Genomic DNA, 57,286 nt, shown 5'->3' with positions numbered 1-57,286 from the left:
ATCAGCGCGCCGACCTCATCGGCGTCATCCGCAAGGCGCGCGAGAATCTGCCGGGCGATCCCGCGTTCGGTGACCCGCTGTCGCTGTCCGGGCCCGGCGGCGCCCGTGCGGTGGCGCGTGCCGCCGACAAGATCGTGGGGGACAATCCCAGCGCGGCCAAGGAACTCGGCCTGGGTGCCCTGCAGGTGTGGCAGGCGATGCTGGAGCGCGTCGGCCGCGGCAAGGGCAGCGAGGAGGTGACCGTGCTGTTCACCGACCTCGTCTCGTTCTCCCGCTGGTCGCTGTCGGCCGGTGACGAGGCGACGTTGGAACTGTTGCGTCGAGTGGCCCGGGCGATCGAACCGCCGATCGTCGACCGCGGCGGTCAGGTGGTCAAGCGGATGGGTGACGGCGTGATGGCGGTCTTCGCCTCCCCGGACAGCGCGGTCCGCGCGATTCTGACCGCCAAGAAGAATCTCGCCGCCGTCGAGGTGGCGGGCTACACGCCGCGTATGCGGGCCGGCCTGCACACCGGGACGCCGCGCGAGATCGGCGGTGACTGGCTCGGCGTGGACGTCACCATCGCCGCGCGGGTGATGGAGGCCGGTGGGAACGGCAACACGATGATTTCCGAGACGACGCTCGAGGCACTGGAACCGGCCACCTTGAAGGAACTCGAGGTCACGGCCAAGCCCTATCGGCGCAGTATGTTCGCGGCACCCCTCAACGGCGTGCCCGAAGGAATGCGGATATTCCGGCTGACGGGCGACTAGGCACGATCAGTTCGCCGGGTTCGAGTCACCACCAGGCAACCGCGCCGACCACGGCGAGGACCGCGCAGACGCCCAGCATCGCCGACAGCACCCGCGAGTTCTTCCACATGGTGAAGGCGCCGCCGACCAGGAATCCGGCCAGCGCGAGCAGGACTACGACGATCACGGAATTGGACACCCAGCCATCTTGCCCGGTGGCGTGCGGGTGGTGCACGTCGGCCGGTCCCGGCGCGGTGCGCGCGGCTCAGCGTCGATACGGGCATCGAGGTGCGTCGTGGCTGCGGCGCGCCGCCGTGACCTGCCCTTCCGGCAATTAACAAGCACGCAGGCTTGATTTTTTCGGACCTCGATGTGACGCTGAGAGCCGACGCAGCGAGCCGCTGCGGCAGGCACGTCGTAGGAGGAGGCGCCGCGCAGATGACGAGTCTGGGCGCCGATCCGGAGCTGCTCCGGATCGGCAACTGTTCCGGTTTCTACGGTGACCGGTTGAGCGCGATGCGCGAGATGCTCGAGGGCGGGCAACTCGACGTGCTCACCGGTGACTATCTCGCCGAACTGACCATGCTGATTCTCGGCCGCGACCGGATGAAGGATCCGAACCTCGGCTACGCCAAAACTTTCGTCCGGCAGCTCGAGGACTGCCTCGGCCTGGCACTGGACCACGGGGTGCGGATCGTCGCGAACGCCGGCGGGCTCAACCCGGCCGGCTTGGCGCAGCGCGTCCGCGAGGTGGCCGAAAAACTGGGTCTCGACCCGAAGATCGCCTATGTCGAGGGGGACGATCTGCTGCCGCGCGCCCAGGAGCTCGGGCTGGGCGCACCGCTCACCGCGAATGCGTATCTGGGCGGCTGGGGTATCGCGGAGGCGCTGACCGCCGGCGCCGATATCGTCGTCACCGGCCGAGTCACCGACGCCTCCGTGGTCGTCGGCCCCGCGGCCGCGCACTTCGGTTGGGCCCGAACCGATTTCGACGCCCTCGCCGGTGCGGTGGTGGCCGGTCACGTGATCGAATGCGGCACTCAGGCCACCGGCGGGAACTTCGCCTTCTTCACCGAGATCGAGAATCTCGATCGGCCGGGCTTCCCGATCGCCGAGGTCCGCCGCGACGGCAGTTCCGTCATCACCAAACATGCGAACACCGGGGGCGCGGTCACCGTCGACACCGTCGAGGCGCAGCTCATGTACGAGATCCAGAGCGCCCGCTACGCCGGACCCGATGTGACGGCCCGCCTGGACACCATCCGGCTCGCCGCCGACGGCCCCGACCGTGTCCTGATCAGCGGCGTGACCGGTGAGGCGCCGCCGCCGCAACTCAAGGTTTCGCTGAACACCCTCGGCGGTTTCCGCAACGAGATGACCTTCGTGCTGACCGGACTCGATATCGACGCCAAAGCCGCTCTGGCGCAACGGCAGTTGGAGAGCTGGCTGCCGGTGCGCCCGGCCGAACTCGACTGGTCGCTGTCGCGGCTGGACCGGCCCGACGCCGAGACCGAGGAACAGGCCAGCGCGCTGTTGCGCTGTGTGGTGCGCGACCCCGACCCCGAGAAGGTCGGCCGCGCATTCTCCAGTGTCGCGGTGGAATTGGCCCTGGCGAGCTACCCCGGCTTCACCATGACCACACCGCCCGGCAACGGCTCGCCCTACGGTGTGTACACCGCGGGCTACGTCGACGCCGGCGAAGTGGCGCACACCGCGGTCCTGCCCGACGGCTCCCGGGTCGCGATCGCGCCGCCCGCGCAGACCCTGGAGTTGGCGGAGGTCGCCGAGCCGGAGCTGCCGCCACCGCTACCGAAGTCCGAAACCCGCCGTGTCCCACTGGGTTCCATCGCCCTGGCCCGCAGCGGCGACAAGGGCGGCAACGCCAATATCGGCGTCTGGGTGCGCACCGACGAACAGTGGCGCTGGCTGGTGCACGCGCTGACCGTCGACGAGTTGAAGGCGCTGCTGCCCGAGACCGCGAAACTCACCGTCACCCGGCACGTGCTGCCGAATCTGCGCGCGGTCAACTTCATCGTCGAGGGTCTGCTCGGCCTCGGCGTCGCCTATCAGGCCCGATTCGATCCGCAAGCCAAGGGACTCGGCGAATGGCTGCGGTCCCGACACATCGATATACCCGTGGAGTTGCTACCGTGACCAGTGTCTGGGAGACGCCCGAGCGGCGTGAATTGCGCGCCACCGTCCGGGCTTTCGCCGAGCGCGAAGTCCTGCCGTATCTGGACGAGTGGGAGCGCGCCGGCGAGATCCCGCGTGAGCTGCACAAGAAGGCCGGGGCGCTGGGTCTGCTCGGCATCCAGTTCCCGGAGTCGGTCGGCGGCGCCGGCGGCAACGGGATCGACGCCGCCATCGTGGCCGAGGAGATGCATTACGCGGGCTGCTCCGGTGGCCTGTTCGCCTCGCTGTTCACCTGCGGGATCGCGGTGCCGCACATGGTGGCCTCCGGCAACCGGGAACTGATCGAGAAGTGGGTCGCGCCGACCCTGGCGGGCGAGAAGATCGGCTCGCTGGCCATCACCGAACCCGGCGGCGGTTCCGATGTCGGGCACCTCACCACCAGCGCGGCGCGCGACGGTGACGACTACGTGGTCAACGGCTCGAAGACCTTCATCACCTCCGGCGTGCGCGCGGACTACGTGGTGACCGCCGTGCGCACGGGCGGTCCCGGCGCTTCCGGCGTTTCGCTGCTGCTGGTCGAGAAGGACCGGCCCGGCTTCACGGTGAGCCGCAAGCTGGAGAAGATGGGCTGGCTGGCCTCCGACACCGCCGAGCTGTCGTATGTCGATGTACGCGTGCCGGTGTCGAATCTGGTGGGCGCCGAGAACACCGGCTTCGCTCAGATCGCCCAGGCCTTCGTCAGCGAGCGGGTGGGCCTGGCGGTGCAGGCCTACGGACACGCTCAGCGCTGCCTGGACCTGACCCTGCAGTGGTGTCGCGACCGCGAAACCTTCGGCCGCCCGCTCATCAGCCGGCAGGCCGTGCAGAACACACTGTCGGAGATGGCTCGTCGCATCGACGTCGCCCGGGTGTACACCCGGCACGTCGCCGAACGCGCCGCCGAGGGGGAGACCGATCTGATCGCCGAGGTCTGCTTCGCCAAGAACACCGCGGTCGAGACCGCGGAATGGGTTGCCCACCAAGCCGTTCAGCTGTTCGGCGGCCTCGGCTACATGCGTGAATCCGAAGTCGAGCGACACTACCGCGATGTCCGTATCCTCGGCATCGGCGGTGGTACCAACGAAATCCTGACCAGTCTCGCGGCCAAGCGATTGGGGTACCAATCTTGAGCACTCTCCGTACGACCATCGATCCGAATTCGGCGGACTATCGCGCCGCCGCCGAGGCCATGACCGAGAAATTGGCCGAGGTGGAGGCGGAATACGCCAAGAACATCGCGGGCGGCGGCCCGGACAAGATGGCCCGGCACCGCAGGCGCGGCAAGCTGACCGCGCGCGAACGCATCGAACTGCTCATCGACGAGGATTCGCCGTTCCTGGAGCTGGCCCCGCTGGCCGCCTGGGGCAGCGAATTCCACGTGGGTGCCTCGGTGATCGCGGGTATCGGCATCGTCGAGGGGGTCGAATGCATGATCGTCGCCCCGGATCCGACCGTGCGCGGCGGCACCTCGAATCCCTGGACCCTGCGCAAGAACCTGCGCATGAACGATATCGCGCTGGAGAACCGGCTCCCGGTGATCGGTCTGGTGGAATCCGGCGGCGCCGATCTGCCGACGCAGAAGGAGGTGTTCGTCCCGGGCGGGCGGATGTTCCGTGACCTCACCCGCCTGTCCGCGGCCGGAATCCCCACCATCGCTCTGGTTTTCGGCAACTCCACCGCGGGTGGTGCCTATATCCCCGGTATGTCGGACTACACGGTCATGATCAAGGAGCGCTCCAAGGTATTCCTCGGCGGACCGCCCCTGGTCAAGATGGCCACCGGCGAGGAGTCCGACGACGAATCGCTCGGCGGCGCCGAAATGCACGCGCGCACCTCGGGTTTGGCCGATTACCTGGCCGCCGACGAACAGGACGCCATCCGGATCGGCCGCTCCATCGTCCGGCGGTTGAACTGGAAGAAGGCCGGGCCCGCCCCGCGCCCGCGCGCCGAGGTCATCGAGCCGCTCTACGACCCCGAGGAACTGCTCGGCATCGTGCCCACCGATCTGAAGATCCCTTTCGACCCGCGCGAGGTCATCGCCCGGGTGGTGGACGGCTCCGATTTCGACGAGTTCAAACCGCTCTACGGCTCCAGCCTGGTCACGGGCTGGGCGGAGTTGCACGGCTATCCGGTCGGCATTCTCGCCAATGCCCGCGGTGTGCTGTTCTCCGAGGAGGCGCAGAAGGCCGCGCAGTTCATCCAGCTGGCCAACCAGTCGAACACCCCGCTGCTGTTCCTGCACAACACCACCGGCTACATGGTGGGTAAGGAATACGAGCAGAAGGGCATCATCAAACACGGTGCGATGATGATCAACGCGGTCTCGAATTCGAAGGTGCCGCACATCTCGCTGCTGATGGGCGCCTCCTACGGCGCGGGCCACTACGGCATGTGCGGCCGGGCCTACGACCCGCGCTTCGTGTTCGCCTGGCCCAGTGCGAAATCCGCCGTCATGGGTGGGGCGCAGCTGGCCGGCGTGATCTCCATCGTGGGCCGGGCCGCCGCCGAGGCGCGCGGCCAGGCGTTCGACGAAGAAGCCGACGCCGGGATGCGGGCGATGATCGAGGCCCAGATCGAGGCCGAATCGCTGCCGATGTTCATGTCGGGGCGCCTCTACGACGACGGCGTCATCGACCCCCGCGACACCCGCACGGTATTGGGAATGGCCTTGTCGGCCATCCACAATGCCCCGATCAAGGGCGCCGAGGGCTTCGGCGTCTTCCGGATGTGAGGGCCGAGATGACAGTCACGAATCTGCTGGTCGCCAATCGCGGTGAGATCGCGCGCCGCGTCTTCGCCACCTGCCGCCGGATGGGCATCGGCACGGTCGCGGTCTACTCCGACGCCGATGCCGCGGCTCCGCATGTGGCCGAGGCCGACGCGGCGATCCGGTTGCCGGGCAACACCCCGGCGGAAACCTATCTCCGCGGCGATCTGATCATCGAGGCCGCGCTGGCCGCGGGCGCCGACGCCATCCATCCGGGGTACGGATTCCTCTCCGAGAACGCCGATTTCGCGCGCCGGGTGATCGACGCCGGGCTGGTGTGGGTCGGCCCGCCGGTCGCGGCCATCGAACAGATGGGTTCGAAGGTCGAATCCAAGAAGTTGATGGACGCCGCCGGTGTGCCGGTGCTGGCCGAACTCGATCCGGCCGAGGTCACCGAGGACATGCTGCCGGTGCTGATCAAGGCGTCGGCCGGCGGTGGCGGTCGCGGTATGCGGGTGGTTCGAGCCCTCGCGGACCTGCCCGGCCAGCTGGAAGCCGCGCGCCGCGAGGCGGAGTCGGCCTTCGGGGATCCGACGGTCTTCTGCGAGCGCTACCTGGAAACCGGCCGCCATATCGAGGTCCAGGTCATGGCCGATTCCCACGGCCGGGTCTGGGCGGTCGGTGAGCGCGAGTGTTCCATTCAGCGGCGTCATCAGAAGGTGGTCGAAGAGGCGCCGTCTCCGCTGGTCGAGCGGGTGGACAGCGCCCGTGCGTCGGGCCCGGTGGAGGCAGCGGAGCGTAACCACGCAGGGCCCGCACCGGCGCCGCACGGGCAGAGCATGCGCGACCGGTTGTTCGAGGCGGCTCGGCTGGCCGCCGAGGCGATCGGCTACGAGGGCGCCGGCACGGTCGAATTCCTGGCCGACGAGCAGGGTGAGTTTTATTTTCTGGAGATGAACACCCGGCTGCAGGTGGAGCACCCGGTGACCGAATGCACCACCGGCCTGGATCTGGTTCGGTTGCAGCTGCAGGTGGCACAGGGCTACCGGCTGCCGCAGCAGCCGCCGCCGATGCGCGGGCACTCGATCGAGGTGCGGCTCTACGCCGAGGATCCGGCACAGGATTGGCAGCCGCAGAGCGGTACCGTGCATCGCATCGAATTCGATTCGGACACCGCGGAATTCACCGTGCTCTCCGAAACCGGCCTGCGGCTGGATTCGGGCGTGGTCGACGGCTCGGTGGTCGGTGTGTTCTACGACCCGATGCTGGCCAAGGTCATCTCCTTCGCCGATACGCGCGAGGAAGCCGCCCACCTGCTGGCCACCGCACTGCAGCGGGCGCGCATCCACGGCCTGGTCACCAACCGCGATCTGCTGGTGCGGGTGCTGCGGCATCCGGCCTTCCTCGCCGGTGACACCGACACCGCCTTCTTCGCGACCCATGGGCTGGAAAACTTCTCGGCACCACTGGTTTCCGAGGCGGACGAGAGTCTCTCGATCGTCGCGGCGGCGCTGGCGGACGCGGCCGACAACCGCGCGCGTGCCCGGGTCGGCGGGGCCCTGCCCAGCGGCTGGCGCAACCTGCCCTCCCAACCGCAGACCAAGTCCTACGAGAGCCGGGTGAGCGGTGTCCACGAGGTGCGCTATCGCATCACCCGCTCCGGGCTCGAGGTCGAGGGCCACGACGGACTCGAATTGCTCGAGGCCACCCCGAATGTGGTGGTGCTGGGCGTGCCGGGTGCGCGGGGAACGGTGCGGCGGCGCTTCGACGTCGCGCGTTACGGAGATCTGGTGGCGGTCGATTCCCCGCTGGGGCCGGTGACGGTGCGCCGCCTGCCGCGCTTCTCCGATCCGGCCGATCAGGTCGCCGAGGGGTCGCTGCTGGCGCCGATGCCGGGCGCGGTGATCCGGTTGGGCGCCGAGGTCGGCAGCACCGTCGAGAAGGGACAGCCCATTCTCTGGCTCGAGGCCATGAAGATGGAACACACCATCGCCGCGCCGACCGCCGGTGTGCTGACCGAACTGAATGTGGTTGCGGGACAACAGGTCGATGTCGGCGCCGTCCTGGCCGTCGTCCAGGCCGACGCCGCCGCACCGGCCGAATAGCCGCCCACGACAGGAGAAGATCCATGAGTTTCATCGAAACCGACGAACAGAAGCAGCTGCGGGCAGCCGTCGCCAAGCTCGCCGCCAAATACAACTACCGCGACTACGTCTCGGCCAAGGCGCGCCGCAACGAGCCGCTGGACGAATTGTGGGACGAGGCGGGCAAACTCGGCTTCCTCGGCGTCAATCTGCCGGAGGAGTACGGCGGCGGTGGCGCCGGCATCTACGAGTTGGCGCTGGTGATGGAGGAACTGGCCGCCCAGGGCGCGGGGCTGCTGCTGATGGTGGTGTCACCCGCGATCTGCGGCACCATCATCACCAAGTACGGCACCGAGGAGCAGAAGCGGTACTGGCTGACCCGGCTGGCCGACGGCTCGTCGAAGATGGTGTTCGGCATCACCGAACCCGACGCCGGATCCAATTCGCACAACATCACCACCACCGCGCGCCGCGACGGCGGCGACTGGATCCTCAACGGCCGCAAGATCTTCATCTCCGGCGTGGACCAGGCCGAGGCGGTACTGATCGTCTCGCGCACCGAGGATTCCAAGACCGGCAAGCTGAAGCCCGCGCTGTTCATCGTGCCGACCGATACTCCCGGCTTCCAGAAGAACCGCCAGGAGATGGACATCATCGAGCCGGACAACCAGTTCACGCTGTTCCTCGACGATGTGCGGCTGCCCGGCACCGCGTTGGTCGGCCAGGAGGATGCGGCCATCGCCCAGCTGTTCGCCGGCCTGAACCCCGAGCGCATCATGGGCGCGGCGATGGCGGTCGGGATGGGCCGCTATGCCATCGACCGGGCGGTCGAGTATGCCCGGGAACGGCAGGTGTGGAAGACCCCGATCGCGGCTCACCAGGGCATTTCGCATCCGCTGGCGCAGGTGAAGATCGAACTCGAGCTGGCCAAGCTGATGATGCAGAAGGCCGCGGTGCTCTACGATTCCGGCGACGACTTCGGCGCCGCCGAGGCCGCCAACATGGCGAAATACGCGGCCGCCGAGGCCAGTATCAAGGCGCTGGACCAGGCCATCCAGACCCACGGCGGGTCCGGCTTGACCGCCGATGTGGGCCTGGCGGGCATGCTCGGTGCGGCGCGGATCGCCCGGGTGGCCCCGGTGAGCCGGGAGATGATCCTGAACTTCGTCGCCCAGCATTCGCTGGGCCTGCCGAAGTCCTACTGAGGGCCGTCCGGCCGATGGCCGCCCGTGCCGACGCGGGCGGCCTCGGCCCAACCAGTGGAACCAGTCGAAGGAGGAATGCACGTGAGTGAAACCAACGGTGCCGAAGCGCCTTTCGTGCGGTACGAGCTGCGCGACCGGTTCGCCGTGCTCACCCTGGATTCTCCGCACAATCGAAACGCGTTGTCCTCGAAGCTGGTTCGAGAGCTGCTCGACGGACTGCGGCGCGCGGGCGCCGACGAGCAGGCCCGCGGGGTCGTCCTCACCCACACCGGCAACACCTTCTGTGCCGGCGCGGATCTGAAGGAGGCGCTCGACGCCGATCCCGCCGCGGCCGCGGACATCCGGACGCAGTGGATGATCGAGGTGCTGCGCGGCATCGTCGAACTGCACAAGCCGGTGATCGCCCAGGTCGACGGCAATGTGCGCGCGGGCGGCATGGGCATCCTCGGCGCCTGTGACATCGTCGTCGCGGGCCCCTCGAGCAGTTTCGCCCTGACCGAGGCCCGGCTCGGCCTGGCGCCGTTCATGATCTCGCTCACGCTGCTGCCCCGCCTGACCTCCCGCGCGGCGGCGCGCTACTACCAGACCGGCGAGACCTTCGACACCGCCGAAGCCGAACGCATCGGATTGATCACCGTCGCGGCCGACGATCCGGCCGCCGAGGTCGCCCGGCTGTGCGCCGAACTGCGCAAGGGCTCGCCGCAGGGGCTGGCGGAGAGTAAGCGGCTGGTGAACGCCCCGATCCTCGCCGAATTCGACCGCACCGCCGATGAGCTGGCCAAACGCTCCGGAAGCTTCTTCGGCACCCCCGAGGTGATCGAGGGGATGACGGCCTTCTTCCAGCGCCGCCCACCCAGCTGGGCAGAATGAGGCCATCATGACCGCAGCGCACGAACCGAAGCAGGACCGCAGCCGGGCCACCCGGCAGCGGTTGCTCGAAGCGACCATCGATTGTCTGGCCGAAATGGGTTGGGCGGCGGCCACCGTCGCCGTGGTCGCCGAACGGGCCGGCGTGTCACGCGGTGCGGCGCAACATCACTTCCCGACGCGCGAGGACCTCATCACCGCCGCGCTCGAGTACATGTTCGACACCCGAATGGCGCAGTCGAAGGCCGAGGCCGCGGCGTTGACCGAGGTCGCGCAGGGTGTCGGCCGTACCGAGGCGGTCGTGGCGCAGCTGGTCGAGTCCTACACCACCCCGCTGTTCAAGGCGGCACTTCAGGTGTGGACCCATGCCGCCGCCGACCCGGTGCTGCGCGAGCGCATCGTGCCGCTGGAAGCCCGCTTCGGCCGGGTCTCGCACCGGTTGGCCGTGGAAGCGCTGGGGGTGGACGATTCCGACCCCGTAGCCCATCACCTCGTCCAGGCCACCCTGGACATGGCTCGCGGCCTCGGCCTGGCCGATGTGCTCACCGACGATTCGGTCCGCCGCAAACAGATCGTGCACCAGTGGGCCGCCACCCTGCATATGGGTTTGCACGCGCCCCGCTGATCGCACCGACTCCGTAACCCCCGGTGGGAACAGCGGTTCGCTGGGATACGGTTGCCGGGCATTTCGTCCGATTTTCGAGTGAGGGGAAACGATCATGGATTCGGGTTCTGCGGCAGCGCTGGAAGGTATTCGGCAGGGGTACCTCAACGGTGATCCGGTCGCCACCGCGCTGTTCATTCCGCTGTTCTTCATCGCGGGCATTTTCGGTTTGATCCAGGGCCGGCCTTTCTGAACCATCTCGGCCCGACGTACTCGGGCCCGGTCTGCTGAACACCGGATTTGGTGCGCTCGCGCGCGACCGATAAGCTGACCGGGCTCCGGTCATCGGAGTGAAGTTCCTGGCCCCGTCGTCTAGCGGCCTAGGACGCCGCCCTCTCAAGGCGGTAGCGCGGGTTCAAATCCCGTCGGGGCTACCGATACGACATCTGCCCGCCCCTGCTCGGGGCGGGCAGATGTGTGCGCGGGCCGAAAGCGTCCGTGCGCCGGGTCATTTCTCCTGTCCGGCAACGGTTTCGCCGGCCGCGTCGAGGACGGCATTGCGGAACACCCAGCGCAAGCCGACGAACCGGGTCAGTGTCGCCACCAGATTCGCGACCACCAACACGAACAGCTCCGCGTGCACCGAGGCGTCCGGGGCCCAGCGGTGCAGGGCGAACAGCGATCCGCTGGTGAGTATCCAGGCGAATCCGAAGATCAACAAGCCTTGGAAGTGATGGGAGACGGCCCCGGTGGACCCGCGCACTCCGAAGGTGAACGCGCGGTTGGCGGCCGTATTCGCGACGGCGGTGATCAGCAGGGCCGCGAAATTCGCCGGCTGCGGACCCAGCGCGGCCTGCAACAGGACATACAGCAGCAGGTAGGCCAGCGTCGACAGCACACCGATGATGCCGAAGCGCACCAGTTGGCCGACCATACCCAGCGGAACCCCGTCCACCAGCGGTTCCCGGCCGATCGCCGCCCGCAGCTCGTTGATCGGTAGCGCGCCGGTCGCCAGGCCCCGGCCCACCCGCCAGACGCCGAGCAGATCCTTGCGCGCGGTGTCGATGATGTCGACGCGGCTGTCCGGATCGTCGATCCAGTCCACCGGGACCTCGTGGATGCGCAGCCCGGCGCGTTCGGCGATCACCAGCAGTTCGGTGTCGAAGAACCATTCGCCGTCCTCGACCAGCGGCAGCACCCGGCGCGCGACATCGGTGCGCATCGCCTTGAATCCGCATTGCGCGTCGGAGAACCGCGCCTGCAACGAGGCCCGCAGGATCAGGTTGTAGCAGCGCGAGATGATCTCCCGCTTCGGCCCCCGCACCACCCGCGACGATTTCGCCAGGCGGGTGCCGATCGCGAGATCCGAATGCCCGGAGACCAGCGGGGCGACCAACGGCAGCAAGGCATTCAGATCCGTCGACAGATCGACATCCATATACGCGACGACCTGTGCGTCGGACGCCTCCCACACCGCCCGCAGCGCGCGACCGCGGCCTTTGCGGTCGAGGTGGACGACGGCCACCTCGGGCAGTTCGTCGGCGAGCGCCCGGGCCACCGCCAGGGTGGAATCGGTGGAGGCGTTGTCGGCCACCGTGATTCGCGCCGAGAAGGGGAAGCCGGCATGCAGGAACGCGTGCAGCCGACGTACGCAGCCGGCGAGATCGCGCTCCTCGTTGTAGACGGGGACAACGATCTCGAGCACCGGAGTGCGCGTCGCCTCGGGGGTGGGGGCCGCCTGGACTGCCGCCGCTGTGTCGGACATGGTCCCAATCTCGGCCCCCAGCCTTGGGCACCGCTGCGCCCCGGCTGGGAGATTCCTGGGAGGGCGGGGGCCCGCTCAGTTGTCGCGCAACCGCCACAGCGGCGACACCGGTCCGTGCCCGGCGCCGAGATCGTAGGCGGCACGCAGGCACCGCGTGGTCCACTCCTTGGCGAAGGCCACCGCTTCGGGCACGTCGTAACCGTGTGCCAGCGCACAGGCGGCCGCTGCCGCCAGGGTGTCGCCGCCGCCGTGATCGTTACCGGTGGTGATGCGCGGTGCGGTCAATTCGTGGAACCGATCGCCGTCGTACAGCAGATCGGTACTGAATTCCGAGGACCGCAGATGGCCACCCTTCACGATCGCCCAGCGCGGGCCGAGCGCGATCAGTGCTTCGGCGGCCTTACGCGCGGAGCGGTCGTCGGTGACGACGACGCCGGTCAGCAAGCGCACCTCGTCCAGATTCGGCGTCACGAGCGTCGCATGCGGGATGAGGACCGAGCGCAGCGCATCCAGCGACTCGGCATGCAGCAGCGGGTCGCCGTGCATCGATGCCGCGACCGGATCGACCACCAGCGGCACGGTGGCGTCGCGCCCGATGCCCACCTCGGCGCAGACCGCGGCCACGGCCTCGATGATCGCCGTCGAGGCCAGCATCCCGGTCTTGGCCGCCGCGACCCCGATATCGCCGGTCACCACCCGCACCTGATCGGCCACGGTCTGCGGGGGGATCTCGTGAAAGCCGCTGACGCCGACCGAGTTCTGCACGGTCACCGCGGCGACGGCCACGCACGCATGCACACCCAGCAGCGCCATGGTCCGTGAATCCGCCTGGATCCCGGCTCCGCCTCCGGAGTCGGTTCCGGCGATCGTCAACACACGGACCGGGGTCGCACCCGGTTCCGGCAGCGGCAGCAATCTCACGAGACAGACCCTACGACGGGCGGATGCGAGGTCGCGGGGGTGGTCATGGCTGGGTCCCGGTGGCACGGCCATGCTCGCAGCGGACCGGATGCCTTCCCGCGCGGGGCTCGATCAGCACCGGAGCCGGGGATCTGCCGCGCCGACGCCCGCCGTGGCGGCGGCGGGGCGTCGGCGCGAGCAGCGCAACAGCGGATCGCTGTTACAGCACACCGGCTTTCGAGGTCAGGACACGACGGACAGGTAGACCTTTCCGCCCGCCTCGGTGAACTCCGCGGACTTCTCCGCCATCCCGGCCTCGATCGCTTCCACATCGGTCAGACCCTGCTTCTCGGCGTATTCGCGCACGTCGGCGGAGATGCGCATCGAACAGAACTTCGGCCCGCACATGGAGCAGAAGTGCGCCGTCTTGGCGGGCTCGGCCGGCAAGGTCTCGTCGTGGAATTCGCGGGCGGTGTCGGGGTCGAGTGACAGCGCGAACTGGTCGTGCCAGCGGAATTCGAAGCGCGCCTTGGACAGCGCGTCGTCGCGTTCCTGCGCGCGCGGATGTCCCTTGGCGAGGTCCGCGGCGTGGGCGGCGATCTTGTAGGTGATCACGCCGGTCTTCACATCGTCGCGGTTGGGCAGGCCGAGATGTTCCTTGGGCGTGACGTAGCACAGCATCGCGGTGCCGGCCTGCGCGATGATCGCGGCGCCGATCGCCGAGGTGATGTGGTCGTAGGCCGGTGCGATATCGGTGGCCAGCGGGCCCAGCGTGTAGAAGGGAGCCTCCTCGCACCACTCCTCTTCCAGCCGGACGTTCTCCACGATCTTGTGCATCGGGACATGCCCCGGGCCCTCGATCATCACCTGCACGCCATGGGATTTCGCGATCTTGGTGAGCTCGCCGAGGGTGCGCAGCTCGGCGAACTGGGCCTCGTCGTTGGCATCGGCGATCGACCCCGGGCGGAGACCGTCGCCGAGTGAGAAGGTGATGTCGTACTTCGCCAGGATCTCGCACAGCTCGGCGAAATTCGTGTACAGGAACGACTCCTGATGATGGGCCAGGCACCACGCCGCCATGATCGAACCGCCCCGCGAGACGATGCCGGTGACGCGCTTGGCGGTCAGCGGCACGTAGCGCAGCAACACACCGGCGTGCACGGTCATGTAGTCCACGCCCTGCTCGGCCTGTTCGATCACTGTGTCGCGGTAGATCTCCCAGGTCAGCTTGGTGGGATCGCCGTTGACCTTCTCCAGGGCCTGATAGATCGGGACCGTGCCGACCGGTACCGGCGAATTCCGCAGGATCCATTCCCGGGTCTCGTGAATGTTCTTACCGGTGGACAGGTCCATGATGGTGTCCGCGCCCCAGCGCGTCGCCCACACCATCTTCTCCACCTCTTCGGCGATGGACGAGGTCACCGCCGAATTGCCGATATTGGCATTGATCTTGACCGCGAACTTCTTGCCGATGATCATCGGCTCGGATTCGGGATGGTTGTGGTTGGCCGGGATCACCGCCCGGCCCGCCGCCACTTCGTCGCGCACCAGCTCCGGCGAAACCCCTTCGCGCACTGCGATATAGCGCATCTCGGGGGTGATCACCCCGGCTCTGGCCCAGGCCAGCTGGGTGCGCGGGCCGGGGATGTCCGGTTTGGCCCAGTCGTTGCGCAGCTTCGGCAGTCCGGCCTCGAGGTCGATCGTCGCCGCATCATCGGTGTACGGGCCCGAGGTGTCGTAGACGTCGAAGTGTTCGCCGTTGGTCAGATTGATCCGGCGAACGGGAATGCGCAGCGTCGAACCCTCCGCTTCGACCTGCTCGTAGTGCTTGACGCTGCCCGCGATGGGGCCGGTGGTGACGTGGTTCGACGACATGTGAGCTCAATCCTCCCTACGCCGGCATTACCCGGTCAGGTTCGTACGGTCGACGGCCCTGATCCGCCCGAATGGGCTAGCCGTCCTCTCAGCCCGCTGGTGCGAGCCCCCGTTGGCACGATGTGGTACCCGGCCGAGGGTACCTCGCCCGGGTTGGCCCCGTCACTCGGCCTCGAACTGGGCCGAAACGAGAAAGCGCTGGCTGCGGCCGCGGCGGCGCCAGGCGATAGTCCGGAAATATGGATTGCCGCGCACGTTCCGGTGCGCCGGCCGACTGCGGAGCCGAGCACCGGCCCATGGGTCGAAGGCCGTCCGGACGAATTCGGCTCTGTACCTGCACGATCCGTCTATCATGTTCGGTGGATAACCGTGGGGTGTTTTCCGAGCAGGGGGGCATTCGATGCCCTGTGGGGGGAGTCGAGTTGAAGATTCGTGCACTTGTCACATCCGTAGCAGCACTGGTTGCTCCGATCGTGATGTCCGGACCATGGCCGGCCGCATATGCCTCCTTTCCCTGGGGCGCGTGTGGAGCGAGTACCTCGGAGCAGAAGGTGGTCACTTCGTTCGGCGAGTGGAAACTCCTGTGCGGGAACAAGGACTACGGGTACCGGCACATTCAGGACAGGCATATGGACGAGTGGGAGGGGCTTGCGAGCATCGAAGGGCGAAATTGGCGCGACATTGCCGATATGGCGATCGCCTACTGTCATCGTGGCCGGTAGTGGGGTGGTCATAACGCCTTTCCTGGAGGAGGATGTCGTGGACAAGCCTGAACCGAGTGCGGAAGACCTCATCGACTCGGTGATACAGGCCGGTACCGAGGCCGGGTACCGGATCGACCGGGGTGATGACAGGCGATTGCGGATCACTGCTGTGGGCGGGAAGCCGGTGGCACCCTCGTTGGTATTCGTGATGACCGAACAGGAGCTGCACGACTACTACCGGCGGGTGTCCGTGAACGTCGGCCGGCCGCTCGGTGCGGAATCACCGTGGCAAGCCTGGATGATGCTGATGTCGACTCACCTCGACGAAGCCGTCTACGAAGCGGGCAAGGTGGATGGAGCGAATGTGATCGTGATCGGCGACTACGGGTTCCGGGCGGCTGTTCGCTCCTCTCGGTCTTAGATTCTCGCGATGTCGCAGCCCTTGGCGTTGTGGGTGGCGATATGGATGACTACCCGTGGCTGCCGGCAGGCGCCTGATTTGCGGGTTGGCAAACCTCTGGCATGCGATCATCGGGCGATGACTCGACTCGCTGTGTGCACCGTGGTCGTCGCGCTGTCGCTGTTCGGTGCGGCGTGCTCGAACGATTCATCGTCGACCACCACGACCACGACCTCACCCGGCGCCACCACATCGACCACCACGCCGCGGCAATCGTCGGCCCGGCCGGTCCCGCCGACGACCGGGCAGTCCATCGGATCACCCACTCCCGCACCGCATTCCACTGTTCCGCAACCGCCCACCGTTCCCTGCGAGGGCACGATCTGCACCAATCCCGACCACGGCGCGGGCGAGTGATCCGCGGGCGATATCGGGCCGGTGCCGGCGTCAACCGGCGGGCACGACGGTTCCGCTGACCTCGCCCAGGGCGAGACGGCTGCCGCCCGGGCCGGGTGCGGTCGCGGTGATGACGACGGTATCCCCGTCCGCCAGGAAGGTGCGCGTCGCGCCGCCGACATCGATCGGCCGGGACCCGTTGCCGGACAGTTCGATGAACGATCCGCACTGGTGCTGCTCCGGTCCGGAGATGGTGCCGGAGGCGAACAGATCACCCGGCCGGGTGCCGGCGCCGTTGACGGTCAGATGGGCCAGCATCTGCGCCGGCGACCAGTACATCTCCCGATACGGTGGCGCGCTCACCTCGATGCCGTTCCAGCGCACGCGCACATCGATATCGAGCCCCCAATCCTGCGGGCCGCGAAGGTAATCCAGCGGGGCGGGCAGCTGTTCCGGAACCGGAACGCGGGCGTATTCCAGCGCGGCGAGCGGGGTTATCCACGCGCCCATCGAGGTGGCGAACGATTTGCCGAGGAACGGGCCGAGCGGCTGTCCCTCCCAGGACTGGATGTCACGGGCCGACCAGTCGTTCACCAGGGCCACGCCGAAAACGTGATCGGCGAAGTCGTCGACCGGAATCGGGGTCCCCAGCTCGGAACCCACTCCGACGACGAAACCGAGCTCGGCCTCGATATCCAGTCGCCGAGACGGGCCGAATTCCGGTGCACCGGAATCGGTTCGGAGTTGACCGCGGGGCCGGTGCACGGGCGTGCCCGACACCACCACACTTCCGGCCCGGCCGTGGTAGCCGACCGGGAGGTGGCGCCAATTCGGCAGCAGCGGCTCGCTGTTCGGTCGCAGAAACCGGCCCAGCCGCGTCGCGTGGTCGATACTGGCGTAGAAGTCGACATAGTCGCCGATCGCGATCGGCAGCCGCAGCCGCACCGAATCCAGCGGGTGCACGGCCGAACGCGGCAGCGGTGCCCGGACCGCTTCTCGCAGTCGTTCCCGCACCATCTGCCAGTGCCGTGGACCCTGGGCGAGAAAGGCGTTGAGATCCGGCCGGGCGAAGGTCGAATCATCCAGCAGCGCAGCCAGATCCAGTACCTGCGAGCCCAGCCGGACACCGGCCCGAAAGGCGCCGCCGACCGGGGCGAAGATCCCGTACGGAAGATTGTCCGGGCCGAAGGGATCGTCCGTGGCCGGCTCGAGCCGGACGGTACTCATGCGCGCTCCGTGCCGGGCCCGCGTCCCGACCAGGTCCACGCGTAGTCCGGATCCTCGCACGCCAGCGCGCCCTCACCGAGGCCCAACGGCCGGAAGGTATCCACCATGACCGCCAGTTCGTCGAAACGCTCCACGCCGATACTGCGTTCGTAGGCGCCCGGTTGCGGGCCGTGCGCATATCCGCCCGGATGCACCGACACCGAGCCCTGGCCGATACCGGATCCGCGCCGCGCCTCGTAATTTCCGCCGCAATAGAACAGAATTTCGTCGGAGTCGACATTCGAGTGGTAGTACGGCACCGGAATCGACAGCGGGTGATAGTCGACCTTGCGCGGAACGAAATCGCAGACCACGAAATTGGTGCCCTCGAAGGCCTGATGGACCGGCGGCGGTTGGTGAATGCGCCCGGTAATGGGCTCGAAATCGGCGATATTGAAGGTGTAGGGGTACAGGCAACCGTCCCAACCGACCACGTCGAACGGGTGCGTCGCGTACACCAGCCGAGTCCCGACGATGTCCCGCCCGGGTCGGTGTTTAACCAGCACCTCGACGTCCGTACCGGATTCCAGTAGAGGTTCGGTGGGCCCGTGCAGATCGCGTTCGCAATACGGCGCGTGCTCCAGGAACTGGCCGAATTTCGACAGATACCGCTTCGGCGCGGTGATGTGGCCGCTCGCTTCGATGATGTACGCGCGCAACGGTTCCGGCCCGTCCGGCCGCCACCGATGGGTGGTCGCGCGCGGTAACAGCACCTGATCACCGGTTCGAACCGGCAATCGCCCGAAGACCGTGTCGACCACGCCCGCGCCCGCCTCGATGTACACCAATTCGTCGCCGACGGCGTTGCGGTACAAGGGTGATTCCCGCCGCGCGACCACGTACGAGATGCGCACATCGTCGTTGCCGAGGATCAGCCGCCGCCCGGTGACGACGTCGGTATCGGCGACGACGGCCGCGGGGAACAATTCGGACAGCCGCAAATGCCGATGCCGCAGTGGATGATTGGGCACGGTGCGCTGATCGGGTGGCCGCCACGCCGCGGAATCGACGATCGCCGGCGGCAGGCCGCGGTGGTACAGCAGTGCGGAATCGCCGGAGAAGCCCTCCTCACCCATCAGCTCCTCGAAGTACAGCCGCCCCTGTTCGTCGCGATGCTGGGTGTGCCGCTTCGGCGGTAGGGAACCCAGTTGCCGATAGAACGCCATACCGCTCTCCCGCCGGGTCGCTGGTCGACTGGTCGCCGATTACCATCCTAGCCAGCGCAAACGCCCGGTCGGGCGAGGTTCGGCTCAGGCCGAGCGCAGGGCGCGATAGACGGCCGCGCCGACGAAGGCGCCCAGATCCCGCGGGGTCCACCCGTCCTCGGCCATCAGGGTGCGCACCGCGCCCTCGCCGGCCGATACCCACAGCTCGACCAGCGCCGGCAATTTGCGCTCGGCGTCCGCGGTACCCCAGGCCTGCAGAGTGGGCCGGAGCCGACGCGTACACCGCTCGATCGCGAACCGCCGCCCGCGCCCGAACGATCCGGCCACCGCGGGATCCGGATTGCCGTACAGCAGCTTCCAGGTATCCGGTCGTTCGGCGACGGTCTCCAGCAGCGCCCGGAAGCCGTCGACGAACACCTCCTCGTCCGCCTCGACGCGGCGGGGTGGCAGGGCGTCGACGATGCCGCCGAGCAGGTAGCCCTCTTCGCGCTGGATGAGCGCGTTGATCAGTTCGACGCGGTCGGCGTAGCAGGCGTAGACCACCGGCCTGGTGACGTTGAGGCGGTCGGCGACGGCGGCGATGGTGACCGCGGCGATCCCGTCGTCGACAGCGATCCGCAGGGCCGCGTCCAGAACCTGTGGCCGGCGGCGTTCCGGGCCGAGATGTTGGGCCCGTCGACGCGGCCGGACCGCGGATTCCGAAGCCATGCCGATCAAGATAGCAGTGGTAGCGACCGGAATCCGGGCTACCTCGCGGCCGGTCGTTGCCGCCGGGATCGGCCGGTGCGGGTATCGGTTGCGAGCATATTCCGAGCAAATGGCCGTAAAACGACGCAGTGGCGAGGAAAGTGAATTCGGGATGTGCCGCCGCCCACATATGTTACGGACAATTCTAGAGGTCTCGCCCGGTTACGGTTGCGTAAGTGAACGCGGGTACGGCAACCTCCCACCGACAACATCAAACAATGGCGAGGAGGCCGGGAGCGTGTCGCACTACAAGGCGAACCTTCGGGATATCGAGTTCAACTTGTTCGAGGTGTTGGGAATCGGTGCGCTGCTGGAGTCCGGCGCGTACGGCGATCTGGATACCGAAACCGCGCGCGGAATGCTCGCCGAGGTGTTGCGACTGGCCGAGGGGCCGGTGGCCGAGTCGTTCGTCGACGCCGACCGCAATCCGATCGGATTCGACCCGGTCGCGCACGAGGTGACGGTGCCCGATCCGCTGCGCAAGACGGTCGCGGCGGTCAACGAGGCGGGCTGGTCGGGCCTCGGTATGCCGGAGGAGATGGGCGGCGTCTCCGCCCCCTCGCCGCTGATCTGGGCCACGCAGGAGATGCTGGTCGCCGCGAACAACTCGGCGAGCTTCTTCAATATGGGCCCGCTCATGCATCAGGTCTTGTTCCGGGAAGGCACCGAGGAACAGCAGCGCTGGGCGAAGCACGCCTGGGAGAACCGCTGGGGCGGGACGATGGTGCTCACCGAACCCGACGCGGGATCCGATGTCGGCATGGGCCGCACCAAGGCGGTGCAACAGCCCGACGGCACCTGGCACATCGAGGGCGTGAAGCGGTTCATCTCCGGCGGTGACGTCGGCGACACCGCCGACAACATCTTCCACCTCACCCTCGCACGTCCCGAGGGAGCCGGCCCGGGTACCAAGGGCCTGTCGCTGTTCGTGGTGCCGAAGTACCTGTTCGACCGGCAGACGATGGAATTGGGCGAACGCAACGGCGTACTCGTGACCAACCTCGAGCACAAGATGGGCATCAAATCCTCGCCCACCTGCGAGCTGACCTACGGCGGCGACAAGCCGGCCGTCGGCTATCTGGTCGGCGATGTGCACAACGGCATCGCCCAGATGTTCAAGGTGATCGAGAACGCGCGCATGATGGTCGGTGTGCTGTCGGCCGGCACGCTGTCCACCGGCTATCTGAATGCCTTGGAGTACGCCAAGACTCGGGTGCAGGGCGCCGATATGACGCAGATGGCCGACAAGACCGCACCGCGCGTCACCATCACCCATCACCCCGACGTCCGGCGGAGTCTGGCCCTGCAGAAGGCGTACGCGGAAGGGTTGCGCGCGCTGTATCTCTACACCGCGGCATACCAGAACGACGATGTGGCGCAGGCGAATTTCGGCGCCGATCCCGACCTGGCCGCGCGGGTCAACGATCTGCTGCTGCCGATCGTCAAGGGAGTCGGGTCGGAACGGGCCTACGACACCCTGACCGAAACCCTGCAGACCTTCGGCGGTTCCGGATACCTGCAGGACTACCCGATCGAGCAGTACATCCGCGACGTCAAGATCGACTCGCTGTACGAGGGCACCACCGCGATCCAGGCGCAGGACTTCTTCTTCCGCAAGATCGTCCGGGACAAGGGCGTGGCGCTAGCCCATGTCTCCGGGCTGGTGCAGCAGTTCGTCGACAGCGAGCCCGAGACGCTGAAGGCGGAGAAGTCGCTGCTGGGCGCCGCACTCGCCGATGTGCAGGCGATGGCGGCCGCGCTCACCAACTATCTGATGGCCGCGCAGCAGACCCCCGCCGAGATCTACAAGGTCGGCCTCGGCTCGGTGCGGTTCCTGCACGCGGCGGGTGACCTGGTGATCGGCTGGCGGCTGCTCGCGCAGGCTCAGGTGGCACAGGCCGCGCTGGCCGGGCAGCCGTCGGAGAAGGACCGCCTGTTCTACACCGGAAAGGTCGGCGTCGCATCGTGGTTCGCGAAGAATCAACTGCCGCTGCTGAGCGGGGTGCGGGCGGTACTGGAAAACCTCGACAACGACATCATGGAGTTGCCCGAGGAAGCCTTCTGACCTGACGAAACGGGTTCACTCGCACGGCCGGACGGGAATTCCCGTCCGGCCGTGACGTATTCGTGCATCGATGTCACCGCGTGGCGCGGGCCGATCGGGGTACAACTGAGGACATGGTGTTCCCGGTGGCATTCGGCTGGATCCAGGCCTTGCTGGCGGTGCTGTTCGTGGTGGCGATCGCACTGGTGGTCACGGCCGTGCTCCGGGCGCGGAAGTCCGGCTGGCGCGGGCACATCGGTCGCGGCGCGAGCGGGCTGGTGGTATTGCTGGTCGCGGTGCTGCTGCTGTGGGCGGTGACACTGTTGCAGACCTATCTGGGTCTGACCGGTGAGGTGAAAGCCGCGCACGTCGTCGCGAAAAGTGTTGCGGGCAGCGACCATACGCTCGACGTCGAACTCACGCTGTACGGTGACCGCAACCACGACGAGATGCGGCAGACCTACCGGATCGAGGGCGACCTATGGGTGCTGCAGGCCGATATCGTCGAATTGGAGCCGTGGGTGAACGCGCTGGGCTTCCACTCCGGCTACAAGGTGACGCGGTTGTACGGTCAGCGGCTCGACGGCACCGCGGTGAGCCAACATCAGACCATGCTGCACGGCGGCGACGGTGACTTCTTCACCGATATGCGCGACCACAGTTGGTACACCGAACCGTTCGTCCGCTCCGCCTACGGCAATGCCGTGCTCGCCATGCCCGGCAGCTACGACGTCTACATCTCCCACGACGCCATCAAGACCCGGCAGAGCTGACCTCGCCGTCGGAGAATTCGACCACGACGGGCGCATGATCGCTGGCGCCCTTACCTTTTCGTTCCTCCCGGTCGACCCCGGCGTCGACCGCGCGGGCGCTCAGGGCGGGTGAGGCGAGAACGAAGTCGATGCGCATCCCTTCCTTGCGTGGAAAGCGCAGCTGGGTGTAATCCCAGTAGGTGTAGACGCCCGGCCCGGGCGCGAACGGTCGCATCACATCGGTGAACCCGGCCGCCACCACGGCCTCGAACGCGGCCCGCTCGGGGGCGGATGTATGTGTCTTGTGCGCGAAGAACTCCGGCGACCACACGTCGTCGTCGGTGGGCGCGATATTCCAGTCGCCACACAGGGCGATCTGCGCCGACGGATCCGCGCGCAACCAGGACTCGCCGCAATCACGCAGGGCTGCAAGCCATTCCAGCTTGTAGGCATAGTGTGGATCGGTCAGGGTGCGCCCGTTGGGGACGTACAGACTCCACACCCGGACGCCGCCGCAGGTGGCGCCGATCGCCCGGGCCTCCACAACAGGGGCGCTCAGCAGCGAGGCCTCGGCGTCCTTGTCGAAGCCGGGCTGGCCGGGGAAGGTCACCTCGACCTGGTCGATGCCCACCCGGGAGGCGATGGCGACCCCGTTCCACTGGCTGAAGCCGGTGTGCACGATCTCGTACCCGGCCTCCTCGAACCGCTCGGCCGGAAACTGATCGTCGCGGCATTTGGTTTCCTGGATGGCCAGCACGTCGATATCCGCGCGATCCAGCCACGAAACGACCCGCTCCACCCGCGACCGAATCGAGTTCACATTCCACGTGGCCAAGCGCATACAGCCGAGATTAGTGGGCAGGTAGTGCCGTCCCGGCAAGGGGTAGGCGGAATCGGAACGTCTCCCCGCGGAGCCGCTCTCATCGATCACTCTCCTATCGGTCACCGCCGAGTTCCGTAGGCAGCCGACCGTTCGCCCACCGGACGTAGGTGTATTCGGGCTCGACGGTGATCACGGCCGCGGCCCGGACGAGGTTCGCGGGACGGAAGCGCGCTGGAAGTGGTCCACGCTGGGAACGAACACCGCGTCGACATCGAGCCGCTCCACAATGGCACTGAGGCACTGCCCGATAATGTCGACACTGTTCGCGAAGACGATTGCCTTGCACATGGTCAACAGCGCTCGCCGCGGCAAACGGCGAACTTTCACGCATGGCGCCCGCCTCGGCTCTCACCGCTGCGAAAGCGGAGATCGAGCTGGACAAATCGAAGGACGACCGGGCGGACCCGGCGCGAATCAGAACCTCGGCCGCCGCCTTCCAACAGACGATGGGACGACCACCGGTCAGCGCCACCGACTGGCTGACCGCCGAAGCATTGAACCCGAACAGCTATGACCCCAAATACAAAGGAGTGCAGCCGAACATCATCGTCGCCCGGATCCAACCGGTTCCCGGGCAGGGGGTTGTCCGGTCCGGTCAATACATTCAAGAACGCGATGTTGCCGACCCTTCCCTATCTAATCCCGCTGGCCGCAACAAAGGTGACAACCGGACATCCGATCCGAATTTCGACCCCGAACACACGCGGGTGGCGACCTACGTCGACTATGAGAACGGCCTCGTCGTATTTCGGCAGAACCCGTCCGTTGTGCAGGAAGCCGACGGGCGCTCCGGCCACGTCGAGGCGGGTAAGCCGGAGGCATCGGTCGTACAGGCTGCTGATGGTTCTGTTCGTATCAAATACGATGCCGCGGACCCGATTGGAGCCGGTGGCCCGAGCCGCGACCTGGGGTGGTCGGTTAATGGTGATCTGGTGGTGACGCCCACCAAAGAGGGCGCCCGAATCGACGGTACTCGTACGAATTATCCGTGGATGGAGGCGTACCAATCTTATCCAGACGGACACCAACGAACGATCGGTGTAGACCCACCTCAGGGTTTCGGTACCGGTTCCAGCTACGGGCCGTCGATCAATCTGCAAGGTCATCACGATGTAGGGTCGGGCGGGCAAGCTCTTGCCGACGATAAATGGAAAGCCTGGAACCTGAACTATGACGTCAAGGTGGAGCGTCCCGGTACTTCGCTCGGCGACCCGGCGCATCCGCCGATCGTCACACCACCGCCCAGCCACGGGCCAATGATCTAGCGACCGAATGGTGAAGAAACGATTGAGCGTCACCGACCCCGCGTCGCCACACAGCACTGTACCGATCTACACGGCAACGGTGCTGGGTACCGGCCTGGCCGCGACCGCGCTTCTGCTCGGATTGACCGCCTGTGACCAGATCGACAAAATGGCAGCGATATTCGGCAGTTGGGTGATCTGGCTGCCGATCGCCATCGCGTCCGGCACCCGTCGATTGTGGGACAGGAATTTCGCCGAAGGACTCAGTCGCCGAGCTCGAATACGAGCATTCCTGGCCGAATGGATCGGATGGATCGGCGTGGGCACTGCCGTGGTGGCGGTCGTTCTCTGGATTGCCTTGTCACCGTATGGAATACATCCACGCGGCGGATACGGGCTCATTCCGGAGATAGGAGTACCCGTGGCCCTCCTCTGCGTCGGCGGTGCCGTCCGCAAGATCGGCGCAGGCCTGGGCTTGGCACTCGCCGCGCCGCTATGGCCGTACTTGCTGTTCGGAATGGTCGTTCTACTCGCCCCGCCTTTTCTCGTCTATCTGATCACGATTGCGGTCTCACGGTTGATCGGCCACCCGAGTTTGTTCAGATTGTAGGAAGTCTGGGGCCGGTACCGGCTGACGCGCCCTGATATTCGCCGGCCGACTCTGGGGCATCGCTCTCGGTGGCGTCAGTTCCGGCGGTGGCGGCCCGCGCTCGGATCGGGGGCCGCGTAGCGATAGTGGTGGTGTTCGACGAAACCCATCTCCCGGTACATCGCCAGGGCGGCGGCGTTGTTCGCCTCCACCTGAGCGTAGGCGTGGGTCGCGCCGCGCTTGTGGCCCCAGCGGATCAACTCGGCGCAGACCAGTGTCCCCAGACCGTGGCGGCGATGCGGGGCCGCGACCGCGATGCAGCTGAGGCCGACCCAGCGCCGGCCGTCAGGAGCGGTGGTGAGGGCGCTGCGCCCGATCGCCAGCGGTGCGGGCAGACCCAGGGCGGCGAAGCCGAGTTCGCCGTCGACGACCGCCGTGAGCACCGCCACATCCGGCAGTGGCGCCGACACGTCGACAGCATCCTCACCGCGATAGCGGTGCAGGTCCAGCCAGGCCGGATGCGGCCCGTCGTCGATCCGGACCATCGAAGGACCTTGGGGCAGGACGAAATTCGCGATATCGATTCCGAGCACGACGGTTTCGCCCCAGACCCGCCAGCCCGGTGGCGCCGGTGCGAGGCGATCGGGCAACCGCAGCAGTATCGGCTGCCTGCGCTCGGCGTACCACTCTCCGATCCGCTGCAGCGTCCGCATGTCCAGGGCGGCGCCGCGACCGGCATCACCCAGTGGGACAGCGGAATTCGCGCGGTGGGAGTAGCCGTCGCCGGCGCTGCACAACCAGCCGTCGAACCAGGCGCGCTCGGTACCGGGCCAGCCGTCGATTGCCGCCGCCTCCAGGGCGCGAATCTCGCCGATCCGAATCGGCCGGGGCCCCAGCAGCTTCCACGCCACCACCTGATCCGCGGCGACGGTCACGGTCGCGCCGTTACCGGTCCGCACCTGCAGCGGATCCTGCGAGACCAGTTCACCGATCACATCGGTGAACTGTTGGGGCTGTCCCTCGGGCAAGCGATAGCGCACGACCACCCGCCGCCCGAGCGGAATATCCGGAAGGTCAGTCGTCATGTCCGAACGGATCCGGTACCTCTCCGGGTACCCAGCTCAAACCCGGTGTGCCCCAGCCGTTGCGCTTGATCGCCTTCTTCGCCGCGCGGGCGTTGCGACCGATCAGCACATCGACGTACAGGAATCCGTCGAGGTGGCCGACCTCGTGCTGCAGCATGCGGGCGAAGAAACCCTTGCCCTCGATCGACACCGGCTCGCCGTGTTCGTCGATGCCGGTCACCCGGGCCCACTCCGCCCGCCCGGTCGGGAACTGTTCGCCGGGAACCGACAGGCAGCCCTCCTCGTCGTCGTCGGGATCGGGCATGGTCTCGGGGATCTCGGAGGTTTCCAGCACCGGATTGATCACCGCGCCGCGCCGCCGCTGCACCGAACCGTCGGGCTGCACGTCGGGACAGTCGTAGACGAACAGCCGCAGCGATTCACCGACCTGGTTCGCGGCCAGGCCCACTCCGTTGGCGGCGTCGAGGGTTTCGTACATATCCGCTATCAGTTGGGCGAGTTCGGCCGGCGACTGCGACACCTGCCGGGTCGGGTTGTGCAGAACCGGATCGCCGACGATGCGGATCGGGAGAATCGCCATGGTCGCCTACTTTACGCGGCGCCGCGTGTACCGCCCGACACGCCGTACGACGCCTCGGTGAACCGGTGTGCCGCATGGTTGAATGACGACGACTGTCGTCCGGTGTTGATTCGGCGAGGGAGCGATATGGACAGCGCAGCGGCTCGGAATCTATCCGCAAGCGAGGACAGCTCCGCGAGCGAAGAGATCGCGGCTGCGGTCGAGGGGGCGTCCGGTGAGACGGCGGTAGTGGACGGTCTGACCCGTCGTGAGCTCGACATTCTCGATTTCGAACGCAAGTGGTGGAAGTACGCGGGCGCGAAGGAAGAAGCCATCCGGGAACTGTTCGCCATGTCCGCCACCCGCTACTACCAGGTTCTCAACGCCGTCGTCGACAAGCCCGAGGCGCTGGCCGCCGATCCCATGCTGGTGAAACGGCTGCGTCGGCTGCGTGCCAGCCGGCAGAAATCCCGTGCGGCGCGGCGGTTGGGCTTCCAGGTGTGAGCGCCCGATGTCCGATGCGCGCATCCGCCCGGCCGGGCGACTAGGGTCGACACCGTGAGCAACCCGAATCCGCCCTCCGGTGGACCGCCGCTGCGAGCACTCGCGATGGTGCTGATCGCACTGGCGATCGTTTTCGCCGGTCTCGGCGCCATGGCGCTGTCGAATTCGAACTCCGAGTCCGCCGCCGCGGAAACCTCGGCCGATACCGAGACCACGGCCGCGCCGACCACCACGAGCCGGGCGCCCGCCACCACGGCCGCCGCGTCGACCACCGCCGCCGCGGCGACCACGCTCACCACCACGACCACCGCCGCGCCGACCACCACCACGGCCGCCGTCGACAAGACGCTGCCGGTTCGGGTGCTCAACAACAGCACGGTCGCCGGTCTGGCCAAACGGACCGGCAGTGAACTCAGCGCGGCCGGGTTCAATGTCACCGAAATGGGCAACTATCCCGGTGGTGTGATCGCGAAAACAACCGTCTACTACGGGAATTCGCCGCACGAGCGGGAAACCGCCCAGGCGATCGCGAATGAACTGGGCGTATCGGCCGAACCGCGATTCCCCGGTATCGCGGACTCACCCCCGGGCGTCATCGTCATCGTCACCGGCAATTAGAACTCAACCGAGCCCCACCAGTTCGAGGCAGAACGGCTCTGGCATCATCTTGTGCGGTAAGGAATCTGTTCAACCAGCACTACTCGTACACTCGGTACTCGTAAAGGAGTTCTCCGATGGCCCCCTCCGCAACCCGTCGCCCCTCCTGGCGGACTGTGACCCCGATGCTGGCGATCGCGGCTTTCGGCCTGGTCGCATGCAGCAACAGCCAGGAGTCGAGCGACGTCAAGGGGACCACCCCGCCGGTATGGACCGGTAGCGCCCATAAGGCGGAGAACTCCGGTACCAGCGGCGAGCAGAGCGCGCCCGCCGGTGATTCGGTCTCGGTGGAGCTGAAGAGTCCCTCCGGCGAGCAGGTCGGCACCGCCACCATCGCCAAGGCCGGCGACAAGCTGCAGATCACCGTGGATGCGCACGGACTGCAGCCCGGATTCCACGGACTGCACATTCATCAGAACGGCAAGTGCGAGCCCAACTCCACGGCCCCGTCCGGCGGCCCGTCGGGTAACTTCCTCTCGGCCGGCGGTCATCTGCAGGTGGGTGAGGCGAACACGCATCCGGCCAGCGGCGATCTGACCTCGCTCGAGGTCGGTAAGGACGGCACCGCCAAGCTGGTGACGACCACCGACTCCGTCACCCTGGACCAGGTCAAGGGCAAGGCGCTGATGATTCATGCCGGCGCCGACAACTTCGGCAACATCCCGAACCGCTACCTGCAGGCCAACGGTGGCGCACCCGGGCCGGACGCCGAGACGCTGGCCACCGGCGACGCGGGCGGCCGGGTCGCCTGCGGCGTCATCGGGTAAGAGCGGGTTCGCGATGGGTGGGGCAGGCGCTCGCGCGGTTCCATGGAACGGCTCGCCTCGCCCGACCCTGGGCGTCGAATGGGAAATTGCGCTCGTCGACAAGCAGACCCGCAATCTCTCCAATACCGCGGCCGCGGTCTTCGATCAGGTCGGTGATCTGCGCGCCCCCAACGGGCCGCCGCACGTCACCAAGGAGCTGTTGAAGAATACGGTCGAAATCGTCAGCGGCGTGCACGATACGGTCGGCGAGGTCGTCGACGAATTGCACACCACGATGGACACCGTGCGCGCGGCCGCCGATCGGGTCGGCGTCGATCTGTTCTGTGCGGGCACCCATCCGTTCGCGCAATGGTCGACCCAGCAGCTGACCCGTTCCGAACACTACGACGAGTTGATCAGCCGTACGCAGTGGTGGGGCCGGCAGATGCTGATCTGGGGTGTGCACGTGCACGTCGGGGTGTCGCACCCGGAGAAGGTTTTTCCGATCCTCAACACCCTGCTGCTGTCGTATCCGCATCTGCTGGCGCTTTCGGCTTCCTCGCCGATGTGGGCGGGGATCGATACCGGCTACGCCAGCAATCGGGCGCTGATGTTCCAGCAGCTGCCGACCGCCGGGCTGCCGTTCCAATTCGAGAACTGGTCGCAATTCGAATCTTTCGTGCACGACCAGATGAAAACCGGTGTGTTCGAACAGCTCGGCGGGATGCACTGGGATATCCGTCCGGCTCCCAAATGGGGAACCATCGAGGTCCGGGTGTGTGACGGAATACCCAGCCGCTACGAGCTTTCCGCGATCGTCGCCCTGATCCACTGTCTGATCGTCGATCTCGACCGGCGCGTCGAGGCCGGTGAGACGATGCCCACACTGCCCCCGTGGCATGTGCAGGAAAACAAATGGCGCGCGGCACGTTACGGCCTCGACGCGATCATCATCACCGATTCCGACAGCAACGAGCGGTTGGTCACCGATGATCTGATGGATCTGCTGGACCGGTTGCAGCCGACCGCGAAATTGCTGCGCTGCGAGACCGAATTGGCGCGGGTACCCGATATCGTCGAGCGCGGCGCGTCCTATCAGCGGCAGCGCCGGGTGGCGGCGGCAGCGCAGGGCGATCTGGTGGCGGTGGTCGATGCGCTGGTCAAGGAGTTGGACAGCTGACGGCCGGCGTACCGCTTCCGCGGGGTTCGGTGGTTCGGCGGGCGGGGAACGCGGCCGCACCGGGGCGGCGACCGGATCCGATCGGCCCGTTCCACTTCCCCGCGCCGCAGCCGCCCGCCTGAGCATGTGCCTCAGTCGTGCCCGACCGGCAGCATGCGGGTGATCTGCTCGTCGGTCAGGAAGTCCAGCAGCAGGGTGTTGACAAGCCCGGGCTTTTCCAGCGGCAGCGCGTGCGAGGTTCCGGGGACGACGGCGAGCTGGGCGTCCGAAATGGTCCGGGCCAGCTCGGCGCTGTGCTCGACCCGCACCCAATCGCCGTCGCCCTGCATGATCAGTGTCGGCGCAACGATTTTCGCTATCTCCGCGAGCGGGATCTGCGGCTCGTCACGCCACAACGCCATCATCTTGTCGTAGACCACCGGGAAGTGCTCCGGGCCGTCCGGCGACAGCGGCGCGTGCAGGTTCTCGAACATCGTGCGCGTGCCGGGATCGTCGGCGAATCCGTCCAAGGCCGCTCGCGACGAGGGCCATTCGCCGTCCAGCGACAGATACTGACCGATGATCACCAGTTTGCGCACCAGGTCCGGCCGACTGATCGCGACCAGAGCCGCGACCGCACCGCCGTCGCTCCACCCGATCAGGCGGACATCGCGCAACGACAGGGCATCGAGCCAGGCCGCGGTATCCGTCGCCATCGCCGCATAGGTGATCGGGCCCGCCACATCCGGTGTGCGGCCGTGCCCGCGGCGTTCGGGTACGTAGACCCGGTAGTGCCGGGACAGTTCGGGCACCTGCCGAGCCCACGAATCGGCCGTGGCGAGGCCGCCGTGCAGCAGCACCACCGGCTCCCCGTCGCCGTGCACCTCGTAGTAGGTGCGCAGTCCGGCGGCGTCGATGTATTCACCCATACCTGCAGTCTGGCCGGTGAGCGCGCTCCCGTCGAGGAGGTCGGTTCCGCATGGCGGCAACGAAATTCGGATCCGCCGAACCGAGCCGGGTATCGGTGCCCGCGGCGCGCTATCGATGCGACGAATTCTGGTACTCGCGCCAGGCCTTCTGGGTCGCGGTGAGTTTCGGGCGAGGTGGCCGGTTGCGGAAGAAGTTGACCACCATCACCACGGGGAGGAGAAACGCGTGGAAGAAGATCAGATAGGACCCGCCGTCGAACAGGAAGGCGAGATAGCCGGCGTAGCAGAGGTAGACGGTGCCGAAGATGGCGTTGAGGGAGCGGGAGCCACTGCTCTGCCCGGTCCGCACCGATGCCATGGCGATCATCGTGATCCCGCTGATCGCGAGCAGGGCTACATACCAGTTGAACATGCGGACGACTGTGTCAGCGCGCCATTGGCATTCGCTTACGAAAGGGTTGCGAGGGGACCGGATGCGGGCCGATTCGGTGGCGTGAGCGGACGCGACGCGGTCATGGCGCAGATCACATCCGTCGTCCGAGCTTCCGCTGGCCGCCGGGCGGCGTTCATCGGCTGTTTACGATGGTCGGGTGCTGCTCGACGATCCGCGTTCCGACTTCGGCGGTGAGGCTCGCCGGAAACGGTTCCGGACGGGGTCGCCGCAGCTGTGGGCGTGGGCGCTGATCGGCGGTGTCACGCTCCTGCTGATCGGCTTGCAGATCGCGGCCTGGCGCAACGGATTCGAGGGGCCCCTGCGCAGTCTCTGGTCCGATTTCGCGGGCACACCGCATTCGGTGTCGGTGCCGTGGGCGGGGCTGGCATTGGCTCTGGTCGGACTCTCGTGGCGACGACGATTATTCACCGTCGGTGCGGCGGTTGTCGTGGATGCGGTCTGCGCGGGGATCAGGCTTTCGCTCGGCGGGGCGCTGACCAGTGGAAACGGCGCGGTTATCGCGCTTGTCGGCCTGGTTCTGGTGGCCTGGCTCGGCTGGGAGGGCACCGACAAACGCAATGCGCTGCACGCGGCGGCCCTGGGCGCGCTGCTGATCATCGCCACCAAGGTCGGCGACGTGTGGTTGCACTTCACCGTGCTCGCCGGACCGAACGTGTGGGACCGGTACGTCGTCCTCGCCGACCATGCCTTCGGCGAACCCGCATGGGTGATGGGACGCCTCGTCGAGGCGCTCGGCCCCGGCGGGTACGCCGTATTGCACTGGGTGTACATCGAATTGCCGGTCGCGGCGATGGTCGTGGCCGTCTGGCAGTTACGCCGGGTGGTGTCCACCGGCGCGTGGCCCGGGCACTATCTGGTGCGAACCTTTCTGGTACTCGGGCTGGTGGGCCCGGTCGTATACCTGATCTTCCCGGTGGTCGGGCCGATGTTCGCCTACGGTCCGGACGGGCACGGCCTGCAGGTGGGCGACTACTGGCCGCATACCGTCCCGCCGGTCGACCGCCTGCCCGAGCCGCTGCCGTTCGATCGCTACACCCCCCGCAACTGCATGCCGTCGATGCACACCGCGTGGGCGACCGCGATCTTCCTGCACACCCGCCGCGACAACCACGGCGCCCCGGCGCCCCGGTGGATCCGCTGGGCCGGCGCATTCTGGCTCGTCGCCACGCTGTCGGCCACCCTCGGCTTCGGCTACCACTACGGCGCCGATCTGCTCGCCGGTGCGGTGCTGGCGATGACCGTCGAATCGGCGCTGCGCGCTCCGGAGCGTGGCTGGGATCGAGCCCGGATCGCCCTGGTCGGCGCCGGATTCGCGCTGCTGACCGGGCTGCTGCTGGCGTACCGCTATCTGGCGGTGTGGGCCGCCGACCATCCGGTGCCCGCCGGCATCATCGTCCTCGGCACGTTCGCGGGATTCGTCCGGGCCTTCCATCGGATGTGGTTCGCGCGGCCGACCGCGAGTGTGGACCGAGCCCGAGTCGCGGTATGACGCGGATCAGTCGTCCTCGTCGATCCCCTCGTCGCCCAGCTCGTTGACCAGCAGCAGCCCGTCGCGATGGCGTTGTTCGCGATAGGCGGTGCGTCCGAGCAGATGGGCGATCGCCGGCGCGGTGACCAGCGTGAACAGGCCCACCAGCACCAGCATCCAGACAGTGGGGTGGCCACGCAGCTGGATCGCCGAGCCGATCAACATCAGGATCAGCCCGACCACCTGCGGTTTCGTCGCCGCGTGCATGCGCGAGAGGGTATCCGGGAAACGGACGATCGCGATCGCGGCCGTCGCGGCCAGAAAGGCGCCGAGCAGGATCGTCACATAGGACAGCCAGTCCAGGGCGGTGTGGACGGCGCCGCTCATCGGTCGTCCCGGACCCGGAACCTGGTCACCGCGGCCGATCCCAGGAAGCCGACCAGGGCCAGGGCGACGATGCCCGGAACCACCGTGGTGTCGTCACTGTAGGCCGCCCAGACCGCCAGCCCGGCCGCGGCGATGCCGACCAGCGAGTCGATGCCGACCACCCGGTCGAGGGTGCCCGGACCGGCCAGCACCCGATAGGAGGTGAAGGCGGCGGCCACCGCGAGCAGCACTCCGGCAACGATCGCGACCACGGTCATGAAACCTCCTGCGTCTTGCGGGACACCCGCACCCGGTCGGCGGTGTGTGCTGCTGCGCGATTGTCGCTCACGCCGCCTCCTGTGCCTTGCGGGACACCCGCACCCGGTCGGCGGTGTGTGCTGCCGCGCGATTGTTGTTCACGCCGCCTCCTGTGCCTTGCGTTCGAAAGCCCGGATCAACAGGCCCTCCAACCGTCGCGTCGTGTAGTAGAACTTCTCGACCGCGTCGTCGCTGCCGACGTCGAGCACATGCACCCACGCCACGCCGGAGGTACGGTCCAGCTCCAGCACCATCGTGCCGGGGATCAGATTGAGGACGTCGGCGCACAACACGAGTACCAGGTCCGAGTCGATCGCCAATCGCACCCGCAGGACCCCCGAGACCGGCGCTCCGGACCGGCGCACCGCGAACCAGGCGATCTGCAAACTGGACTCGATGGCGTAATACGCGGTGACCAGGACCAATTCGACGAGCGGCAGCACCCGCAGCGTTCCGTTCACCGGAACCCGCGGCAGCGGCAGCAACACCATGATCAGCACTCCGACCACCAGGCCCGCGAGCAGATTCGCGATGCTGGCATTACCCCACAGCGCGGTGTAGACCACCGCCAGCCAGATCAGCACCCCGATGCGAACCAGTCGTTCCCGCGTCATCGGTCACCTCCGGACTGCCACGTATCCGCCGGCCCCAGGACGGTTTCCAGATACCGATGTGGAGTGCCCAGGTCCTCGGCGGCGCGCTGCGCGATCCCGAGGATCGGCCCGGCGAAAACGGTCAACGCCAGCCCGACCGCGATCAGTGCGACGGTGGGCGCCACCATCAGCCGCGGCATCCGCCCCGGATCGTCGCGATCGTCGAAGAGCACATCGGTGGACTCGTCGATCAGGGCCGAGGGTGCGGCGTCGGCGAGCGCACCCTCGGGGGCCTGAACTCGTGGCCGCCAGAACGCTTTACTCCACACCCGCGCCATCACGTACAGGGTCAACAGGCTGGTGACCACCGCACCGGCGATCAGCATCCAGGCCAGGACGCCGCCGTCCGCGGCACCCGCCTGCAACAACCGCACCTTGCCGATGAAGCCCGAAAACGGCGGAATACCACCGAGATTCAGCGCCGGAATGCCGAACAGCAGGGCCAGTGCCGGGCTGGCCGCCAGCAGTCCGCCCAACCGGCTCAGCGACGCCGAGCCGGCCTGCCGTTCGATCAACCCCACCACCAGGAACAGCGTCGTCTGCACCAGAATGTGGTGCACCACATAGAAGACCGTGCCGGTGGTGCCGCCGACCGAGCTCAGCCCGACGCCGAACATCAGATATCCGATGTGGCTGACCAACGTGAACGACAGCAGACGTTTGATATCGCTCTGCGCGATCGCGCCCAGGATGCCGATCACCATGGTGAGCAGACCGCACACCAGCAGCACCCCGTCGAAGATCCCACCCGGCAGCAGCAGCGCGTGTACCCGGATGATCGCGTATACACCGACCTTGGTCAGCAAACCCGCGAAGACGGCCGTGACCGGTGCGGGCGCGGTCGGATAGGAGTCGGGCAGCCAGTTCGACAGCGGGAACACCGCCGCCTTGATGCCGAAGGCCACCAGCAGCGTCGCGCAGATCGCCCCGCGCACGCCGAGCGGCACCGCCCCCATGCGCAGCGACATATCGGCCAGATTCAGGGTGCCGGTCGCGGCGTAGGCGAGCGCGATGCCGGTGAGGAAGATCAGCGACGACACCATCGACACCATCACGTAGGACACCCCGGCCCGAACCCGATCGGCGCTCGCGCCCAGCGTCAGCAAGACGAACGACGCGGCCAGCAGCACCTCGAATCCGACGAACAGGTTGAACAGGTCGCCCGCCAGAAAGGCGATCGAAACCCCCGCGCTCAGAATGAGATACGTGGGTTGGAAGATCGAGGTCGGCTGGCGTTCGGTGCCGTCGCTGATACCCTGCCCGACCGCGTAGATCAACACCCCGAGCAGCACGATCGACGACACCAGCAGCATGCCCGCCGACAACCGGTCCACCACCAGGGTGATGCCGATCGGGGTGTGCCAGCGTCCCACCTGCACCGCGCCCATTCCGTCCCGGTCGGCCAGATACAGCAACAGTGCCGAGACCGCGACCACGGCCGTCAGCGCCGCCACTGAAATCGCCTGCTGCACCCGCGGTTTGCGGCCCACGATCAAGGTCGCGGCCGCGGTCAGCAGCGGGATCAACACCGGTAGCGGGCACAGCGCGGGCAACAGCCCGGGGGACAGGCTCATTGTTCGGGGTCCTCGCCTTCCCGCTGCGCGGCGACCTTCACGTCCTCGGGGTCGTCCTCGACCTGTTCGGACGTGGTCAGGGCGAAGGCCCGATAGGCCAGGGCCAGGACGAAAGCGGCCAGGCCCATCGTGATGACGATCGAGGTGAGGATCATCGCCTGGGCCAGCGGATCGGCCGGTTGATCGTGTCGGCGATCGGATTCGCCGAGGATCGGCGGTCGCCCGTCCGGACCGCCCATGGTCAGGATCAGCAGATTCACCGCATTGCCGAAAAGAATCAGGCCCAGCAGCATCTTCGACACCGCTCGCTCGAGCACCAGATACACCCCGCAGGCGACCATGATTCCGATCAGGGCCAGCATGGTGATGTTCGCGCTCATCGCCGCCCTCCCTTCGCAGCGGTCCGGTCGCGACCGGAAGTGGCGGAGTTGCCGAGGAATTCGGTGTCCAGGCGGGCGCCCAGGCTGCGCAGCACATCGAGCACCAGGCCCACCACGATCAGATACACACCCAGGTCGAACAGCATCGCGGTGACGAATTTGACGTGCCCCAGCACCGGCAGTGTGACCTCGATGATCGCCGAGGACAGCGGGGGCGCCCCGAGCAGCAGCGATCCGGTCGCGGTGCCGGCCGACAGCACCAACCCGGCGCCCAGCACATGTCCGGCGTCGACCGGAAGCGCTTCGGCCAGTTCGTAGCGTCCGCCGGCGAGATAGCGCAGGACCAGAGCCAGTCCGGCGGTCAGGCCACCGGCGAAACCGCCGCCGGGCGCGTTGTGACCGGCGAAGAAAAAGTACGCCGACAGCACCATGATGGTCGGGAACAGCATGCGGGTGGTCATCGCCATCACCATCGAGCGATCCCGCGGCGCCACCAGGGGACTGGCACGCAGCCAGTACGACCGATCGGGATCGGGTGTGTAACCGGGCGCCTCGGAGACCCGCGGCAGGGTGCCGAACCGGCGGCTGCGGAACATCAGCGAGGCGACGCCCGTCGCGGCGACGACCAGAACCGAGATCTCGCCCAATGTGTCCCAGGCTCGGATATCGACCAGCAGCACGTTCACCGCGTTCTTCCCGCCGCCGAAACCGTAGGCGGCAGCGGGAATTCGATGCCAGATCGGGTCGGCGCTGCGGGCGGCGGTCGCGAACGCGGCCACGATCACCACCGCCGCGCCGACCGCGGCGGCCAGGATCGCCCGCCGCACCTTCAGCGCCGCGGTGCGGCTGGGTTCGATCTCGGCGGAGAACTTGCGCAGCACCAGTACGAAGATCACCAAAGTCAGTGTCTCGACCAGGAATTGGGTCAGCGCGAGATCGGGCGCACCGTGCAGGGCGAAGATGACACCGCAGCCGTAGCCGGTGACACCGACCAGCAGCACACTGGCGAGACGATTGCGCATCACCGTCGCGCCCAGCGCCATCGCGGCCATGATCAACCCGATCACCAGTTGCCAGACGGAATCCCAGGCGCGCACCGTGATCCGGGACCGCGCCCCGGCGAAGAGCATGACCAGCGGCAGCACCACGACGGTGATCAGGATCAACGCCTGGTTCAGGGGCAGCGAACCGCGCTGGGTCGCACCGGTCATGCGCAGGGACAGTTGATCCATCGTGCGCAGCGTGGCGTCGTAGACGCGGTCGGCGTTGCCGAGGCGCGGATGCACGGATTCGCCGATCCGATCACGGATTTCGAACAGCACCAGACCGCAGGCGATCGCGATCAGGGTCAGGGTGAGCGGTGTGCCCCAGCCGTGCCACAGCGCCAGATGTTCGTGCAGCGGCCCGAGCGTGCGCGCGTAGGGGGCCAGCAGGTCGTCCATCCACGGCGAGGCGAATCCGGCCACCAGTGACAAGGCCGCCAGGACGGCCGGCGGCGCGAGGAACCGGGCGTTCGGGCGATGCCACGGCCGTTCCGGTTCGGGCACGCCCTCGGCCGCGCGTTTGGTGCCGAAGGCGCCCCACACCATTCGGGTGCTGTAGCCGACGGTGAACATCGACCCGATCACGATGCCGATCATCACCGCGATCCGCACCGGGGCGCTCAGATTGTCCGCGTCGAGTTCGGCCGCGAACGCGCTCTCCTTGCCGACGAATCCGAACAGCGGCGGAATCGCGGCCATGCTCAGCGCCGCGATCACGGCGATCCCGCACAGCACGGGCGCCCGGCGGCCGATGCCCGACAGCCGGCGCAGATCCCGGGTGCCGGCGCCGTGATCGATGATGCCGACGACCATGAACAGACAGCCCTTGAACAACGCATGCGCGACCAGCAGCGCGGCCCCGGCCAGCGCCGCCGGTGCGGTACCGGTGCCGACCAGCACGAGCAGGAATCCGAGTTGGCTGACGGTGCCGAAGGCCAGCACCAGTTTCAGGTCGTACACCTGGAGTGATCGCAGGCCGGCGAGCAGCATCGACAGAATGCCGAGGGTGAGCACGATCGGATGCCACACCGGGGTGGACGACAGTCCCGGCGCGAGCCGGGCCACCAGGTAGATACCGGCCTTGACCATCGCGGCGGCGTGCAGATACGCGCTGACCGGCGTCGGCGCGATCATCGCGCCCGGCAACCAGAAATGCAGCGGGACGATCGCGGATTTGCTCAACGCGCCGATCAGCACCAGCACTACCGCGACGCCGGTCGACCAATCGTGCGGGTCGGCTCGGGCCACCACATCCGAGAGCAGATAGCTGCCGCAGCGCTGTCCGAGCAGCACCAGGCCGACCAGCATCGCGAGCCCGCCCGCGGCGGTGACCAGGAGCGCCTGCAACGCCGCCCGGCGCCCGGTGCTCTGTTCGGCGTGGTGGCCGACCAGCAGGAACGACAGGACGGTGGTGAGTTCCCAGAAGGTGAACATCACCAGCATGTTGTCGCTGACCACGAGGCCGAACATGGCGCCGGCGAAGGCGACCAGGTAGCCGGCGAAGATGCCCAGTCGCGGGCGGTCGTCGTCGTCGAAATATTCGGCGCAGTAGGCCAATACCAGCGCGCCCACCCCGAGGACCAGCACCGACATGATCGAGGCGAGGCTGTCCAGGCGCAGATCCAGATTCATGTGGATCTCCGGGGCCCAGGCGATGCGGATCTCCGCCTCGCTGTTCCATCGCGCGATCACCCAGACCAGACCGGCCAGCGGTGCGAGCGCGATCGGGTAGAACCCACGCCTGCCCAGTACGCGCACGGCGGGCGGTGCGAGCAGAGCGGCTACGGCATGGGCGAGCAGGATGGCGAGCAAACGTCACTCCGTCGGTCGGCGGCGGGGTGGAGGCGGCTCCGATCCTACTGCTGACTCGGTGCTTCGGCGGCCACAGCGGAATCCGGCGCGGCTCCACCGCTCACCTTCCAGAGGCGATGGCTATATATCGGCTACCGGTGTGAAGCGGGTTTACGGAGCCGGCGGTTCGGTGGGCTCGGCCTTCGCCGTCGGTCTGCTGGGCGGTCGCCACCAGCGCAGAGCCAGCAGTCCGACCGCACATCCAGCGGTGATGCCGAGCGCGACCCAGAACGGCTGCGATGAGCTCATCGCGGGGGCCGGATTCAGATACCAGTGACCCGGTTCGGTGACGAATTGCTCGCGACCGAGACGTTTGCGCAGCGCCGTCACGACCGACGGAACGAAGATGATCGCGACCCCGAGCACCCGGGTGGGGTTGTACCGCGGCGCGGTGCCACCGAAGCAGTAGCCGCCCACCAGCGCCAGCAGCCCGCTCAACACCGCCGCCTGCACCCCGCCGTCGATGCGATGGTCCGCGGTCAGCGCGCAGTACAGTGCCAACGCCGCCAGGACCGCGATCGCGAGCATCGGCCCGGGCCGGCGGAACCCGGCGACGATGCCGATCCCGATCAGCACCACCAGCGGTGCCACCGACCAGACCGGCAGACGCGCCGGGATCAGGGCGCTGCCCACCGCCGTCAGGGCGACCGCCAGCAGGATCAACATGCCGTCGCGGCGCGGGAGCAGAAGCGCGGCCAGCACCGCGGTGACCACCGTCAGCGTCGCCGCGACGACGATCCGGCCGAGACTGTCGGCATGACGGGCCAGCCATTCGCCGGCGAAGAGCTGCACGATCACGAACACCAGACCGGCCACGATCGGTGCCATCGGTAATTCGACCGACCGGCGTTCGACTCGGTCCTGATGCCGGTTGACGATCAAGCCGACCACGATCAGGACCGTCGTGAGGGTGATCAGCCACAGCGGCGGCAACGAGGTCGTCGACCAGCCCGGCGCACTCGGTAGCCCGGCCTGCGCATCGCCGGTCGAGGTCGAGCCGAGCTGACCGAAGACGACGGCGGACAGCGCGCCCAGGGTCCAGCCGAATACCTGCCACCAGCCGCGCAGCACCGCGACGGCGATGCCGCCGAGCAGGATTCCGCCGGCCAGCGAATCCAGATAGTTCAGGGTGGCCGGGGCGATGCTCTGGTCCTCGGTTTCGGCCAGCACATGCGCGCCGAACATGATGACGGCGCCGCACAGCGCCGAACCCCAGGCGGCGAGCGCATGGTTGACGGTGGTGGCGAAGACGGCCACGATCAGCGCCACGACGGCGCCCGCGGCGATCGCGCGCGGCTGGCTGGCGGCGAGCATATCCAGCTGCAGCACCGAGGTCTGCGAGGTCCAGCGGAAACCGTTGGGCAGCATCAGCGACAGCCCGGCGACCAGGGTGGCCAGCGCCGCCGTGATCATCTCCAGAACCTCGTGGTGCCTGCGCACCAGCCGAAAATACCGGTGAACCGGGTGAAATCGGAGCCGACCTGCCGGACGGGCCGACGGCGACCGGCCCGGCTCAGGCGTCGGCGCGCCGCTGCGCATACCGGCGCAGCGATTCGACCTGCGCGGAATCCAGCGACGGCCGCACATTCTCGCGGGCGGCGGCCAGGTCCGCGGGGCCGATGTCGGCGGCGTCCACGTCCCGCCGCATCGCGGCCATCGCGGCCTCGCGCAGCAGGGCGGCGCAGTCGGCGGCGGAATAGCCGTCCAGCTCGCCGGCGAGTGCGGCGAGGTCGACCTCCGGGCTCAACGGCACGGAACGGCTTGCGGTGCGCAGGATTTCGGCTCGGGCAGGCGCGTCCGGTGGTGGGACGAAGACCAGGCGTTCGAGCCGCCCGGGCCGCAGCAGTGCGGGATCGATCAATTCCGGACGGTTGGTGGCCCCGACCACCACCACCTCGCGCAGCGGTTCGACTCCGTCGAGTTCGGTGAGCAGCGCCGCCACCACCCGGTCCCCGACACCGGAGTCGGAGCTCTGTCCGCGTCGCGGCGCCAGGGCGTCGATCTCGTCCAGGAAGATCAGCGAAGGGGCGGAGTCGCGGGCACGCTGGAACAACTCCCGCACCGCGCGTTCGGACGAGCCGACCCATTTGTCCATCAACTCCGCGCCCTTCACGGCATGCACGCTCAGCTGACCGCTACCGGCCAGGGCGCGGACCAGGAAGGTCTTCCCACAGCCGGGCGGGCCGTAGAGCAGCACCCCGCGCGGCGGGTCGATCCCCAAGCGGGCGAACGAGTCCGGATGCCGCAGCGGCCACAGCACGGCCTCGGTGAGCGCCTGCTTCGTCTCGGCCATATCGCCGACGTCGTCGAGGCTCAGGCTGCCGATCGCCAGTTCCTCGGTGCCCGAACGCGAGAGCGGCCGGATCACCTCCAGTGCGCCGACCAGATCGGCCTGGGTCAGCACCGGATCGGTGTGGTCGTGGCTGGCCCGGGAGGCTGCGCGCAGCGCCGCCTCCCGGCACAGCGCCGCCAGGTCGGATACTACGAAACCCGGTGTGCGCGAGGCGATTTCGTCCAGCGCCAAATCCTCGGTCGGCACCTTGCGCAACAGCTGCTGCAGCAGTTCGGCGCGGACCGCGGCGGTGGGCAGGGTCAGTGCGATCTCGCGATCACAGATATCCGGCGCGCGCAGCCGGCTGTCCACGGCCGCCGGATGCGAGGTGGTCGCCAGGAATGCCACCCCCGGGCTGGCGACGGCCGCTCGCAGTTGATCGAGGATCAGGGTGGCCACCGGTTCCGGATCCGCGGGCAACAGCGCGTCGATATCGGTGATGAGCAGGACTCCGCCTGCGCCGGAACAGATTTCCGATACCGCGAGCCCCACCTCCCGCAGCCGGGTGCCACTCTCGGAGGCGCCCACGGTGGGTCCGTCCAATTCGACGATGCGTCGCGGAATCGACACCGCCCGCGCCAGCGTCGCCTTGCCCACCCCGGCCGGACCGGTGACCAGCACACCCAGATGCGGCGGCGCGCCGAGGGTGCGCAGGAGTTCCGGTTCGTCCAGCGCCAGGCTCAGCCACTCCGACAACTTCGCCGCGGGGGCGCGCACCCCGGCCAGATCCGCCACCGCGACCGCGGACGGACGTTCCCGCACCTGCATCCGGCTGCCGGGATGGTTGGGTTCCAGCGCACCGCGCGGATCGTGCGAGGAGGCGGCCGAGGGCGCGGCCGCCCCCCACACCACCGCGCTGTTGGGCTGCACACTGACCGGCACGCCGCTGGGATCGGTGCCGGTGACGGTCAGCAGCTCGGAGGTCCACGCGATCGCGAACGTGCGGGAAAGGGCCTGTGTCGCAGCGGCGGAACTGGTCCCGGGGCCGAGATCGCGGGGCAGCAGCGAGACCGTGTCTCCGACGGTGACCACCTTCCCCAGCAGCGCCTGGCGCAGCGTCGACTCCGCGATCGCGCTCATCGCCGCGGCCGAGCCGGTGACCGAGATGTGTTTGGCGCCGTAGACCGTCACGGGTGCGACGACCACGCCGCCGTCCTCCCGGACCCCGGCGTTGGACAGGGTCACATCGTCGAGCAGCGCGACACCGGCGGGAGTGTCGGCGGGCGCGCGCCCGACCACCGCGGCCGTGCGGCGGGAGCCGATCACGCTGATCCCGTCCCACTCCCGCAGGCCGAGCGCCGCCAGCGCTTCGGAATGCAATCGCACCACTCCGCGGCGCGCGTCCGCGGCCGAGCGATTGAGTCGAGCGGTCAGCGACAATTCAGGCACGTCTGCCATTGTGCCCGCGCGCGCTCAGCGACCGCCGGGTCGCCGTAACCGCAACCGCGCCGAGGACTCGCGAATCCCGGGCCGCCGCAGGCGCAGTCGCGCCGAGGGTTCCCCGATGACCGCCGGGCGCCGCCGGTCGGCGCGGCGCTGGGCGCGGCGTTCGGCGGGCTTGTGATGCCAGGTCTCCGGCCGCGCGGCCACCCAGCGCTGGGAGCGCCAGGCGAACGGAATGTGCGCCAGGTACAGGCCGATCAACACCATCAGCAGCACCAGCGGATAGGTCACCAGCGCGGCCGCGGCCAGGGCGACCAGCACCAGCAGCAGCGCCGCCGCCTGCGGCGCCACCGACACCGACTTCATCGCGAGCGTCGGGATCGTACTGACCGCGAGCAGGGCGGCGAAGACGGTCCAGGCCGCGACCACCGGAAAGTCGGTCCACCAGCCGCTGCCGAACTGGCCGTGCAGTGCCAGTGGCAGCAGTGCGATGAGCGCGGCCGCGGGCGCCGGTACGCCGGTGAAATACTCCCGCTGCCAATCGGGCCGGGTGTCGTCGTCCATGATCGTGTTGAATCGCGCCAGCCGCAGCACGACGCTGACCGCGTAGATCAGAGCGATGATCCAGCCCGCACTGTCCTGGCGCAGGAAGGTCACGTACAACACCAACGCCGGCGCGACGCCGAAGGAGATGGCGTCGGCCAGCGAATCCAGTTCGGCGCCGATCTTGGTGGTCGCCGACAGCATCCGGGCGAGCCGGCCGTCGAGGGTGTCGAGGACGGCGGCGGCGCCGATCATCGCCAAGGCGATGTCGAGCGCTCCGTCGAGCCCGAATTTCACCGCCGACAATCCGGCGCACAGCGCCAGGATGGTCACGATGCTGGGCAGCAGGCGAATCGTGCGGCGGCGGCGGCCAGGTTCGGTGACGGTGTTCTCGATCATGGTTTCAGTTCGGCCAGCACCGTTTCCGCGCCGATGGTGCGCTGCCCCGGCTCGACCAGCAGTTGGGTGCCGAGCGGGAAGTAGGTGTCCACCCGGGACCCGAAGCGGATCAGGCCGTAGGTCTCGCCGATGCCGATCCCGTCGCCGACCTTCACGTCGCAGACGATGCGGCGGGCCAGCAGACCGGCGATCTGCACCACGGTGACCAGCTGACCGGACGCCGTCTCCAGCACCACGCTGTTGCGCTCGTTCACCGAGCTGGCCGCCGGCAGATCTGCGGACTTGAACTGCCCGCGCTGATAGGCGACGGCCCGCACGGTGCCGGCCACCGGGGTGCGCTGGACGTGCACGTCGAGGACCGACAGGAAGATGCTGACCCGCGGCAGCGGGGTGTCACCGAGATTCAGTTCGGCGGGCGGCGCCGCGGTGTCGACCAGGGCGATCTCGCCGTCGGCCGGGGCGACCACGATATTCGCCCGGTTCGGCGGCACCCGGTGCGGATGACGGAAGAACGCCGCCGAGGCCGCGGCCGCCGCGAATCCGGTGCGGCGCAGCCAGCGCCGCCGCCCGCCCAGGACCGCCACCGCCAGCGGCGCTGCCACGAAGGGCAGGCCGGCGGGATGCAGCGGCGGAATCGCTGCTTTGACCAGGTCGGCGACATGACCGAGCCCGGTGCGTTCGGGCGTGCCGGGCGGGGTGGGACGGCGGGCCACTGACTCCTCTTTCGTGCGCGGACGGTGTGCGGTCCGGACAGCTCGAGGGACCGCGCTCACACCTTACGGGACACCGCATCACCGTGGCGTGGCCGCGATCGGGCGCACCCGCCGCCGCGCCCCGCTCAGCCCACCGGTTTGCGACCGGTGGCCAGCCGCACCAGCCACAGCAGGATCACAGCTCCCGCCAGGCAGGTGAGGAAGCTGAACAGGAATCCGCCGCTGTGCACGTCGACGCCGAACAACCGGAGCAGGAAGCCGCCGATCAGGCCGCCCACGACCCCGACGACGATATTGAGCAGAATGCCCTGCTGGGCATCCGTTCCCATGATCTTGCTGGCGATCCATCCCGCCAGACCGCCGATGATGATCCACCCGATGATTCCGAGACCGAGCATGGTGTCCTCCAGGTGACTCGTCGGAAAGAGCTGGATCCGGTCGCCACCGGTTTGGTAACGCAACCAGTCTGCGAGCCGGTGCTGCACGAATCGATTGTGACAATACCCACCCTGACGATTAGTATTCCGGCTAATATGAGGGGGCCTCATGTCTACGGACCGGGGCCAGCTTCCGGTTCGACCCGGCCCGCCGGCAGGTACATAGGAGATGCGCGATGGCTGCTCGACTCGCCCAGATAACCGGGGTGGAGCACACGGCGATGCTCGGGCTCGGCGTGTACCGCCCGGCCCGGGTCGTCACCAACGACGAGGTCGCCGGACCGATCGATTCCAGCGACGAATGGATCCGCACCCGCTCGGGTATCCGGACCCGCCGCTTCGCCTCCGAATCGGAGACGATCGTCGCCATGAGCGCGGCGGCCGCCCGGGATGCGATCGCGGCCGCCGGCATCACCGCCGAGCAGGTCGACTGCGTCATCGTGGCGACCTCGACGTGGCTGCTGCTCACTCCTGCGGCGGCCCCGCAGATCGCGACCGAACTGGGCATGAACAATCCGGCTGCCTTCGACATCTCCGCCGGCTGCGCGGGCTTCTGCCACGCGCTGGGGCTCGCCTCGGATCTGGTCAAGGGCGGCACCGCGGGCCATGTCCTGGTGGTCGGGGTCGAGCGGCTGACCGACACGATCAATCCGACCGACCGCGGTACCGCCTTCCTGTTCGCCGACGGCGCGGGCGCGGTGATCGTGGGTCCGTCGGACGAGCCGGGGATCGGCCCGACGGTCTGGGGTTCCGACGGCGAACAGCATCACGCCATCCGGCAGGACAAGGACTGGATCGAGTTCTTCCGGGAGATCGACGAGAAGGGCACCGACGCGGTTCGCCCCTACCTGGCGATGGAAGGCACCGCGGTCTTCCGCTGGGCGGCCCATTCGCTGAAGAAGGTCTGCCTGGACGCGATCGAGAAGGCCGGGCTCACCCCCGGCGACATCGACGCGATGGTTCCGCATCAGGCCAACGGTCGCATCATCGAGATCATGGCCCGGGAACTGAAGCTGTCGCCCACCTGCGCGCTCGCCAACGACATCGAGGAGACCGGCAACACCTCCGCCGCCTCGGTGCCACTGGCGATGGAGGCGCTGCTGCGCTCGGGTGAGAGCAAGCCCGGTGCGGCCGCGCTGCTGGTCGCCTTCGGTGCGGGTCTGTCCTATGCGGCGCAGGTGGCGAAACTGCCCAATTGGCAGTAATCGCCGCCCGGCGAACCGCGGCTCAGCCCATATTCCAGGTGACCGTCACCGTGAAGGTCACCGTCTGCTGACCGGGCTCCAATGGAACGTCCGGTGTGGCGAACTGCGTTTTGGCCTGCGGCGGCGCCGACTCACCGCTGCGCGTCTCGTTGATGGTCTTGACGTCCTTCAAGGTCAGACCCGACAGCACCGCATATTGATTCGCCCGCGCCTTGGCGTCGGCGAAGGCGCCGGCCCGGGCGTCGGCGAGCAGCTTCGAATTGTCGTCGAGGGCGAACGAGACGCCGCGGATGCGGGTGTCGTTACCACCGGCCCGGACCGCCGCCGACAGAATGGCCGAGGCCTTGGGCAGATCGCGTACCACCACATGCACGGTGTTGGTGGCGGTGTATCCGGTGACCTTCTGGTCGGGTCCGTACTGCGGTTGTACCGAGACGTCGGTGGTCTGGATGTCCTCGCGTTTCGCCCCCGCGTTCACCATCGCGTCGTCGACGGCGCTCGCCTTGGCGTTGGCGTTCTCGATCGCGGTCGACACATCGGGCGCGGTCACCTCGACACCCACATCGGCGTTCAAGGTGTCCGGCGCCCCGCGCACCTGACCGGTGCCCACCACCGTGACCTCGCGCGAGGTACCGGAATCCGAACTGCCGCAACCACTCAGCAGCAGGGTCGTCCCCGCGATCACCGCCACCGTGCCCGTGATTCGTCGCATGCCGGGCAAACTACGCGGTCGCGACGTTCTTGTCTGCGGGCGCGCCGCTAGCGCTCGGCGGCGGCCTTGATCTTGGCGAGGGTTTCGTTCATGCCGGCCACCAGATCGCTCTCGAACTGCTTCTCACCGCCGAGAAATTTGTCGATCATCAGCCGCACCGGCTTGCGCACCCCGTTCGGGACGTCCCGGCGCTCGGTGAGCTTGGTGCCGGATCCGGTGGCCTCGAGAGTGTAGCTCCACACGGTGCCGTTCTCGTTCATCCGGAATGCGAAGGCTCGATTCGGCTCGAACCGCACGATTCGCGAGGTGGTCGGATAGTACTTGCGTCCCACCTTGTTGAAGTTCACCGTCCAGGTGCCCGCGCCCGGCGTCCCCAGCGGGATCATGCGCAATGTGGTCGGGCTGAATTCCGGCATCCGCCCCAGGTCGGAGACGACCGACCAGACCTTCTCCGGCGTGGCGGCAATATCGATGGTGGCTTCCAGGGTGTTCGGCAACGCTGCCTCCGAAATCGATGCGGGGGAGATTATGACGCTCGGTAACGGTAATCCTAACGGTGACAACCGGACACCCGGCCATGTGAGGGGGACCACTTTGCCGTTGAAGATCAACTAGGTCACATTCTGATGTGATCCGTTTCGCCCGCCGTAATGACGGACGCACAATGGCGGATAGATATACGGCAGGCAACGAAGCAACCGACTGGAGCTCAGGCTTTTACGTCCCTGTGAGGTGATCGGCCGTGAATATACGAACCATCCTCCACCGCCGGCAGGCGGAATCGGTTCCGCTACTTCCGGATTCGGAACCCGAGCCGTTATCGGTTCCGTTCCGCACCCACGGCAGGCGCTTCCGGCGAAACCTCGCCGAGCGGGAGGAAAGGCTCGAACGGCTGCTCACTCCGAGCGAACTCGACCTGGTCCAGCACCGGCGGCTGTGATGGGTGTGGTGCCCGTAGCGAACATTCTCGGCAACTCGTCGCTCGGGCGATCATACTTTTCCCTGTGACTTCACCAGCTGCCGTCAAACCGGTAATCCTCAGTGTCGACGACGACCCCGGGGTGTCCCGGGCCGTGGTTCGCGACCTGCGGCGGCGCTACGGAGCGGACTACCGCATCATGCGCGCGGAATCCGGGCCCTCGGCACTCGACGTACTCCGTGAACTGAAATTGCGCGGTCAGCCGGTCGCGGTTCTGATCGCCGACTATCGAATGCCGGGCATGGACGGCATCCAATTCCTGGAGAACGCGATCGACCTGCACCCGTACGCGCGCCGGGTGCTGCTGACCGCTTATGCCGATACCAATGCGGCGATCGACGCGATCAATGTCGTCGACCTCGATCACTACCTGCTCAAGCCGTGGGATCCGCCCGAGGAGAAGTTGTATCCGGTGGTGGACGCGCTGCTGGAATCCTGGCGCGGCGACGAGCGCCGGCCCGTCCACGAAACCAAGGTGATCGGTCACCGCTGGTCGGCGCGCAGCTCCGAGGTACGCGAATTCCTCGCCCGCAACCAGCTGCCCTACCGCTGGTACCTGGCCGATGATCCGGAAGGTGCGCGGTTGCTGGAGGCGGCGGGCGCCGAGGCCGAGCAGTGTCCGGTGGTGATCGATGCGAGTGGCAACGTGCTGCTGTCGCCCTCGGACAGCGAGCTGGCCGAATGTGTCGGCCTGAGCACCGACCCGCTCGGTGAGTTCTACGACCTGATCGTCGTCGGTGGCGGCCCGGCCGGACTGGGCGCCGCCGTCTACGGCGCCTCGGAAGGCCTGCGCACCGTACTCGTGGAACGGACCGCCACCGGCGGGCAGGCCGGGCAGAGTTCGCGGATCGAGAACTACCTCGGCTTCCCCGACGGGCTTTCGGGCGCCCAGCTGGCCGACCGGGCGCGTCGCCAGGCCGTGAAATTCGGCGCCGAACTCATCACCGCCCGCGAGGTGGTCGGGCTGGAAGTGTGCGGTTCGGCGCGGCGGGTCCTGTTCTCCGACGGCTCCTGCGTCAGCGCCCACGCGGTGCTGATCGCGACCGGCGTCAACTACCGGCACCATCCCGCCCCCGGGGTGGACGATTTCACCGGCCGCGGCGTCTATTACGGCTCGGCGATGACCGAGGCGGCCGATTGCGCCGACCGCGAGGTCTATATCGTGGGCGGCGCCAATTCGGCCGGTCAGGCGGCGGTCTTCCTGTCGCGTCATGCCTGCGCGGTGCACATCCTGGTCCGCGGCAGTTCGCTCGAACAGTCGATGTCGCACTATCTGATCCAGCAGATCGAGGCCATTCCGAATATCAAGGTGCACACCAATACCGAGGTCGTCGCCGCCGACGGCAGTGACCACCTGGAGCGAATCGTGTTGCGCAACAACGCGACCGGAGCCGAGGACAAGGTAGACGCCGAGCGTCTGTTCCTGTTCATCGGCGCCGCGCCCGAAACCGATTGGCTGGACGGACTTCTCATCCGCGACGAATTCGGATACGTCCTGTCCGGCCCGGATCTGATGATCGACGGGTCGCGGCCACCGGGCTGGGAGCTGCCGCGCCCGCCTCATCATCTCGAGACCAGCATCCCGGGTGTGTTCGTCGCGGGCGACGTGCGTTCGGAGTCGGCCAAGCGGGTCGCGTCCGCGGTCGGCGAGGGCGCGATGGCCGTCATGCTGGTCCACCGGTATCTCGCGAAACAGTAGGAGGCGCATCATGACCGACGACCGATCGGGCGCGCGCACGATATGCGACCCCGCGGAATTGCGCACCCTGTTCCTGTTCGAGAAACTCGACGACGACCAGCTGGCCTGGCTGTGCCGCGAGGGACGGGTCGAATATTTCGAACCCGGCCCGGTCTATCGCGAGGGCGAACCGGCGACGTGCTTCTACGTGCTGATGGACGGCGAGGTCGTGATGACCAAGATGTCCTCGGGCGAGGAACTGGAACTGGTCCGTACCGACCATCGGGGCTCGTACGCGGGAGCGTGGACGGCCTATATGGGCGAACGCGCCGACCAGAACTACACCGGCTCGTTCTACGTGACGAAGCGGTCGAAATTCTTCGTCCTGGAGGCGGCCACCTTCGCGCGGATGATGCAGGAGTGGTTCCCGATGGCGCTGCACCTGCTCGAGGGAGTGTTCTTCGGTAATCGCAACACCAACGAGATCATCGGCCGGCGGGAACGACTGCTGGCGCTGGGCTCGCTGTCGGCGGGACTGACCCACGAACTCAACAATCCGGCGGCCGCGGCGGTACGCGCCACCTCATCGCTGCGCGAACGGGTCGCCGGGATGCGGCACAAGCTGAAGATGATGGCGCACGGCAAATTCGACTCGGCCGCGCTCGAGGCGCTGGTGCAGTTGCAGGAGGAGGCGGCGACCCAGGTCGCCAAGGCGCCGACGCTGACCCCGATGGAGGCCGCCGATCGCGAGGATCAACTCGGCGACTGGCTGGCCGACCACGGCATCGCCAACGGCTGGGATCTCGCGCCGAACTTCGTCCAGGCCGGCTTCGACATCGACTGGCTGGAGAAGGTCGCGGCGACGCTGGAGGGTTGCGACGACGGCGTATTCGAGGGCGCCATCCGCTGGTTGAACTACACGGTCGAGACCGAGCTGCTGATGAACGAGATCACCGATTCCACCGGGCGGATCTCGGCTCTCGTCCATGCGGCCAAACAGTATTCACAGATGGACCGGGCGCCGTTCCAGGTGGTCGACCTGCACGAACTGCTCGACAGCACGCTGGTGATGCTGGCCCGCAAGATCGGTGACGACATCACCGTGGTCAAGGACTACGACCGGTCCCTGCCCGAGGTGCCGTGTTACGCAGCGGAATTGAACCAGGTGTGGACCAACCTCATCGACAACGCCGTTGCCGCGATGAACGGCGCCGGCACGCTGACGGTGCGTACCTATCGGGAAAACGACTGTGCCGCAGTCGAGATCGGCGATACCGGACCCGGTGTGCCCGAGGAGCTCCGGGACCGGATCTTCGAGCCGTTCTTCACCACCAAACCGGTCGGCGAGGGCACCGGTCTCGGGCTGGACATCTCGTTCCGGATCGTGGTGAACAAACACGGCGGCGACATCCGGGTGGAATCCACGCCCGGGGACACGCGGTTCGTCGTTCGACTGCCCCTGCAGGCGCCGAGTAGTCACAGTTCCGCCGCCGAGCTGACGGAACCCTAAGCGCCGCATGGTGTTCCGAGGTTTCGACCCGGTCCCGGGTTTTCAATCGGCGACCGGGCCGGTACGCTGCGAGCCGCGCCGGAGGTATTCGGCGCGCGCCGGAGGAGATTCGGCGTAGCCGGACCACTCGGGGGTTACGCACCGTGAAACGACTGACCGCGGCGGCCGTCGCGCTGGGCGCGCTGACCGTCGCCCTGACCGCCTGCGGCGACGACCACTCGGCCACCGACGCCAACGGCCTGCGCAGAAACGGCTCGGCCGTCGCCACCTCGGCTGCACAGGTGCCGCCGACCTCGGCAGCGGCGTCGTCGGCGCCGGCCGAGGCGCCCAGCCCCACCGCGCAACCGAACAACTCCTCCCTGGGGAAGGCCTCGCAGACCACCTGCGGCGAATTCCGCAAACTCGATATCGAGGGCGAGAAGTCGCTGATGGACCGCATTCTGGCGGAGAACCCCGGCTCGAAGTTCGAGGGCAGTCCGAATGTGGCGCTGGGCACCGCGAAGCTGGTGTGCCTGGCCAAGAGCGAGGCCGACAAGCCGGTCGCGGTCGCGATCGGGATCGCCACCGAATAATCGGCCGACCCGGTCGTTCAGCAATCCATACGAGATCCATAAGTGCTGTGCCGCAGCGTATTCGCGTGCGCTGCGGCAGGTGCGGCGCCCGAACAGGGGAGATCTCGTGCGAAAAATCCTGGTGGCCGGACTGTCGTCGGCGGTCCTCGCGCTCACCCTGACGGCCTGTGCCGACGATCGGACCCCGACCTGTTGTGGTCCGACGAGCAGCGCACCGGGCGCGACGATGCCGACGACGTCGGTCCCCGACGACGGCTCCGGCCTGCGCCGGAACACCTCTCCCGCCCCGACACCGGCACCCACCTCGGAACTGCGCTTGCCGCACATCACGCTGCCGCACATCACCTGGCCGAAACGTGAGCCGGGAGCGTCGGGCGAATAACGTCCGCGGGGATTCGCCGGGCGGGAATGCGCCCGGGTCCGCCCGGCGAAGCAGGCCCGAATCCCGGTAAGTGCTCCCGGGCAAGCTCTTTCGGCGAATGGTTTACCCGGTACGTCTCGTCGGTGCGCTCGACTGCGAAGGCGCATGATCCGCGCACTGCGATTGACGTCAACTATCGGTTGACTACATCGGTTGAGTCAACCTAAAGTTGACGCATGTCCGAACGTATTCGCCTCGACGATCTGATCGAAGGCATCAAAACCGCACGTCCCGACGATGTGCTCGAACAGCTCTCGGAGGCTGTTGTCATCGCGGGTCATATGAGTGAGGTGGCCGACCATCTGATCGGCCACTTCGTCGATCAGGCCCGCCGGTCGGGGGCCTCCTGGACCGAAATCGGCCAGAGCATGGGCGTCTCCAAACAGGCGGCCCAAAAACGGTTCGTCCCCAAGGCGGGCGATCCGGCGATGGATCCGAATGCCGGATTCGCGCGCTTCACACCCCGCGCACGCAATGTGGTGATGGCATCGATGGAGGAGGCCCGGCGCGCGGGCAACGCGGAGATCCAGCCCGAACACCTGGTCCTCGGCCTGCTCGGCGAGCCGGAGGCACTGGCCGCGCACGCGATCGTCGCCACGGGGGTCTCGCTCGACGCGGTCCGCCGCGTCGCCACGGCGGCCCTGCCCGCAGCGACCGACGAGGTGCCCGCGCTCATTCCCTATACCGCGGCCGCTCGCAAGACCCTCGAATTGACCTTCCGCGAGGCACTTCGCCTCGGCCACAACTACATCGGCACCGAACACCTGCTGCTCGCACTGCTCGAGCAGGAGGACGGCAACGGAGTTCTGTCGGGGCTCGGCCTGGTCAAGGCCGATATCGAGCGCGACCTCGTTGCCCAGCTCGCGCAGTTCATGCCGCCGAACCCGGTGGATCCCCCCGCCGGTCGGCCCGTCACCCCGCCGAGCCCGCCCGAGCCGGCGGCGCCCCCGTCCGCACCCGCGCCGCCCGCCCCCTGATCGGCTCGGGCCACGCCGAGTGGTGCGATCCGCGGGCACCACACCCATCGGCCCCAGGAGGAGGGCCGCGACATGCGGGATCCCGCTCCGGTACGGCTGTGCAGTTGTGGGGCTGATGAGGTGATCGAGGGTCCGGATACGATATTGCTATGGCGGATGGATCGGATTCCGACCTGATCGCGGGGGAACTACGCGCAGACCTGCTGCGCGCGCTGTCCTATGTCGAAACCGAGGACGGCCCGGACGGCAGCTACATCGTCAACGGCGATCTGCCGCCCGAGGTGGCGCCCCCGTTCATCCGGGCGATCATGCGAATCGAGGCGGAGTTGCTGCTCCACGACGCCGAACAGGTGACCGTCGAACGCGGGGAACCGCGCAGTCCGGAGGAGCGCCGGACCGACGCCTTCGTGGCCCTGGCGCTGCGGGTCACCGACGACACGTGATCGTCGCCGGGTCGGCTGCGGCGCGGCGACGACATGGTCGCCGGATCTCGGCGATCGCGAGCGGCCCGGCCATCTGGTCCGTAACCTTGCACTCGATACCGTCGAGTGCTAGAAAGGTCCTGGCACTCTCGACCAGTGAGTGCTAGGTCGGGCAGGTGAGACCGGGTTCCCAGACACCCTCGGTCGTCCGTCGCGGGCACCGAACCTGGCCAGCGTAATGGGGCGATCCAACCTGCGGTCGCTCTGTGTGTCAGCCCCATATACATGTGGAGGATCTCAACGCAATGGCCAAGACAATTGCGTACGACGAAGAGGCCCGTCGCGGTCTCGAGCGGGGACTGAACAGCCTCGCCGACGCGGTCAAGGTGACGCTGGGCCCCAAGGGTCGCAACGTTGTCCTGGAGAAGAAGTGGGGCGCCCCCACGATCACCAACGATGGTGTGTCCATCGCCAAGGAGATCGAGCTGGAGGACCCCTACGAGAAGATCGGCGCCGAGCTGGTCAAAGAGGTCGCCAAGAAGACCGACGATGTCGCCGGTGACGGCACCACCACCGCGACCGTGCTCGCCCAGGCGCTGGTGCGCGAGGGTCTGCGCAACGTCGCGGCCGGTGCGAACCCGCTGGGCCTGAAGCGCGGCATCGAGAAGGCCGTCGAGGCCGTCACCGCCAAGCTGCTCGACACCGCCAAGGAGGTCGAGACCAAGGAGCAGATCGCTGCCACCGCGGCCATCTCCGCCGGCGACGCGTCCATCGGTGAGCTGATCGCCGAGGCCATGGACAAGGTCGGCAAGGAAGGCGTCATCACCGTCGAGGAGAGCAACACCTTCGGCCTCCAGCTGGAGCTGACCGAGGGTATGCGCTTCGACAAGGGCTACATCTCGGGCTACTTCGTCACCGACGCCGAGCGTCAGGAAGCGGTCCTCGAGGACCCCTACATCCTGCTCGTCGGTTCGAAGGTTTCGACCGTCAAGGATCTGCTGCCGCTGCTGGAGAAGGTCATCCAGGCCGGCAAGCCGCTGCTGATCATCGCCGAGGACGTCGAGGGTGAGGCCCTGTCGACCCTGGTCGTGAACAAGATCCGCGGCACCTTCAAGTCCGTCGCCGTCAAGGCCCCGGGCTTCGGCGACCGCCGCAAGGCGCAGCTGGCCGACATCGCCATCCTGACCGGTGGCGAGGTCATCAGCGAAGAGGTCGGTCTGTCGCTGGAGACCGCGACCATCGACCTGCTGGGCCAGGCCCGCAAGGTCGTGGTGACCAAGGACGAGACCACCATCGTCGACGGTGCCGGTGATGCCGACGCCATCGCGGGTCGCGTCGCCCAGATCCGCACCGAGATCGAGAACTCGGATTCGGACTACGACCGGGAGAAGCTGCAGGAGCGCCTGGCCAAGCTGGCCGGCGGTGTTGCGGTGATCAAGGCCGGCGCCGCCACCGAGGTGGAGCTCAAGGAGCGCAAGCACCGCATCGAGGACGCGGTGCGCAACGCCAAGGCCGCCGTCGAAGAGGGCATCGTCCCCGGTGGTGGTGTGGCGCTGCTGCAGGCCGGCCCCGCGCTGGACGACCTGAAGCTGACCGGTGACGAGGCCACCGGCGCGAACATCGTGAAGGTGGCGCTGGCCGCGCCGCTGAAGCAGATCGCCTTCAACGCCGGCCTCGAGCCCGGCGTGGTCGCCGAGAAGGTCGCCAACCTGCCGACCGGCCAGGGCCTCAACGCCGACTCCGGCGAGTACGAGGACCTGCTGGCCGCGGGTGTCGCCGACCCGGTCAAGGTGACCCGTTCGGCGCTGCAGAACGCCGCGTCGATCGCCGCGCTGTTCCTCACCACCGAGGCCGTCGTGGCCGACAAGCCGGAGAAGGCCGCCGCTCCCGCGGGCGACCCGACCGGTGGCATGGGCGGCATGGACTTCTGAGTCCATCCCCTCTTTCGAACCGGTAGCCGGTCCGCCTTCGGGCGGGCCGGCTACCGGCGTGTCGGGGCAGGGGTGAGTCGGGCGGTCCGCTTGCGCTTGCGCACCCGGCGTTTGAACAGCCAGGTGGACAGTCCGGTGACAGCGAGAGCCAACGGGGTCAGACCGAGGACCAGCCAGATCAGCCGCCACCAGCCGTTCACCATCCAGCCGAAGTGGGCGGGTTCGAAAACCTTGGCGTAGAAGGTGTTTGCGAGCGGCCGGTCGTGGGACGCGTCGACGACTTCGGTGTCGGACGGGTCGTGGGAATTGATGTAGACCACCACATCGCCGCCGTAGAAGGCTCGGTGCCCGTAGGGCGCGTAGTCTCCCGCCACGAACGCTTGGTAGTAGTCCTTTTCCGGGGTTGGCAACACGAGATATGCGAGGCGTCCCGGGTGCTGCGTGATCGCGATCCGGCTCGCCTCGCCCGCGGCGATCGCCGGCCGATCCGCGGCGGTCGGCCGGGGTGCGAACGTATCCCGCGGCAGCGGCTCGCTCGTACCGCCGGTGATCGTCAGCCACGCCTTCTCGATCGCGGGCACTTCCATCGCGGCGCCGGTGATTCCCCACATCAGCAGAAACGGCACGCTGATGATGCCGATGACGTCGTGCAGATCCCGGTCCCGGGCGAACCGGCCCTTGTTCGTCCGCACCCGGAAACCGTGCCGCAGGCGGGCGAACGACGGCCACCACACCACGGCTCCCGATACCGCCAGCAGCACCAGGAGCAATCCGATCGCGGCCAGGATCACCGCCGCCCAGGTGACGCCGAGCAGTGGCGCCTCCGCTCGCAGCGCGGGGACGGCCCCGGGATACTTCACACACCCGAACGCGCAGTCGTGCAGATCGACCAGCCAGCCCAGGGCGCCGTCGGTGAGCCGGATACGTTCGTTGATCCGTCCCGTCCCGGGGTCGATGCCGTAGGCCTCGGTGAAATCGGAATTGCCGACCACGACCACGCCGTGATCGAACCCCACCCAGCCGATCGGGTAGCTCGGATCGTCCTCGTGGACGGACGCAACCGCCCGGTCGAAGGAGACCGAGCGGTCCGCTTCGAGGGCATCGCCCTCGGTATGTCGGTAGAAGGTCGAGTGCGAGGCCCGGAACAACTCGGTGTGATACAGCAGAATCGCGCCCGATGTCGACTGCACCACGAGCACGATCCCGAGGATCAGTGCCGACCAGCGGTGCAGCATCGTCAGCGCCCGCCGCACGGGTTTTCGGGTGCGCCGCCGCCGACGCGAGGCGGAGATCGCGGGCCGGTTGGACCCGCGCCCTGTTCGGGTGGTGGTCGAACCTCCCACGCGCGGGCCCGCGCCCGAAGCGACCTCAGTCATGCAGCTTAGGCTAACCTAAATAAACGGCCCGGCGTCAGGCGAGCGGCAGCCCCGCTTACTGCTCGTCGGCATCCTTATGTCGGCGATAAGAATCCGAATGCCATGCGGCTCTAGCGTTTTCGCCATGAGAAAACGTCTGTGGCTCGCCCTCGCAGCGGTGGGGATAGTGCTCGCGTTCGGTGCGGCCACCGCGCAGGCAGCGTCCTCCTCGCATTCGAACTCCGGAAGCTGCTCGGGCCGGGTGGGCAAGTGGGGCTACTTCTACGCCTACACCTACCAGTACGCCTACCTCGACAGCGACAACAAGATCTCCGACGAGGACCACGACTTCGACTTCGACGGATTCCTCGAAGGTGCGGAGGATGCCCGGCTGTTGCACGGCAAGAAGAACAAGTGGCTCGTCTATCGCAGCGGAGACTTCGATCTGGCGGTGCCCTATGTCGACGATGCGGGCTTGTTCGTGCGTGACAACCGAGACACCGACAACGACTGGATAAAACTCTGCGACTACTGAGCCGCCCGGCGCGGACCGCCCCGCGAAACTTCTCCCCGGCCGTCCGATGGTGAACAGTTCGGCGCGACAGCGTGGGAAGTGCGTTGTTATGGCGGATGACCAGGCGATTTGACTTCGAATGCGGTTGGCACGTAACTTATTCCAGGTCAGAGCGACACGGACGCCGACCCGGAGCCGAGAGGCCCGGGACACGAGGTCGGACGAGGAGCGCCTGGCAATCACACTGGTTCAGCACGAGGGACCCCCGATTTGGTCGGGAGCTTCTCGCTGAGCTAAGCTGTAAAAGTTGCCCAACCGATCGAGCGGGTTGAATCCCGTGAGATTGCTGGTGCGTG

The 57,286-nt window shown here is 67.6% G+C and carries 57 protein-coding genes and 1 tRNA gene (1 of these 58 cut by a window edge); 31 read left to right on the top strand and 27 right to left on the bottom strand.

Features of this window, described 5'->3' with window-relative positions; genetic code table 11:
* Positions 1-752: the 3' portion of an adenylate/guanylate cyclase domain-containing protein gene (locus tag ON37_RS32590; protein ID WP_085997384.1), read on the top strand. Its footprint begins 13 nt before the window's first position; only the last 752 of its 765 coding nucleotides appear in the window; the start codon falls outside the window, past its left edge; the stop codon is at positions 750-752.
* A gap of 25 nt (positions 753-777) precedes the next feature.
* Here ON37_RS32590 and ON37_RS33580 read toward each other — a convergent pair whose 3' ends face one another.
* The gene (locus tag ON37_RS33580; protein WP_168441265.1) at positions 778-930 is read right to left on the bottom strand and encodes a CG2302 family histidine operon protein; all 153 of its coding nucleotides are present in this window, start codon (positions 928-930) and stop codon (positions 778-780) included.
* Positions 931-1,169: 239 nt separating this feature from the next.
* Between ON37_RS33580 and ON37_RS24470 the strand changes: the two genes are divergently transcribed.
* From ON37_RS24470 to ON37_RS24435, 9 genes are all read left to right on the top strand, one after another.
* A complete protein-coding gene (locus tag ON37_RS24470) occupies positions 1,170-2,885 on the top strand; it encodes an acyclic terpene utilization AtuA family protein (protein ID WP_040722643.1) in 1,716 nt (571 codons plus the stop codon).
* Complete coding sequence (locus tag ON37_RS24465; RefSeq protein ID WP_040722642.1) at positions 2,882-4,033, top strand: acyl-CoA dehydrogenase family protein; 1,152 nt, start codon at positions 2,882-2,884, stop codon at positions 4,031-4,033. Before ON37_RS24470 ends, ON37_RS24465 begins: the two co-directional genes overlap by 4 nt.
* Complete coding sequence (locus ON37_RS24460) at positions 4,030-5,634, top strand: acyl-CoA carboxylase subunit beta (RefSeq protein WP_040722641.1); 1,605 nt, start codon at positions 4,030-4,032, stop codon at positions 5,632-5,634. Before ON37_RS24465 ends, ON37_RS24460 begins: the two co-directional genes overlap by 4 nt.
* A gap of 8 nt (positions 5,635-5,642) precedes the next feature.
* Positions 5,643-7,715, top strand: a complete 2,073-nt coding sequence (locus tag ON37_RS24455; RefSeq protein ID WP_040722640.1) for an acetyl/propionyl/methylcrotonyl-CoA carboxylase subunit alpha — start codon at positions 5,643-5,645, stop codon at positions 7,713-7,715.
* Positions 7,716-7,738: 23 nt separating this feature from the next.
* A complete protein-coding gene (locus ON37_RS24450; protein WP_040722639.1) occupies positions 7,739-8,899 on the top strand; it encodes an acyl-CoA dehydrogenase family protein in 1,161 nt (386 codons plus the stop codon).
* A gap of 75 nt (positions 8,900-8,974) precedes the next feature.
* A complete protein-coding gene (locus ON37_RS24445; protein WP_051031991.1) occupies positions 8,975-9,769 on the top strand; it encodes an enoyl-CoA hydratase family protein in 795 nt (264 codons plus the stop codon).
* Between the two features lie 7 nt (positions 9,770-9,776).
* On the top strand, positions 9,777-10,391 hold the full coding sequence (locus tag ON37_RS24440) for a TetR/AcrR family transcriptional regulator (protein WP_040722638.1): 615 nt from the start codon (positions 9,777-9,779) through the stop codon (positions 10,389-10,391).
* 94 nt (positions 10,392-10,485) lie between these two features.
* On the top strand, positions 10,486-10,623 hold the full coding sequence (locus ON37_RS33575) for a hypothetical protein (RefSeq protein WP_157104452.1): 138 nt from the start codon (positions 10,486-10,488) through the stop codon (positions 10,621-10,623).
* 108 nt (positions 10,624-10,731) lie between these two features.
* A tRNA-Glu gene (locus ON37_RS24435) sits at positions 10,732-10,804 on the top strand.
* Positions 10,805-10,878: 74 nt separating this feature from the next.
* Here the strand turns inward: ON37_RS24435 and ON37_RS24430 are convergent.
* From ON37_RS24430 to thiC, 3 genes are all read right to left on the bottom strand, one after another.
* On the bottom strand, positions 10,879-12,135 hold the full coding sequence (locus ON37_RS24430; protein ID WP_051031990.1) for a bifunctional glycosyltransferase family 2/GtrA family protein: 1,257 nt from the start codon (positions 12,133-12,135) through the stop codon (positions 10,879-10,881).
* A gap of 75 nt (positions 12,136-12,210) precedes the next feature.
* Positions 12,211-13,056, bottom strand: a complete 846-nt coding sequence (gene thiD, locus ON37_RS24425) for a bifunctional hydroxymethylpyrimidine kinase/phosphomethylpyrimidine kinase (protein WP_040722637.1) — start codon at positions 13,054-13,056, stop codon at positions 12,211-12,213.
* Positions 13,057-13,278: 222 nt separating this feature from the next.
* Positions 13,279-14,910: a phosphomethylpyrimidine synthase ThiC gene (gene thiC, locus ON37_RS24420; protein ID WP_040722635.1), complete on the bottom strand. Its 1,632-nt coding sequence runs from the start codon at positions 14,908-14,910 to the stop codon at positions 13,279-13,281.
* 551 nt (positions 14,911-15,461) lie between these two features.
* On the opposite strand from thiC, the gene ON37_RS33110 reads away from it, so the two are divergent.
* Together ON37_RS33110 and ON37_RS24415 are read left to right on the top strand one after the other, a co-directional pair.
* On the top strand, positions 15,462-15,632 hold the full coding sequence (locus ON37_RS33110) for a hypothetical protein (protein WP_157171572.1): 171 nt from the start codon (positions 15,462-15,464) through the stop codon (positions 15,630-15,632).
* A gap of 37 nt (positions 15,633-15,669) precedes the next feature.
* Entirely contained in the window at positions 15,670-16,035 is a 366-nt protein-coding gene (locus ON37_RS24415; RefSeq protein ID WP_157171571.1) for a hypothetical protein, read from the top strand.
* Between the two features lie 107 nt (positions 16,036-16,142).
* On the opposite strand, the gene ON37_RS24410 is transcribed toward ON37_RS24415, so the two are convergent.
* The 4 genes from ON37_RS24410 to ON37_RS24395 form a co-directional block, all read right to left on the bottom strand.
* A complete protein-coding gene (locus ON37_RS24410) occupies positions 16,143-16,340 on the bottom strand; it encodes a hypothetical protein (protein ID WP_040722633.1) in 198 nt (65 codons plus the stop codon).
* Between the two features lie 121 nt (positions 16,341-16,461).
* Positions 16,462-17,637, bottom strand: coding sequence for a fumarylacetoacetase (gene fahA, locus ON37_RS24405; RefSeq protein WP_040722681.1), 1,176 nt, complete (start codon positions 17,635-17,637; stop codon positions 16,462-16,464).
* Positions 17,634-18,842 carry a homogentisate 1,2-dioxygenase gene (locus ON37_RS24400; RefSeq protein WP_040722632.1) on the bottom strand — a complete coding sequence of 403 codons (1,209 nt, stop codon included), beginning with the start codon at positions 18,840-18,842 and terminating at the stop codon, positions 17,634-17,636. Before ON37_RS24400 ends, fahA begins: the two co-directional genes overlap by 4 nt.
* An 84-nt stretch (positions 18,843-18,926) precedes the next feature.
* Entirely contained in the window at positions 18,927-19,550 is a 624-nt protein-coding gene (locus tag ON37_RS24395; RefSeq protein ID WP_040722631.1) for a TetR family transcriptional regulator, read from the bottom strand.
* 277 nt (positions 19,551-19,827) lie between these two features.
* On the opposite strand from ON37_RS24395, the gene ON37_RS24390 reads away from it, so the two are divergent.
* A complete protein-coding gene (locus ON37_RS24390) occupies positions 19,828-21,654 on the top strand; it encodes an acyl-CoA dehydrogenase (RefSeq protein WP_040722629.1) in 1,827 nt (608 codons plus the stop codon).
* 113 nt (positions 21,655-21,767) lie between these two features.
* Positions 21,768-22,406, top strand: a complete 639-nt coding sequence (locus ON37_RS24385; RefSeq protein WP_040722628.1) for a hypothetical protein — start codon at positions 21,768-21,770, stop codon at positions 22,404-22,406.
* Here ON37_RS24385 and ON37_RS24380 read toward each other — a convergent pair.
* Entirely contained in the window at positions 22,387-23,226 is an 840-nt protein-coding gene (locus ON37_RS24380; protein ID WP_040722626.1) for an exodeoxyribonuclease III, read from the bottom strand. The two genes, ON37_RS24385 and ON37_RS24380, sit on opposite strands and share 20 nt — an antisense overlap.
* Positions 23,227-23,597: 371 nt before the next feature.
* On the opposite strand from ON37_RS24380, the gene ON37_RS24370 reads away from it, so the two are divergent.
* Together ON37_RS24370 and ON37_RS24365 are read left to right on the top strand one after the other, a co-directional pair.
* Entirely contained in the window at positions 23,598-24,533 is a 936-nt protein-coding gene (locus ON37_RS24370; protein WP_051031989.1) for a hypothetical protein, read from the top strand.
* A 7-nt stretch (positions 24,534-24,540) separates the two neighbouring features.
* A complete protein-coding gene (locus tag ON37_RS24365) occupies positions 24,541-25,122 on the top strand; it encodes a hypothetical protein (protein ID WP_157171570.1) in 582 nt (193 codons plus the stop codon).
* Positions 25,123-25,196: 74 nt separating this feature from the next.
* Here the strand turns inward: ON37_RS24365 and ON37_RS24360 are convergent, their stop codons facing one another.
* Positions 25,197-26,186 (bottom strand): N-acetylglutamate synthase, CG3035 family, encoded by a 990-nt coding sequence (locus ON37_RS24360; protein WP_040722622.1) that lies wholly within the window; start codon positions 26,184-26,186, stop codon positions 25,197-25,199.
* Positions 26,176-26,766 carry a peptide deformylase gene (locus tag ON37_RS24355; protein ID WP_040722620.1) on the bottom strand — a complete coding sequence of 197 codons (591 nt, stop codon included), beginning with the start codon at positions 26,764-26,766 and terminating at the stop codon, positions 26,176-26,178. The genes ON37_RS24360 and ON37_RS24355 overlap by 11 nt, the downstream gene beginning before the upstream one ends.
* Before the next feature lie 126 nt (positions 26,767-26,892).
* Between ON37_RS24355 and napA the strand changes: the two genes are divergently transcribed.
* The 4 genes from napA to ON37_RS24335 all read left to right on the top strand — a co-directional run bounded on the left by napA (position 26,893) and on the right by ON37_RS24335 (position 29,832).
* On the top strand, positions 26,893-27,249 hold the full coding sequence (gene napA / locus ON37_RS24350) for a nucleoid-associated protein NapA (protein ID WP_040722618.1): 357 nt from the start codon (positions 26,893-26,895) through the stop codon (positions 27,247-27,249).
* 54 nt (positions 27,250-27,303) lie between these two features.
* Positions 27,304-27,867 (top strand): LytR C-terminal domain-containing protein, encoded by a 564-nt coding sequence (locus tag ON37_RS24345; protein WP_040722617.1) that lies wholly within the window; start codon positions 27,304-27,306, stop codon positions 27,865-27,867.
* Between the two features lie 116 nt (positions 27,868-27,983).
* Positions 27,984-28,673: a superoxide dismutase[Cu-Zn] gene (sodC, locus tag ON37_RS24340; RefSeq protein ID WP_040722615.1), complete on the top strand. Its 690-nt coding sequence runs from the start codon at positions 27,984-27,986 to the stop codon at positions 28,671-28,673.
* A 13-nt stretch (positions 28,674-28,686) separates the two neighbouring features.
* Positions 28,687-29,832 (top strand): glutamate--cysteine ligase, encoded by a 1,146-nt coding sequence (locus ON37_RS24335; RefSeq protein WP_040722613.1) that lies wholly within the window; start codon positions 28,687-28,689, stop codon positions 29,830-29,832.
* A 131-nt stretch (positions 29,833-29,963) separates the two neighbouring features.
* Here ON37_RS24335 and ON37_RS24330 read toward each other — a convergent pair whose 3' ends face one another.
* Together ON37_RS24330 and ON37_RS24325 are read right to left on the bottom strand one after the other, a co-directional pair.
* On the bottom strand, positions 29,964-30,740 hold the full coding sequence (locus ON37_RS24330; protein WP_040722612.1) for an alpha/beta fold hydrolase: 777 nt from the start codon (positions 30,738-30,740) through the stop codon (positions 29,964-29,966).
* A gap of 109 nt (positions 30,741-30,849) precedes the next feature.
* Complete coding sequence (locus tag ON37_RS24325) at positions 30,850-31,152, bottom strand: hypothetical protein (RefSeq protein ID WP_040722611.1); 303 nt, start codon at positions 31,150-31,152, stop codon at positions 30,850-30,852.
* A gap of 253 nt (positions 31,153-31,405) precedes the next feature.
* Here ON37_RS24325 and ON37_RS24320 point away from each other — a divergent pair, with 253 nt between their 5' ends.
* Positions 31,406-32,683: a phosphatase PAP2 family protein gene (locus tag ON37_RS24320; RefSeq protein ID WP_040722679.1), complete on the top strand. Its 1,278-nt coding sequence runs from the start codon at positions 31,406-31,408 to the stop codon at positions 32,681-32,683.
* Positions 32,684-32,689: 6 nt separating this feature from the next.
* On the opposite strand, the gene mnhG is transcribed toward ON37_RS24320, so the two are convergent.
* The 11 genes from mnhG to ON37_RS24265 form a co-directional block, all read right to left on the bottom strand.
* On the bottom strand, positions 32,690-33,049 hold the full coding sequence (gene mnhG / locus ON37_RS24315) for a monovalent cation/H(+) antiporter subunit G (RefSeq protein WP_040722610.1): 360 nt from the start codon (positions 33,047-33,049) through the stop codon (positions 32,690-32,692).
* Positions 33,046-33,306, bottom strand: coding sequence for a monovalent cation/H+ antiporter complex subunit F (locus ON37_RS24310; protein WP_040722609.1), 261 nt, complete (start codon positions 33,304-33,306; stop codon positions 33,046-33,048). The genes mnhG and ON37_RS24310 overlap by 4 nt, the downstream gene beginning before the upstream one ends.
* 138 nt (positions 33,307-33,444) lie before the next feature.
* Positions 33,445-33,960 carry a Na+/H+ antiporter subunit E gene (locus ON37_RS24305; RefSeq protein WP_040722608.1) on the bottom strand — a complete coding sequence of 172 codons (516 nt, stop codon included), beginning with the start codon at positions 33,958-33,960 and terminating at the stop codon, positions 33,445-33,447.
* Positions 33,957-35,573 carry a Na+/H+ antiporter subunit D gene (locus tag ON37_RS24300; RefSeq protein ID WP_040722606.1) on the bottom strand — a complete coding sequence of 539 codons (1,617 nt, stop codon included), beginning with the start codon at positions 35,571-35,573 and terminating at the stop codon, positions 33,957-33,959. Before ON37_RS24300 ends, ON37_RS24305 begins: the two co-directional genes overlap by 4 nt.
* Positions 35,570-35,953 (bottom strand): Na(+)/H(+) antiporter subunit C, encoded by a 384-nt coding sequence (locus ON37_RS24295; RefSeq protein WP_040722604.1) that lies wholly within the window; start codon positions 35,951-35,953, stop codon positions 35,570-35,572. Before ON37_RS24295 ends, ON37_RS24300 begins: the two co-directional genes overlap by 4 nt.
* The gene (locus tag ON37_RS24290) at positions 35,950-38,808 is read right to left on the bottom strand and encodes a Na+/H+ antiporter subunit A (RefSeq protein ID WP_040722602.1); all 2,859 of its coding nucleotides are present in this window, start codon (positions 38,806-38,808) and stop codon (positions 35,950-35,952) included. Before ON37_RS24290 ends, ON37_RS24295 begins: the two co-directional genes overlap by 4 nt.
* A 150-nt stretch (positions 38,809-38,958) precedes the next feature.
* Positions 38,959-40,287, bottom strand: coding sequence for a hypothetical protein (locus ON37_RS24285; protein WP_040722600.1), 1,329 nt, complete (start codon positions 40,285-40,287; stop codon positions 38,959-38,961).
* A gap of 73 nt (positions 40,288-40,360) precedes the next feature.
* Entirely contained in the window at positions 40,361-42,568 is a 2,208-nt protein-coding gene (locus tag ON37_RS24280; protein WP_245553427.1) for an AAA family ATPase, read from the bottom strand.
* A gap of 24 nt (positions 42,569-42,592) precedes the next feature.
* Complete coding sequence (locus tag ON37_RS24275) at positions 42,593-43,504, bottom strand: CDP-alcohol phosphatidyltransferase family protein (protein WP_051031988.1); 912 nt, start codon at positions 43,502-43,504, stop codon at positions 42,593-42,595.
* Positions 43,501-44,217, bottom strand: coding sequence for a phosphatidylserine decarboxylase (locus tag ON37_RS24270; protein ID WP_040722598.1), 717 nt, complete (start codon positions 44,215-44,217; stop codon positions 43,501-43,503). Before ON37_RS24270 ends, ON37_RS24275 begins: the two co-directional genes overlap by 4 nt.
* A gap of 125 nt (positions 44,218-44,342) precedes the next feature.
* Positions 44,343-44,615, bottom strand: coding sequence for a GlsB/YeaQ/YmgE family stress response membrane protein (locus ON37_RS24265; protein ID WP_040722677.1), 273 nt, complete (start codon positions 44,613-44,615; stop codon positions 44,343-44,345).
* A gap of 215 nt (positions 44,616-44,830) precedes the next feature.
* Between ON37_RS24265 and ON37_RS24260 the strand changes: the two genes are divergently transcribed.
* A complete protein-coding gene (locus ON37_RS24260) occupies positions 44,831-45,859 on the top strand; it encodes a beta-ketoacyl-ACP synthase III (protein ID WP_040722596.1) in 1,029 nt (342 codons plus the stop codon).
* Between the two features lie 22 nt (positions 45,860-45,881).
* Here ON37_RS24260 and ON37_RS24255 read toward each other — a convergent pair whose 3' ends face one another.
* Together ON37_RS24255 and ON37_RS24250 are read right to left on the bottom strand one after the other, a co-directional pair.
* Positions 45,882-46,571, bottom strand: a complete 690-nt coding sequence (locus ON37_RS24255; RefSeq protein WP_051031987.1) for an SIMPL domain-containing protein — start codon at positions 46,569-46,571, stop codon at positions 45,882-45,884.
* Between the two features lie 47 nt (positions 46,572-46,618).
* Positions 46,619-47,068, bottom strand: coding sequence for an SRPBCC family protein (locus ON37_RS24250; protein WP_040722594.1), 450 nt, complete (start codon positions 47,066-47,068; stop codon positions 46,619-46,621).
* A 245-nt stretch (positions 47,069-47,313) separates the two neighbouring features.
* On the opposite strand from ON37_RS24250, the gene ON37_RS24245 reads away from it, so the two are divergent.
* From ON37_RS24245 to groL, 8 genes are all read left to right on the top strand, one after another.
* Positions 47,314-47,511, top strand: coding sequence for a hypothetical protein (locus tag ON37_RS24245; protein WP_040722593.1), 198 nt, complete (start codon positions 47,314-47,316; stop codon positions 47,509-47,511).
* Positions 47,512-47,575: 64 nt separating this feature from the next.
* Positions 47,576-49,249, top strand: a complete 1,674-nt coding sequence (locus tag ON37_RS24240; RefSeq protein WP_040722591.1) for an NAD(P)/FAD-dependent oxidoreductase — start codon at positions 47,576-47,578, stop codon at positions 49,247-49,249.
* Between the two features lie 10 nt (positions 49,250-49,259).
* A complete protein-coding gene (locus tag ON37_RS24235) occupies positions 49,260-50,738 on the top strand; it encodes an ATP-binding protein (RefSeq protein WP_040722590.1) in 1,479 nt (492 codons plus the stop codon).
* A gap of 143 nt (positions 50,739-50,881) precedes the next feature.
* On the top strand, positions 50,882-51,310 hold the full coding sequence (locus tag ON37_RS24230) for a hypothetical protein (protein WP_051031985.1): 429 nt from the start codon (positions 50,882-50,884) through the stop codon (positions 51,308-51,310).
* Positions 51,311-51,416: 106 nt separating this feature from the next.
* Entirely contained in the window at positions 51,417-51,692 is a 276-nt protein-coding gene (locus tag ON37_RS24225; RefSeq protein ID WP_040722588.1) for a hypothetical protein, read from the top strand.
* 215 nt (positions 51,693-51,907) lie between these two features.
* The gene (locus ON37_RS24220) at positions 51,908-52,708 is read left to right on the top strand and encodes a Clp protease N-terminal domain-containing protein (RefSeq protein WP_040722586.1); all 801 of its coding nucleotides are present in this window, start codon (positions 51,908-51,910) and stop codon (positions 52,706-52,708) included.
* Positions 52,709-52,857: 149 nt separating this feature from the next.
* Positions 52,858-53,151: a hypothetical protein gene (locus ON37_RS24215; RefSeq protein WP_030516558.1), complete on the top strand. Its 294-nt coding sequence runs from the start codon at positions 52,858-52,860 to the stop codon at positions 53,149-53,151.
* 284 nt (positions 53,152-53,435) lie between these two features.
* Positions 53,436-55,061, top strand: coding sequence for a chaperonin GroEL (gene groL, locus ON37_RS24210; RefSeq protein WP_040722675.1), 1,626 nt, complete (start codon positions 53,436-53,438; stop codon positions 55,059-55,061).
* Between the two features lie 50 nt (positions 55,062-55,111).
* Here the strand turns inward: groL and ON37_RS24205 are convergent, their stop codons facing one another.
* On the bottom strand, positions 55,112-56,437 hold the full coding sequence (locus tag ON37_RS24205) for a PepSY-associated TM helix domain-containing protein (protein ID WP_083893250.1): 1,326 nt from the start codon (positions 56,435-56,437) through the stop codon (positions 55,112-55,114).
* A gap of 124 nt (positions 56,438-56,561) precedes the next feature.
* Between ON37_RS24205 and ON37_RS24200 the strand changes: the two genes are divergently transcribed.
* The gene (locus ON37_RS24200; RefSeq protein ID WP_157171569.1) at positions 56,562-56,951 is read left to right on the top strand and encodes a hypothetical protein; all 390 of its coding nucleotides are present in this window, start codon (positions 56,562-56,564) and stop codon (positions 56,949-56,951) included.
* The last annotated feature ends 335 nt before the right edge of the window (positions 56,952-57,286 follow it).

The organism is Nocardia veterana NBRC 100344 (assembly GCF_000308855.1).
GTDB classification, from domain to species: domain Bacteria; phylum Actinomycetota; class Actinomycetes; order Mycobacteriales; family Mycobacteriaceae; genus Nocardia; species Nocardia veterana.
The sequence above is the reverse complement of the archived record's forward strand: the minus strand, read 5'-3'. Positions and strand labels throughout refer to the sequence as shown.

Bases quoted from the DNA above. Each gene is read 5' to 3' on its own strand.
- ON37_RS24470 (WP_040722643.1), top strand. From the start codon at position 1,170: ATGACGAGTCTGGGCGCCGATCCGGAGCTGCTCCGGATCGGCAACTGT.
- ON37_RS24455 (WP_040722640.1), top strand. From the start codon at position 5,643: ATGACAGTCACGAATCTGCTGGTCGCCAATCGCGGTGAGATCGCGCGC.
- ON37_RS24450 (WP_040722639.1), top strand. From the start codon at position 7,739: ATGAGTTTCATCGAAACCGACGAACAGAAGCAGCTGCGGGCAGCCGTC.
- ON37_RS24445 (WP_051031991.1), top strand. From the start codon at position 8,975: ATGCACGTGAGTGAAACCAACGGTGCCGAAGCGCCTTTCGTGCGGTAC.
- ON37_RS24440 (WP_040722638.1), top strand. From the start codon at position 9,777: ATGACCGCAGCGCACGAACCGAAGCAGGACCGCAGCCGGGCCACCCGG.
- ON37_RS33575 (WP_157104452.1), top strand. From the start codon at position 10,486: ATGGATTCGGGTTCTGCGGCAGCGCTGGAAGGTATTCGGCAGGGGTAC.
- ON37_RS24430 (WP_051031990.1), bottom strand. From the start codon at position 12,135: ATGTCCGACACAGCGGCGGCAGTCCAGGCGGCCCCCACCCCCGAGGCG.
- thiC (WP_040722635.1), bottom strand. From the start codon at position 14,910: ATGTCGTCGAACCACGTCACCACCGGCCCCATCGCGGGCAGCGTCAAG.
- fahA (WP_040722681.1), bottom strand. From the start codon at position 17,637: ATGAGTACCGTCCGGCTCGAGCCGGCCACGGACGATCCCTTCGGCCCG.
- ON37_RS24400 (WP_040722632.1), bottom strand. From the start codon at position 18,842: ATGGCGTTCTATCGGCAACTGGGTTCCCTACCGCCGAAGCGGCACACC.
- ON37_RS24395 (WP_040722631.1), bottom strand. From the start codon at position 19,550: ATGGCTTCGGAATCCGCGGTCCGGCCGCGTCGACGGGCCCAACATCTC.
- ON37_RS24385 (WP_040722628.1), top strand. From the start codon at position 21,768: ATGGTGTTCCCGGTGGCATTCGGCTGGATCCAGGCCTTGCTGGCGGTG.
- ON37_RS24380 (WP_040722626.1), bottom strand. From the start codon at position 23,226: ATGCGCTTGGCCACGTGGAATGTGAACTCGATTCGGTCGCGGGTGGAG.
- ON37_RS24370 (WP_051031989.1), top strand. From the start codon at position 23,598: ATGGCGCCCGCCTCGGCTCTCACCGCTGCGAAAGCGGAGATCGAGCTG.
- ON37_RS24365 (WP_157171570.1), top strand. From the start codon at position 24,541: ATGGTGAAGAAACGATTGAGCGTCACCGACCCCGCGTCGCCACACAGC.
- ON37_RS24360 (WP_040722622.1), bottom strand. From the start codon at position 26,186: ATGACGACTGACCTTCCGGATATTCCGCTCGGGCGGCGGGTGGTCGTG.
- ON37_RS24355 (WP_040722620.1), bottom strand. From the start codon at position 26,766: ATGGCGATTCTCCCGATCCGCATCGTCGGCGATCCGGTTCTGCACAAC.
- napA (WP_040722618.1), top strand. From the start codon at position 26,893: ATGGACAGCGCAGCGGCTCGGAATCTATCCGCAAGCGAGGACAGCTCC.
- sodC (WP_040722615.1), top strand. From the start codon at position 27,984: ATGGCCCCCTCCGCAACCCGTCGCCCCTCCTGGCGGACTGTGACCCCG.
- ON37_RS24335 (WP_040722613.1), top strand. From the start codon at position 28,687: ATGGGTGGGGCAGGCGCTCGCGCGGTTCCATGGAACGGCTCGCCTCGC.
- ON37_RS24330 (WP_040722612.1), bottom strand. From the start codon at position 30,740: ATGGGTGAATACATCGACGCCGCCGGACTGCGCACCTACTACGAGGTG.
- ON37_RS24325 (WP_040722611.1), bottom strand. From the start codon at position 31,152: ATGTTCAACTGGTATGTAGCCCTGCTCGCGATCAGCGGGATCACGATG.
- mnhG (WP_040722610.1), bottom strand. From the start codon at position 33,049: ATGAGCGGCGCCGTCCACACCGCCCTGGACTGGCTGTCCTATGTGACG.
- ON37_RS24310 (WP_040722609.1), bottom strand. From the start codon at position 33,306: ATGACCGTGGTCGCGATCGTTGCCGGAGTGCTGCTCGCGGTGGCCGCC.
- ON37_RS24305 (WP_040722608.1), bottom strand. From the start codon at position 33,960: ATGACGCGGGAACGACTGGTTCGCATCGGGGTGCTGATCTGGCTGGCG.
- ON37_RS24300 (WP_040722606.1), bottom strand. From the start codon at position 35,573: ATGAGCCTGTCCCCCGGGCTGTTGCCCGCGCTGTGCCCGCTACCGGTG.
- ON37_RS24295 (WP_040722604.1), bottom strand. From the start codon at position 35,953: ATGAGCGCGAACATCACCATGCTGGCCCTGATCGGAATCATGGTCGCC.
- ON37_RS24275 (WP_051031988.1), bottom strand. From the start codon at position 43,504: ATGATCGAGAACACCGTCACCGAACCTGGCCGCCGCCGCCGCACGATT.
- ON37_RS24265 (WP_040722677.1), bottom strand. From the start codon at position 44,615: ATGCTCGGTCTCGGAATCATCGGGTGGATCATCATCGGCGGTCTGGCG.
- ON37_RS24260 (WP_040722596.1), top strand. From the start codon at position 44,831: ATGGCTGCTCGACTCGCCCAGATAACCGGGGTGGAGCACACGGCGATG.
- ON37_RS24255 (WP_051031987.1), bottom strand. From the start codon at position 46,571: ATGCGACGAATCACGGGCACGGTGGCGGTGATCGCGGGGACGACCCTG.
- ON37_RS24235 (WP_040722590.1), top strand. From the start codon at position 49,260: ATGACCGACGACCGATCGGGCGCGCGCACGATATGCGACCCCGCGGAA.
- ON37_RS24220 (WP_040722586.1), top strand. From the start codon at position 51,908: ATGTCCGAACGTATTCGCCTCGACGATCTGATCGAAGGCATCAAAACC.
- ON37_RS24215 (WP_030516558.1), top strand. From the start codon at position 52,858: ATGGCGGATGGATCGGATTCCGACCTGATCGCGGGGGAACTACGCGCA.
- groL (WP_040722675.1), top strand. From the start codon at position 53,436: ATGGCCAAGACAATTGCGTACGACGAAGAGGCCCGTCGCGGTCTCGAG.
- ON37_RS24205 (WP_083893250.1), bottom strand. From the start codon at position 56,437: ATGACTGAGGTCGCTTCGGGCGCGGGCCCGCGCGTGGGAGGTTCGACC.
- ON37_RS24200 (WP_157171569.1), top strand. From the start codon at position 56,562: ATGAGAAAACGTCTGTGGCTCGCCCTCGCAGCGGTGGGGATAGTGCTC.